Annotated in this window: 50 protein-coding genes, 3 tRNA genes and 2 pseudogenes (2 of these 55 cut by a window edge); 19 read left to right on the forward strand and 36 right to left on the reverse strand. The window is 67.9% G+C overall.

Translation table 11 applies throughout. The features are described from left to right. The 5 genes from tuf to A5688_RS13515 form a co-directional block, all read right to left on the reverse strand. Positions 1-139, reverse strand: the 5' portion of a protein-coding gene (gene tuf / locus A5688_RS13495) for an elongation factor Tu (RefSeq protein WP_044483827.1). The gene continues 1,052 nt to the left of window position 1, outside the view; only the first 139 of its 1,191 coding nucleotides appear in the window; its start codon is at positions 137-139; the stop codon falls past the left edge of the window. 109 nt (positions 140-248) lie between these two features. Further along, positions 249-2,354 carry an elongation factor G gene (fusA, locus tag A5688_RS13500; RefSeq protein WP_067908964.1) on the reverse strand — a complete coding sequence of 702 codons (2,106 nt, stop codon included), beginning with the start codon at positions 2,352-2,354 and terminating at the stop codon, positions 249-251. A gap of 84 nt (positions 2,355-2,438) precedes the next feature. Further along, a complete protein-coding gene (gene rpsG / locus A5688_RS13505; protein WP_007767793.1) occupies positions 2,439-2,909 on the reverse strand; it encodes a 30S ribosomal protein S7 in 471 nt (156 codons plus the stop codon). Beyond that, a complete protein-coding gene (rpsL, locus tag A5688_RS13510; RefSeq protein WP_007767794.1) occupies positions 2,909-3,283 on the reverse strand; it encodes a 30S ribosomal protein S12 in 375 nt (124 codons plus the stop codon). The genes rpsG and rpsL overlap by 1 nt, the downstream gene beginning before the upstream one ends. A 299-nt stretch (positions 3,284-3,582) precedes the next feature. Next, the gene (locus A5688_RS13515) at positions 3,583-4,227 is read right to left on the reverse strand and encodes a TetR/AcrR family transcriptional regulator (RefSeq protein ID WP_067839402.1); all 645 of its coding nucleotides are present in this window, start codon (positions 4,225-4,227) and stop codon (positions 3,583-3,585) included. 198 nt (positions 4,228-4,425) lie between these two features. On the opposite strand from A5688_RS13515, the gene A5688_RS13520 reads away from it, so the two are divergent. Continuing rightward, positions 4,426-4,797, forward strand: coding sequence for a DUF3060 domain-containing protein (locus A5688_RS13520; RefSeq protein WP_067839399.1), 372 nt, complete (start codon positions 4,426-4,428; stop codon positions 4,795-4,797). 42 nt (positions 4,798-4,839) lie between these two features. Next, a complete protein-coding gene (locus A5688_RS13525; RefSeq protein WP_067839396.1) occupies positions 4,840-5,328 on the forward strand; it encodes a DUF3060 domain-containing protein in 489 nt (162 codons plus the stop codon). A gap of 43 nt (positions 5,329-5,371) precedes the next feature. Here A5688_RS13525 and A5688_RS13530 read toward each other — a convergent pair whose 3' ends face one another. From A5688_RS13530 to A5688_RS13580, 11 genes are all read right to left on the reverse strand, one after another. Then, positions 5,372-6,139, reverse strand: a complete 768-nt coding sequence (locus tag A5688_RS13530) for a crotonase/enoyl-CoA hydratase family protein (protein ID WP_067839393.1) — start codon at positions 6,137-6,139, stop codon at positions 5,372-5,374. Next, on the reverse strand, positions 6,136-6,855 hold the full coding sequence (locus A5688_RS13535) for a PaaX family transcriptional regulator C-terminal domain-containing protein (RefSeq protein WP_068268186.1): 720 nt from the start codon (positions 6,853-6,855) through the stop codon (positions 6,136-6,138). Before A5688_RS13535 ends, A5688_RS13530 begins: the two co-directional genes overlap by 4 nt. A gap of 2 nt (positions 6,856-6,857) precedes the next feature. Then, entirely contained in the window at positions 6,858-7,796 is a 939-nt protein-coding gene (locus A5688_RS13540; protein WP_067839387.1) for a crotonase/enoyl-CoA hydratase family protein, read from the reverse strand. An 8-nt stretch (positions 7,797-7,804) separates the two neighbouring features. Then, entirely contained in the window at positions 7,805-9,433 is a 1,629-nt protein-coding gene (locus tag A5688_RS13545; RefSeq protein WP_067839384.1) for an acyl-CoA dehydrogenase family protein, read from the reverse strand. Between the two features lie 48 nt (positions 9,434-9,481). Then, entirely contained in the window at positions 9,482-10,312 is an 831-nt protein-coding gene (locus tag A5688_RS13550) for an alpha/beta hydrolase family esterase (RefSeq protein WP_067908970.1), read from the reverse strand. Positions 10,313-10,322: 10 nt separating this feature from the next. Further along, positions 10,323-11,078, reverse strand: a complete 756-nt coding sequence (locus tag A5688_RS13555) for a deoxyribonuclease IV (RefSeq protein ID WP_067839378.1) — start codon at positions 11,076-11,078, stop codon at positions 10,323-10,325. Positions 11,079-11,119: 41 nt separating this feature from the next. Beyond that, positions 11,120-11,767 (reverse strand): dihydrofolate reductase family protein, encoded by a 648-nt coding sequence (locus A5688_RS13560; RefSeq protein ID WP_067839375.1) that lies wholly within the window; start codon positions 11,765-11,767, stop codon positions 11,120-11,122. 120 nt (positions 11,768-11,887) lie between these two features. After that, positions 11,888-15,838: a DNA-directed RNA polymerase subunit beta' gene (locus A5688_RS13565; protein ID WP_067839372.1), complete on the reverse strand. Its 3,951-nt coding sequence runs from the start codon at positions 15,836-15,838 to the stop codon at positions 11,888-11,890. Between the two features lie 59 nt (positions 15,839-15,897). Beyond that, positions 15,898-19,404 (reverse strand): DNA-directed RNA polymerase subunit beta, encoded by a 3,507-nt coding sequence (locus A5688_RS13570; RefSeq protein ID WP_120312264.1) that lies wholly within the window; start codon positions 19,402-19,404, stop codon positions 15,898-15,900. 395 nt (positions 19,405-19,799) lie between these two features. Continuing rightward, positions 19,800-20,810 carry an ABC transporter ATP-binding protein gene (locus A5688_RS13575; RefSeq protein WP_067839365.1) on the reverse strand — a complete coding sequence of 337 codons (1,011 nt, stop codon included), beginning with the start codon at positions 20,808-20,810 and terminating at the stop codon, positions 19,800-19,802. 182 nt (positions 20,811-20,992) lie between these two features. Further along, positions 20,993-22,474 (reverse strand): carotenoid oxygenase family protein, encoded by a 1,482-nt coding sequence (locus A5688_RS13580; protein WP_067908973.1) that lies wholly within the window; start codon positions 22,472-22,474, stop codon positions 20,993-20,995. 71 nt (positions 22,475-22,545) lie between these two features. On the opposite strand from A5688_RS13580, the gene A5688_RS13585 reads away from it, so the two are divergent. Next, entirely contained in the window at positions 22,546-23,229 is a 684-nt protein-coding gene (locus A5688_RS13585; protein WP_067839359.1) for a TetR/AcrR family transcriptional regulator, read from the forward strand. Positions 23,230-23,278: 49 nt separating this feature from the next. Here A5688_RS13585 and rplL read toward each other — a convergent pair whose 3' ends face one another. From rplL to A5688_RS13615, 6 genes and pseudogenes are all read right to left on the reverse strand, one after another. Further along, positions 23,279-23,674: a 50S ribosomal protein L7/L12 gene (gene rplL, locus A5688_RS13590; RefSeq protein WP_007767831.1), complete on the reverse strand. Its 396-nt coding sequence runs from the start codon at positions 23,672-23,674 to the stop codon at positions 23,279-23,281. Between the two features lie 44 nt (positions 23,675-23,718). Next, entirely contained in the window at positions 23,719-24,360 is a 642-nt protein-coding gene (gene rplJ / locus A5688_RS13595) for a 50S ribosomal protein L10 (RefSeq protein WP_067908976.1), read from the reverse strand. 245 nt (positions 24,361-24,605) lie between these two features. Then, entirely contained in the window at positions 24,606-25,046 is a 441-nt protein-coding gene (locus A5688_RS13600) for a DUF1772 domain-containing protein (RefSeq protein ID WP_067839352.1), read from the reverse strand. Positions 25,047-25,051: 5 nt separating this feature from the next. Beyond that, positions 25,052-25,984, reverse strand: a complete 933-nt coding sequence (locus tag A5688_RS13605; RefSeq protein WP_067908980.1) for an ROK family protein — start codon at positions 25,982-25,984, stop codon at positions 25,052-25,054. A gap of 5 nt (positions 25,985-25,989) precedes the next feature. Beyond that, positions 25,990-26,650, reverse strand: a pseudogene (locus tag A5688_RS13610) (DUF7158 domain-containing protein). A 1-nt stretch (position 26,651) separates the two neighbouring features. After that, the gene (locus tag A5688_RS13615) at positions 26,652-30,839 is read right to left on the reverse strand and encodes an NEW3 domain-containing protein (protein ID WP_068268187.1); all 4,188 of its coding nucleotides are present in this window, start codon (positions 30,837-30,839) and stop codon (positions 26,652-26,654) included. A 76-nt stretch (positions 30,840-30,915) separates the two neighbouring features. Here A5688_RS13615 and A5688_RS13620 point away from each other — a divergent pair, with 76 nt between their 5' ends. The 8 genes from A5688_RS13620 to A5688_RS13655 all read left to right on the forward strand — a co-directional run bounded on the left by A5688_RS13620 (position 30,916) and on the right by A5688_RS13655 (position 38,808). Continuing rightward, a complete protein-coding gene (locus A5688_RS13620) occupies positions 30,916-31,509 on the forward strand; it encodes a DinB family protein (protein ID WP_067914852.1) in 594 nt (197 codons plus the stop codon). A 41-nt stretch (positions 31,510-31,550) separates the two neighbouring features. Next, the gene (locus tag A5688_RS13625) at positions 31,551-32,897 is read left to right on the forward strand and encodes an ABC1 kinase family protein (RefSeq protein ID WP_067834401.1); all 1,347 of its coding nucleotides are present in this window, start codon (positions 31,551-31,553) and stop codon (positions 32,895-32,897) included. Then, positions 32,897-33,802 carry an alpha/beta fold hydrolase gene (locus A5688_RS13630; RefSeq protein ID WP_067834403.1) on the forward strand — a complete coding sequence of 302 codons (906 nt, stop codon included), beginning with the start codon at positions 32,897-32,899 and terminating at the stop codon, positions 33,800-33,802. The genes A5688_RS13625 and A5688_RS13630 overlap by 1 nt, the downstream gene beginning before the upstream one ends. An 87-nt stretch (positions 33,803-33,889) precedes the next feature. Continuing rightward, a complete protein-coding gene (locus tag A5688_RS13635; protein ID WP_067914849.1) occupies positions 33,890-34,750 on the forward strand; it encodes a cyclopropane mycolic acid synthase family methyltransferase in 861 nt (286 codons plus the stop codon). Positions 34,751-34,871: 121 nt separating this feature from the next. After that, positions 34,872-35,738 carry a cyclopropane mycolic acid synthase MmaA2 gene (gene mmaA2, locus A5688_RS13640; RefSeq protein WP_067914846.1) on the forward strand — a complete coding sequence of 289 codons (867 nt, stop codon included), beginning with the start codon at positions 34,872-34,874 and terminating at the stop codon, positions 35,736-35,738. A gap of 150 nt (positions 35,739-35,888) precedes the next feature. Beyond that, positions 35,889-36,791, forward strand: a complete 903-nt coding sequence (gene mmaA4 / locus A5688_RS13645; RefSeq protein WP_067914850.1) for a hydroxymycolate synthase MmaA4 — start codon at positions 35,889-35,891, stop codon at positions 36,789-36,791. A 94-nt stretch (positions 36,792-36,885) separates the two neighbouring features. Then, positions 36,886-37,581, forward strand: coding sequence for a YciI family protein (locus tag A5688_RS13650; RefSeq protein ID WP_067834409.1), 696 nt, complete (start codon positions 36,886-36,888; stop codon positions 37,579-37,581). A gap of 9 nt (positions 37,582-37,590) precedes the next feature. Next, positions 37,591-38,808, forward strand: coding sequence for an RNA polymerase sigma factor (locus tag A5688_RS13655; RefSeq protein ID WP_067912222.1), 1,218 nt, complete (start codon positions 37,591-37,593; stop codon positions 38,806-38,808). On the opposite strand, the gene rplA is transcribed toward A5688_RS13655, so the two are convergent. From rplA to A5688_RS13710, 11 genes are all read right to left on the reverse strand, one after another. Then, positions 38,805-39,512, reverse strand: a complete 708-nt coding sequence (gene rplA / locus A5688_RS13660) for a 50S ribosomal protein L1 (protein WP_067834413.1) — start codon at positions 39,510-39,512, stop codon at positions 38,805-38,807. The two genes, A5688_RS13655 and rplA, sit on opposite strands and share 4 nt — an antisense overlap. A gap of 73 nt (positions 39,513-39,585) precedes the next feature. Next, a complete protein-coding gene (rplK, locus tag A5688_RS13665) occupies positions 39,586-40,014 on the reverse strand; it encodes a 50S ribosomal protein L11 (RefSeq protein WP_007767860.1) in 429 nt (142 codons plus the stop codon). Between the two features lie 47 nt (positions 40,015-40,061). Continuing rightward, positions 40,062-40,859 (reverse strand): transcription termination/antitermination protein NusG, encoded by a 798-nt coding sequence (gene nusG / locus A5688_RS13670; RefSeq protein WP_068268189.1) that lies wholly within the window; start codon positions 40,857-40,859, stop codon positions 40,062-40,064. 25 nt (positions 40,860-40,884) lie between these two features. Next, entirely contained in the window at positions 40,885-41,334 is a 450-nt protein-coding gene (gene secE / locus A5688_RS13675; protein WP_067834419.1) for a preprotein translocase subunit SecE, read from the reverse strand. A gap of 144 nt (positions 41,335-41,478) precedes the next feature. Then, positions 41,479-41,551 (reverse strand) — tRNA-Trp (locus A5688_RS13680). 144 nt (positions 41,552-41,695) lie between these two features. Next, positions 41,696-42,196 (reverse strand): (3R)-hydroxyacyl-ACP dehydratase subunit HadC, encoded by a 501-nt coding sequence (gene hadC / locus A5688_RS13685; RefSeq protein WP_067834422.1) that lies wholly within the window; start codon positions 42,194-42,196, stop codon positions 41,696-41,698. 3 nt (positions 42,197-42,199) lie between these two features. Further along, positions 42,200-42,628 carry a (3R)-hydroxyacyl-ACP dehydratase subunit HadB gene (gene hadB, locus A5688_RS13690; protein ID WP_067122372.1) on the reverse strand — a complete coding sequence of 143 codons (429 nt, stop codon included), beginning with the start codon at positions 42,626-42,628 and terminating at the stop codon, positions 42,200-42,202. Then, a complete protein-coding gene (gene hadA / locus A5688_RS13695) occupies positions 42,615-43,067 on the reverse strand; it encodes a (3R)-hydroxyacyl-ACP dehydratase subunit HadA (RefSeq protein ID WP_431602672.1) in 453 nt (150 codons plus the stop codon). The genes hadB and hadA overlap by 14 nt, the downstream gene beginning before the upstream one ends. Before the next feature lie 75 nt (positions 43,068-43,142). Then, positions 43,143-43,310, reverse strand: a complete 168-nt coding sequence (gene rpmG, locus A5688_RS13700) for a 50S ribosomal protein L33 (RefSeq protein ID WP_003898538.1) — start codon at positions 43,308-43,310, stop codon at positions 43,143-43,145. A gap of 45 nt (positions 43,311-43,355) precedes the next feature. After that, positions 43,356-43,429: transfer RNA gene (locus tag A5688_RS13705), tRNA-Met, on the reverse strand. 52 nt (positions 43,430-43,481) lie between these two features. Continuing rightward, a tRNA-Thr gene (locus tag A5688_RS13710) sits at positions 43,482-43,554 on the reverse strand. 352 nt (positions 43,555-43,906) lie between these two features. Between A5688_RS13710 and A5688_RS13715 the strand changes: the two genes are divergently transcribed. The 5 genes and pseudogenes from A5688_RS13715 (at position 43,907) to A5688_RS13735 (ending at position 49,220) form a co-directional block, all read left to right on the forward strand. Beyond that, on the forward strand, positions 43,907-44,620 hold the full coding sequence (locus tag A5688_RS13715; RefSeq protein ID WP_067834426.1) for an MBL fold metallo-hydrolase: 714 nt from the start codon (positions 43,907-43,909) through the stop codon (positions 44,618-44,620). A 70-nt stretch (positions 44,621-44,690) separates the two neighbouring features. Next, positions 44,691-45,544 (forward strand): annotated as a pseudogene (locus tag A5688_RS13720) (hypothetical protein). Next, the gene (locus A5688_RS13725) at positions 45,541-46,236 is read left to right on the forward strand and encodes a crotonase/enoyl-CoA hydratase family protein (RefSeq protein WP_067834431.1); all 696 of its coding nucleotides are present in this window, start codon (positions 45,541-45,543) and stop codon (positions 46,234-46,236) included. The pseudogene A5688_RS13720 and the gene A5688_RS13725 overlap by 4 nt, the downstream one beginning before the upstream one ends. A gap of 60 nt (positions 46,237-46,296) precedes the next feature. Next, positions 46,297-48,744, forward strand: a complete 2,448-nt coding sequence (locus tag A5688_RS13730; RefSeq protein ID WP_067834433.1) for a molybdopterin oxidoreductase family protein — start codon at positions 46,297-46,299, stop codon at positions 48,742-48,744. Further along, the gene (locus A5688_RS13735) at positions 48,741-49,220 is read left to right on the forward strand and encodes a hypothetical protein (RefSeq protein ID WP_067834435.1); all 480 of its coding nucleotides are present in this window, start codon (positions 48,741-48,743) and stop codon (positions 49,218-49,220) included. The genes A5688_RS13730 and A5688_RS13735 overlap by 4 nt, the downstream gene beginning before the upstream one ends. A 111-nt stretch (positions 49,221-49,331) precedes the next feature. Here the strand turns inward: A5688_RS13735 and A5688_RS13740 are convergent, their stop codons facing one another. The 3 genes from A5688_RS13740 to A5688_RS13750 form a co-directional block, all read right to left on the reverse strand. Next, positions 49,332-50,336 carry a patatin-like phospholipase family protein gene (locus A5688_RS13740; RefSeq protein WP_067834437.1) on the reverse strand — a complete coding sequence of 335 codons (1,005 nt, stop codon included), beginning with the start codon at positions 50,334-50,336 and terminating at the stop codon, positions 49,332-49,334. Continuing rightward, on the reverse strand, positions 50,337-50,804 hold the full coding sequence (gene cynS, locus A5688_RS13745) for a cyanase (protein ID WP_067834439.1): 468 nt from the start codon (positions 50,802-50,804) through the stop codon (positions 50,337-50,339). A 181-nt stretch (positions 50,805-50,985) separates the two neighbouring features. Then, entirely contained in the window at positions 50,986-51,501 is a 516-nt protein-coding gene (locus tag A5688_RS13750; RefSeq protein ID WP_067834441.1) for a nitroreductase family protein, read from the reverse strand. Positions 51,502-51,833: 332 nt separating this feature from the next. Between A5688_RS13750 and A5688_RS13755 the strand changes: the two genes are divergently transcribed. From A5688_RS13755 to recB, 3 genes are all read left to right on the forward strand, one after another. Then, complete coding sequence (locus A5688_RS13755; RefSeq protein WP_067834443.1) at positions 51,834-52,700, forward strand: cyclopropane mycolic acid synthase family methyltransferase; 867 nt, start codon at positions 51,834-51,836, stop codon at positions 52,698-52,700. Positions 52,701-52,783: 83 nt separating this feature from the next. Beyond that, on the forward strand, positions 52,784-56,077 hold the full coding sequence (gene recC, locus A5688_RS13760; RefSeq protein ID WP_067912216.1) for an exodeoxyribonuclease V subunit gamma: 3,294 nt from the start codon (positions 52,784-52,786) through the stop codon (positions 56,075-56,077). Beyond that, positions 56,077-57,671, forward strand: the beginning of a protein-coding gene (gene recB, locus A5688_RS13765; protein WP_067912214.1) for an exodeoxyribonuclease V subunit beta. Its footprint extends 1,708 nt past the window's final position; the window shows 1,595 of its 3,303 coding nt (coding positions 1-1,595); its start codon is at positions 56,077-56,079; its stop codon lies beyond the right edge, outside the window. Before recC ends, recB begins: the two co-directional genes overlap by 1 nt.

Below are 57,671 nucleotides of genomic sequence, written 5' to 3' on the forward strand. Positions count from 1 at the left end.
GCGACTCGTTCAGGTTGGGGTACTTGTCGTGCAGAACCTTGGTGATAGCCGCGGTCAGCGTGGTCTTGCCGTGGTCAACGTGACCAATGGTCCCGATGTTGACGTGCGGCTTCGTCCGCTCGAACTTCGCCTTCGCCACTTCTGTGTCCTCCTGGACTAGTTGGTGCTTGTTAAAGCAGTGTTGGTGTTTTCAGTTGTGCCGCGCCCAAGGCTTTGCAATGACCCGGCAAGATTACTCCGAGGGTTTTCTACTGACCCGTCGCCTTCGCGATGATCTCCTTTGACACGTTCGCCGGCACTTCGGCGTAGGAGTCGAAGACCATGGAGTAGTTCGCCCGGCCTTGGGTCTTGGACCGCAGGTCGCCGACGTAGCCGAACATCTCCGACAGCGGCACGTGCGCCTTGACGACGCGTGCACCGCTCCGCTCCTCCATGGCCTGGATCTGGCCACGGCGGGAGTTCAGGTCGCCGATCACGTCGCCCATGTAATCCTCGGGCGTGGTGACCTCGACGGCCATGATCGGTTCCAGGATGACCGGCTGGGCTTGCTGCGCAGCCTTTTTCAGCACCTGGGAACCGGCGATCTTGAACGCCATCTCCGACGAGTCGACCTCGTGGAAGGCCCCGTCGAGCAGGGTGACCTTCAAGTTCACCAGCGGGTAGCCGGCCAGCACTCCGTATTGCATGGCGTCCTGCGCACCGGCATCGACCGAGGGGATGTACTCACGCGGGATGCGGCCACCGGTGACCTTGTTCTCGAACTCGTAGGTCGCACCGTCCTCGCCGGTGAACGGCTCGAGGGTGATGATGACCTTCGCGAACTGGCCCGAGCCACCCGTCTGCTTCTTGTGGGTGAACTCGACGTTCTGCGCGATGCGGCGGATGGTCTCCTTGTAGGCCACCTGCGGCTTACCGACGTTGGCCTCGACCTTGAACTCGCGACGCATCCGGTCCACCAGGATGTCCAGGTGCAGCTCGCCCATCCCGCCGATGACGGTCTGGCCGGTCTCCTGGTCCAGGTGCACCTTGAACGTCGGGTCTTCCTCGGCGAGCTTCTGGATCGACAGCGACAGCTTCTCCTGGTCGCTCTTCGTCTTGGGCTCGATGGCCACCTCGATGACCGGGTCGGGGAAGGTCATGGACTCCAGCACGATCTGCTGGTTCGGGTCGCTCAGGGTGTCACCGGTGGTGGTGTCCTTGAGCCCGATCACCGCGTAGATGTGACCGGCCGAGGCGGTCTCCACCGGGTTCTCCTTGTTGGAGTGCATCTGGAACAGCTTGCCCAGCCGCTCCTTCTTGCCCTTGGTGGCGTTGATGACCTGGCTGCCGGAGTCGACCTTGCCGGAGTAGACCCGGACGTAGGTCAGCTTGCCGAAGAACGGGTGCGTCGCGACCTTGAACGCCAGCGCCGAGAAGGGCTCGTCGGTCGACGGGTTGCGGGTGACCTCTTCGTCCTCCTTGCCCGGCACGTGGCCGACGGCCGGCGGCACGTCCAGCGGCGAGGGCAGGTAGTCGATGACGGCGTCCAGCATGGGCTGCACACCCTTGTTCTTGAAGGCGCTTCCGCAGAGCACCGGGTAGGCCTCCGAGCTGATGGTCAGCTTGCGGATGGCGCCCTTGATCTCCTCGACGGTGAGCTCTTCGCCGCCGAGGTACTTGTCCAGCAGCGCCTCGTCGGTCTCGGCGACCGCCTCGAGCAGCTTGGTGCGGTACTCCTCGGCCTTCTCGGCCAGCTCGGCCGGGATTTCGATGGTGTCGTAGGTCTCGCCCAGCTTCGTCTCGCCGCGCCACACCTTGGCGTTCATCTCGACCAGGTCGACGATGCCCTCGAAGTCACCCTCGGAGCCGACGGGCAGCTGGATCGGGATGGCGTTGGCGCCGAGCCGCTCCTCCATCGTCTTCACGGAGAAGTAGAAGTCGGCCCCGATCTTGTCCATCTTGTTGACGAAGCAGATGCGCGGGACGTCGTACTTGTCGGCCTGCCGCCAGACCTGCTCGGACTGCGGCTCGACACCCTCCTTGCCGTCGAAGACGGCCACGGCACCGTCGAGCACCCGCAGGCTGCGCTCCACCTCGACGGTGAAGTCGACGTGCCCGGGGGTGTCGATGATGTTGATCTGGTTGTCTTTCCAAAAGCAGGTGGTGGCCGCGGAGGTGATCGTGATCCCCCGCTCCTGCTCCTGCTCCATCCAGTCCATGGTGGCGGCGCCGTCGTGCACCTCACCGATCTTGTAGCTGATACCGGTGTAGTAGAGGATGCGCTCGGTCGTCGTCGTCTTGCCGGCGTCGATGTGCGCCATGATGCCGATGTTGCGGACCTTGGTCAGGTCGGTCAGCACGTCCTTCTGTGCCACAGAAGTCTTCCCACTCTTTCGATTGCTTGGTTAGTTCGCTGTCGGTTTGCGCCCGGCCACTCTGCCTTTGGGCGCCGTCCGGCCCTACCAGCGATAGTGCGCGAAGGCGCGGTTGGCCTCGGCCATCTTGTGGGTGTCCTCGCGCCGCTTGACGGCGGCTCCGAGGCCATTGCTGGCATCCAGGATCTCGTTGGCGAGCCGCTCGACCATGGTCTTTTCGCGGCGTTGCTTGGAGAAGCTGACCAGCCAACGCAGAGCCAGCGTCACCGAGCGATCGGGACGCACCTCGACCGGGACCTGGTACGTAGCACCACCGACGCGGCGGCTGCGCACCTCGAGGGAGGGCTTGACGTTGTCCATCGCGCGCTTGAGGGTGATCACCGGATCAGTGCCCGTCTTTTCCCGGGCGTTTTCGAGCGCTCCATAAACAATGCGTTCGGCCAGCGATTTCTTCCCGTCCAGCAGAACTTTGTTCACCAGCTGCGTCACCAGCTGCGACCCGTAGACCGGGTCATTGACCAATGGACGCTTCGGCGCGGGCCCCTTGCGCGGCATCAGCTCTTCTCCTTCTTGGCGCCGTAACGGCTGCGAGCCTGCTTGCGGTTCTTGACACCCTGGGTGTCGAGCGAGCCGCGGATGATCTTGTACCGGACACCGGGCAGGTCCTTGACTCGGCCACCACGCACCAGCACCATCGAGTGCTCCTGCAGGTTGTGGCCCTCGCCGGGGATGTAGGCGGTGACCTCAACCTGGCTCGTCAGCTTCACGCGGGCGACCTTCCGAAGCGCCGAGTTCGGCTTCTTCGGGGTGGTGGTGTACACGCGGGTGCATACGCCACGGCGCTGCGGGCTGCCCTTCAGGGCCGCGGTCTTGACCTTGGCGACCTTGTCGCGGCGACCCTTGCGGACCAGCTGCTGAATGGTTGGCATCTACCGGCTTTCTGTGTTCGTGTTCGGCATATTTCTAGCGTTTTCAAGTCTGTGTACTGCAATTATGTCCGGCCGCGTCACCCCGCGGCCGGGTGTGTCGCATGCGCTGCGCACCGGACTGGGCCCGAAGCTTCGTGGACACGCGAATTCGCCCGGCATCCACTCCCTTACGGTTAGGCGCCGTAAGCCGCCAGGCACGAGGGACCACAATACCCGCCAGCGGTCTCGCAGGTCAAAGCGGCGGCTAGTGGCGATCGCGAGCGCGGCGCAGCCGCGCGAGGCGGGTCGCCACCGTCGGATCAGGACCTGGCGCCGTCGTGGGCGGTGCGCCTTTCCAGGCCCGCCGCCAGCCGCAGCACCATGTCGGAGAACAGTGCGTCGGTGTCGATGTCGTCCATGACACCGGTCATCTCCAGCAAAACGAAACCGTGCAGGGCGGACCAGAACTCCAGCGCGGCGTGGAAGGCCGCCTCGCCGTCCAGACCGTAGGAGGACAGCACGGCGATCACCGGTGCGGCCGCCCCGCGGGTCGCGGCGGTGTATTCGGGATCGTCACCGCCCAGCGGCATCCGGGTGAAGGCCGAGTAGCGGCCCGGGTGGTGGTGGGCATAGCTGCGATAGGCGCCGGCCATCACCAGCACCGCGTCGTCGCGGGCGCGGCCCTGGCCGACCCGGTTGAGCATCGTGATGATGTCGTCGATCACGCGGATCCGCACCGCGCGGCGCAGGTCTTCCAGGCTGTCGACGTGGTTGTACAGCGACGGCCCCTTGGTGCCCAGCTGCATCGCCAGGGCGTTGATGGTCAGGGCGTCCCAGCCCTCGCGATCCAAGAACGTCAGGGCGCCGTCGATGATCCCGTCCCGGCTCAGCTTGGCCGGACGGGAGGCGGGCCGTCCCGCGCGTTGGCGCCCGGCCGCCGGCGGCGGATCCGGTGGAGCTGCCATGGCGGTCGCCCTTCGATTACATGAAACGGGTTGCGGTTAACTAATGACTCTAGTTGACGCCCGTTCGGACACGAATCTCCCGGAGGGGATACGAGCGCGCGGCAAAGGAAAATAAAGTCTGCCATCGGGCGGGCGAATGCACGTAATGTCATGCTTGCCTCGTTTCGAGCAGCCGACCCGTCCAAAAGGGGGCCCGCAGTGAAGTGGACGACTGTCGCCGGGTCACTGGCCACTTGTGTCATCGCCGTCGCCGCCGCGGCCGCCCCGCCGGTCGCGCAGGCCAAGAATGGCGACACCCACATCATCGGGCAGGACATCGAGCAGACGATCGACTGCAACGACGCCACGCTAATGGTCAACGGCACCGGGATCAACGTCACCGCGCTGGGCAACTGCTACGCGGTGACGGTGATGGGTTCGTCGAACACCGTGATCGCCGACTCGGTGTCGCACGACATCACCGTGTACGGCTACAACGAGACGGTGTTCTACAAGAGCGGTCAGCCCGCTCTGTGGGACCGCGGCCGCGAACTGGGCATGACCAACCGGCTCCAGCAGGTGCCGGGCTAAACCACGGCAGCACAACATAATCCGATCAAGAATCGAGGAACCATGCCCGCCTACATCCGTGACCACTCACTGCGCCTGGCCGTGCTCGCCGTGACGCCGGCCGCCGCGGCACTGGTCCTGGCCGGCTGCAGTTCGACGGCCAACCCGCCGGCGGGCTCCTCGACGACCACCACCAAGAGCACCGCGACGACGACCAGTGCCGGTGCGGCGCCGACGACGGAAACGAGCGGTGCGAGCACCACCGCGTCCATCGAGATCGGCAACACGATCAACTACGGATCGATGGGCACCACCACCACCCTGGACTGCGCCAGCGGCAAGTCGCTGAACGTCGGCGGCTCGGACAACAACCTGACGATCACGGGCACCTGCGAGACGGCCACCGTCAGCGGCACCAACAACAAGATCACCTTCGACAAGGTCAACACCCGCATCACCGTGCTGGGGATGAACAACACCATCACCTACAAAGACGGCGACCCCAAGGTCGACAAGATCGGCCAGAGCAACACGATCACCAAGGGCGGCTGACCGCCTAACGGCTAGCCCGCCGGCTGCGCCCACCGCTGCCGGGCTAGCCGGCCGGCGCGCCGTGCCGGCCGGCGCCGGCGGCAAAACGCCGCGCCCCCTGCATCGCCACGGCGGAAACCCGGTGCATGCTGGCGAATTCGAAGTCCAGCGCGTCGGCTTCCGGCAGTCCCCACTGATGCAGCGCCGAGAGCCGGTCGGATCGCATGCACTCCTGCGGCAACGCGGCCAGTTGGGCCGCCAGCTCCTCGGCCGCCTGCCGCGCCTGGCCCTTGGGCACGACGCGGTTGGCCAACCCCATCGCGAGCGCCTCGTCGGCTTTGACCCCGCGGCCGGTCAGGATCATGTCCAGCGCGCGGCTCTGCCCGATCAGCCGCGGCAGCCGCACGGTGCCACCGTCGATCAGCGGCACCCCCCAGCGCCGGCAGAACACCCCGAACACGGCGTCCTCCTCGGCCACCCGCAGGTCGCACCAGATGGCCAGCTCCAGCCCACCCGCGACGGCGTAGCCGCTCACCGCGGCGATCACCGGTTTGGACAGCACCATGCGCGACGGGCCCATGGGGCCGGGACCGGTACGGTGCACGGCGTTGGCGTCGGGGGTGTCGAACGCCTTCAAATCGGCTCCGGCGCAGAATGTTCCGTTATCGCCCCACAGCACCGCCACCGATGCGGTGTCGTCGCGGTCGAACTCCTCGAACGCCGAGTGCAGCGCGGCCGCCGTGGGGCCGTTGACCGCATTGCGCGCCGCCGGCCGGTTGATGATCACCGTGGTCACCGCGCCGTTGCGCTCGATACGCACCGGATCAGTCATGTCGCCTCCGCAAATAGTGGTTCGCGCCGCCCGAGCAGCTCAGCGGCGAAGTCGTGGTAGGCCGCACGCAACCGGGCGCCGGGCCAGTCGGCCGGCAGTAGCTCGTCGGGCAGCACCGGATCGGTGAGCAGGTGGCGCACCGTCGCCGCCGCCACCACGAAACGACCGGGAATGTCTGGCGCGGCGGCCATCTCGTCCAGCAGCCGCTGCCCGGTCTGGGCCCAGGCGGGCAGGTCCCACAGCTGGGCGGCGAGCTCGGCCGGGTGGTCGTCGCGGGCGCGCAGCACCCGCGCCTGGGACGTGACATCGGGGCCGGGCTCCGCGGCGATGTTGTCGGGGCGCATCCACACGCCTTCGCGGAGCTCACCGAACCGCTTGTCGTGCAGGGCGGTTCGCAGCGCCGCGCGGGTACGCGCGTCGTTGCCCACGCTGGTCACGATGAGCGTTACCCACTCCCCGCGCCAGGGACGGACCCGGGGGTCGATGGCGTCGTCCTGCCGCCGCTGGCGGGCCAGCAGGCGATCCGAGAGCCGGTAGCCGTCGGCGGAGCGGATCAGGTCGCCGGCACCGACCATGCGGGTCAGCGCCACCCGCAACGTCGACTCCTTGATACCGAAATCGGAAGTCAGCCTTACCAATTCGTTGGCACGGGCGTGCGCGGGGTGTGCGCCGAGCAGCACGCTGAGCACCACCGACCGTGCTGTCATGTCCGGCATGGCTACACTCCGGAGGCGCGGCGGCCGTGGTCGCCGAAGGGCTCGTCGCGATGCCGTACCGCTTCCCGGAAGCCGTGCTCGGTCGCGTCGGCCACGAAGGCGTGGCCCTCCGGGGTGTGCCGGGCGACACCGTCGAACACGGTGCTGACCATGCGGCTGGTGGCCACGCCCTGTTGCAGCAGCGCCGAATTCAGCGCGAGCTTGACCATGATCAGCTGGTTGACGGGCACCGCGGCGATCCGTTCGACCAGTCGCTCGGTGCGTTCGTCGAGGTCCGCCGGGTCCGGCGCCTCGACCGCCAGCCCCCACTCCGCGGCCTGGGCGCCGGTGATGCAGTCGCCGGTGAACAGCAGCCTCTTGGCGCGCTGGTCGCCGAGGCGGTGCGCCCACAGGCCCGCGGCCGGGACGCCCCACACGCGGGTGGGCGGGTAGCCGATCTTGGCGTCGGCCGCGGCGATCACCTGGTCGGCGTGCAGCGCGATGTCGGTGCCGCCGGCCACGCAGTAGCCGTGGATCTTGACCACCGTCGGCTTGTCGGCGTGCATCAGGCTGGCGAAGCCCCGCACGAACCGGCTCATCATCTGGTAGTCGATCATCGGGTCCCACGGCTGGTCGGGTAAGTGGTTGACCGCCTGGGTCTTTCCGTCCAGCACCGTGCCCTTGTACGCGCCCGTGCCGCCCGCCGATCCGGTGCGGTCCGCATAGGCGCTCAGGTCGAACCCCGCGCAGAAACCCTCGCCGCGGCCGGACACCAGGATGACGTGCACATTCGGGTCGAGGTCGGCGCGCTCCACCAGCGCCGAGAGCTCCAGCGGGGTGTCCGCGACGATCGCGTTGCCCTTTTCCGGCCGGTTGAAGGTGATCCGGGCAACCCGATCGGTGACCTCGTAGGTCATCGTCTTCAGGTTGTCGAAGTCGACCGGCCTGATCGCGTGAGTCATGCGGGCGCTCAGCCCTTTACCAGCGCGCGCTCGAGGATCGGGGCCAGATCCAGGCCGGTGGGCATGGTGCCGTACGCCCCGCCCCACTGGCGGTCGAGCCGGGTGGTCAGGAAGGCCTCGGCGACCGCGGGGTGGCCGTGACGCACCAGCAGCGAGCCCTGCAGCGCCAGGCAGATGTCCTCGGCGACCTTGCGGGCGCGGTGCGCGATGGTGTCCAGGTCGGTCAGGTCCTGGCGCAGCCGCTCGACGTGAGCGCCCAGTCGCGGGTCGGCCCCGGCGCTCTCGGTCAGTTCGGTGAACAGCACCTCGACGCATTCGGGGCGAGTTGCCATGGCGCGCAACGTGTCCAGCGCGCTGACGTTGCCCGAGCCCTCCCAGATGCCCATCAGCGGCGCCTCGCGGAACAGCCGCGGCATGCCCGAGTCCTCGACATAACCGTTGCCGCCCAGGCATTCCAGCGCCTCGGCGGCGTGCGGGGTGGCGCGCTTGCACACCCAGTACTTGCTGGCCGCCAGGCCGATGCGGCGCAGCAGCGCCTCCTGCCCGTCGCCGCGCAACGCTTTGTCGGTGGCGCCGGCCATCCGCATCGCGACGATGGTCGCGGCCTCGGCCTCCACGGCGAGGTCGGCCAGCACGTTGCGCATCAGCGGCTGGTCGATCAGGTAGGCGCCGAACGCCTTTCGGTGCTGGGCGTGGTGGATGGCGCGGGTCAGGCCGGTGCGCATGCTGGTGGCGCTGCCCAGGGTGCAGTCCAGGCGGGTCAGGTTGACCATCTCGATGATGGTGGGGACGCCGCGGCCCTCCTCGCCCACCAGCCACGCGACGGCACCGTCGTATTCGACCTCGCTGGAGGCGTTGGCGTGGTTGCCGAGCTTGTCCTTGAGCCGCTGCAGGAACATCCGGTTGCGGGTGCCGTCGGGCAGCACCCGCGGCAACATGAAGCACGACAAGCCGCCCGGAGCCTGCGCGAGCACCAGGAAGATGTCGCACATCGGCGCCGAGGTGAACCACTTGTGGCCGGTGAGTCGGTAGCTGCCGTCACCGTTCGGGGTCGCCTCGGTGGTGCCGGCGCGCACGTCGGAGCCGCCCTGCTTCTCGGTCATCGACATGCCCGCGGTGATGCCCCGCTTGGTGGTGGCCGGCTTGAGTTCGGGATCGTATTCACGGCTGGTCAGCAGGGGCTCGTAGACCGCCGCGAGCTCCGGGTTGAAGCGCAGCGCCGGGACGACGGCGTAGGTCATCGAGATCGGGCAGGTGTGGCCGGGCTCGACGTTCCAGACCGACATCTTGGCGGCCCGCACCACATGTGCGCCCGGGCGGTCGTCGGCCCACGGCGCGGCGTGGATGCCGCCGGCGATCGCCGTGCGCATCAGTTCGTGGTAGGCCGGGTCGTATTCGACCTCGTCGACGCGATGACCGTATTTGTCGTGCGTGTGCAGGATGGGCCGGTTGCGGTCGGCGAGTTCACCCCACCGTTGGGCCTCGTGGCCACCCGCGATGGCGCCGACCTCGTTCACCTCTTCTGAGCCCCATTCCCCGCCCTCGCGGATCAGGGCCTCGACGAGCACCGCGGATGTCGCGGGGTTGTAGTGCTCCAGCGGAGGAACCTGGTTGGTGACGACATGCGTATCCGACATGCCCTCATGTTACATTTTTCCGACAGTTGCACAAGAGCTGTAATACAGCTACCGGGGATGGGCCGCGAAGAACTCCCACAGCCGCTGGGTGGCGAAGCCCGGCCATTCGTGGCCGCCGCCGTCGATGGTGATGAGGACGACGCCGCGGTTGCCGGCGCATCCCGCCGTCGACGTGGCCAACGGGCCGTTCGTCGCGGTGGCCGGACTGCCACACCGATCGACGTTGCGCCAGAACGCATTCAGGCTGGGCACAGACGGGCCGTTGATGACGCTGAAGCCCTGCCCGCCGCCGTAGGGCACCAACCGATCCGCCGTGCCGTGGATGTGCATGATCGACATCGGGCGCGGCTTGCGGCAGTCGGTCAGCTGCGTACCGGCCACCGGACCGATCGCGGCGAAGATGTCGGTGTCGCAGGCCAGCGTGTAGGACATGATGGCGCCGTTACTCATACCGGCGACATAGACCCTGGCGGGATCGGTGGCAACGTTGCGGGCGATGTCGGCGACGGCCGCGCTGATGAAGGCGACGTCATCGACGCCCTCTCGTCCCGGCCGGCCGCAGCAGCCTTCCCCGTCGACGTTCCAGGCCCGGTCGACTCCATCCGGGTAAGCGACGACGAACCGGTCCGAATTGGCCAATTCGTCCCAGCCGTAGTCCCTTTCGACTTGCCGTGCGCTCCCGGAATAGCCGTGCAGCACGACCACGAGCGGCGCCGACGCCGGTAGACCCGCCGGCTCGTAGAGCCGATAGCTGCGATCGCGCCCGCCCACATTGACGTGGTGCAGGCTGGTGCCGGTGACGAAGCCCGACGGCAGCGCCGGCGCACAACCCGCGACCAACAGGAGCGCCCCGAAGAGCGTCGCGAGTCGACCGGGCATGGGCTGTGACTCAGCCGCTGGTCTTTTCCCGCAGGAACGCGATGTCGTCCTTGCGGCCCTCATCCGCGGTCTCGCAGATGACCGGCGCGTCGGCCGCCGTGACCACCGCGGCGAGCAGCTCGGGATCGATCTGGCCGGTGCCGAAGTTGGCGTGCCGGTCGGCGCCCGAGCCCGCCGCGTCCCTCGAGTCGTTGCAATGCACCAGGTCGATGCGGCCGGTCAGCGCCTTGATCCGGTCCACCGCGTCGATCAGTTCCTCACCCGCGGCCCACGCATGGCAGGTGTCCAGGCAGAACCCAATGCCCTTGTCGCCGATGCGATCCCACAGCCTGCCGATGGTGTCGAAGTGGCGGGCCATCGCGTGGTCGCCGCCGGCGGTGTTCTCCAGATACACCCGCACGTCGGTCTCCAGGTAGTCCAGCGCCTTGACCCACCGCTCGAAGCCGGCCTCCATGTCGTTGTCGTCGGCGTGGCCGCCGTGCACGATCACGGCCGTCGCATTGATCTCCGCGGCGGCATCGCAGGTGTCCTGCAGGATCTTGCGCGACGGGATGCGGATGCGATTGTTGGCCGACGCCACGTTGATCAGGTACGGCGCGTGCACGTACAGCGGGATGGTGGACGCCTTCAGCGCCTCGGCATCGTCGCGGGGCTTGGGCTTCTTCCAGCTCTGCGGGTTGCCGAGGAAGAACTGGACCACCTCGGCGCCGTCAGCGGCCGCGGCGGCCAGCGGGTCGTCGCCGTGGACATGGGAACCAATGAGCACGAACCGAGTCTAGGCGCGCCCACCGACGCCGCGTACAGCCGTCATCTCCGCCAGAACAGGTGGTGGGTGACCCCGCTCGGGCTGGGCACCACCTCGTGGTGGTACCGGTCGTCGAGCTCGTCCGGGGACTCCCACAGGCGCGATCCGGCGCCGATCTCGATGTCGGCGACCGCCACGTGCAAGGTGTCGACGAGGCCGGCGTCCAGGAACTGCCGGACCGTGCTCGCGCCGCCGCCGAGCCGCACGTCCTTGCCGTCTGCGGCCGCCTTCGCCCGCTCCAGGACGCTCGCCGGGTCGTCGGAGACGAAGTGGAACGTCGTCTCCCCCAACGTCAGTGACGGACGTCCATAGTGGGTCAGCACGAACACCGGGGTGTGGAACGGCGGCTCGTCCCCCCACCAGCCCTGCCACTCGGGTTGGTCTTCCCAGGGGCCGCGGTAGGGGCTGAATTTGTTGCGGCCCATTATTTCCGCCCCGATGTTGTTCCGGTAGTCGCGGGTGAAGTAGTCGTCGAGGCCGCGCGTCCCGCCCGGTTCGCTTCGGCCCACCCAACTGGCCGTCGCACCGACCCACGCGAACAAGGCGGGCTGGTCGGCGTCGCCGAACGGCCGCTCCAAGCGTTGGTTGAGTCCTGAGCCGAACCCGTCACGAGACAGCATGAAGTTGTGGACTCGCAGCAGTTGGGCCACGCGCTCCTCCTAGATTCTCCGACAGTCGCAAGGTAGACCTCGACCGGCGGCTGAACTCATCGCGGAACGAAAAAGCCCCCGCCGAAGCGGGGGCTTTCTCTCGTGCGCCGATAGCGGGGACTACCGGTAGTCCGAATACCCGTAATCGTCCAGCGGGACCGCGGCACCGGTGGCCTGGCCGAAGTCCGGGCTGTAGTACTGATCCTCGTAGGACGGGATCGTGTACGCGGCGGCCCGGGCTTCCTCGGTCGGCTGCACCTGGATGTTGCGGTACCGGTTGATACCGGTACCGGCCGGGATCAGCTTTCCGATGATCACGTTCTCCTTCAGACCGTTGAGCTTGTCGCTGCGGCAGTTGATCGCCGCATCGGTCAGCACCCGCGTGGTCTCCTGGAACGACGCCGCGGACAGCCACGAGTCGGTGGCGAGGCTCGCCTTCGTGATACCCATCAGCACCGGACGACCGGCGGCGGGCTCGCCGCCCTCGGCCACCACCCGGCGGTTCTCCGCCTCGAACTCCGCGCGGTCGATCAGCGAACCCGGCAGGAACTCGGTCGAGCCGGAGTCGATGATGGTGACGCGGCGCAGCATCTGGCGGACGATCACCTCGATGTGCTTGTCGTGGATCGACACACCCTGTGCGCGGTAGACCTCCTGGACCTCGCGGACCAGGTGGATCTGCACCTCGCGGGGGCCCTGCACGCGCAGCACCTCGTGCGGGTCGGCCGAGCCTTCCATCAGCTGCTGGCCCACCTCGACGTGGTCGCCGTCGGACAGCACCCGCTCGGAACCGTCTTCGTGCTTGAAGACCCGCAGCCGCTGCCGCTTGGACAGCTTGTCGTACACGACCTCTTCGCTGCCGTCGTCGGGGACGATGGTGATCTTGTAGAAGCGCTCACCGTCCTCGAGACGGACCCGCCCGGTGACGTCGGCGATCGGCGCCTTACCGCGCGGGATGCGGGCCTCGAACAGCTCCTGCACGCGGGGCAGACCGCCGGTGATGTCCTCACCGACACCACCCTGGTGGAAGGTACGCATGGTCAGCTGGGTACCGGGCTCACCGATGGACTGCGCGGCGACGATACCGACGGCCTCGCCGATGTCGACCAGCTTTCCGGTGGCCATGGACCGCCCGTAACAGGTCGCGCACACCCCGGTGCCGGTGGTGCACGTCAGCACCGAGCGCACCTTGACCGACGTGATGCCCGCCGCCAGCAGTGCCTCGATCTCGGGATCACCGAGGTCCTCGCCGCGCGGAACGACGACGTTGCCGGCCTCGTCGACCGCGTCGGCCCCCAGAGTCCGTGCGTACGCCGAGGTTTCGATGTACGGGTCGCGGATCACGGTGCCGTCCGCCTGGCGCTCGGCCAGTTCGACGACGATGCCCCGCTCGGTCTCGCAGTCGTGCTCGCGGACGATGACGTCCTGGCTGACGTCCACCAGACGACGGGTCAGGTAACCCGAGTCGGCGGTACGCAACGCGGTGTCCGCCAAGCCCTTTCGAGCGCCGTGCGTGTTGATGAAGTACTCCAGCACGGTCAGACCCTCACGGAACGAGGACTTGACCGGACGCGGGATGAACTCACCCTTCGGGTTGGTCACCAGACCCTTCATGCCGGCCAGCGTTCGCGTCTGGGTGAAGTTACCAGTGGCGCCCGAGTCGACGATCGTGATGATCGGGTTGTCGGCCGGGTAGTGCTCACGCAGCGCCTGACCGACCTCGTCGGTGGCTTCCTTCCAGATCTCCACCAGCGCCTCGTTGCGCTCGTCGTGGTTCAAAGCACCACGCTGGAACTGCTTTTCGACCTTCTCGGCCCGCTCCTCGTACTGGTCGAGGATCTCCTTCTTGCGCGGCGGGACGAGCACGTCGGCCATCGAGACCGTGACACCGCTGCGGGTCGCCCAGTAGAAACCGGCGTCCTTCAGCTTGTCCACGGTCTGCGCGACGACGATCATCGGGTAGCGCTCGGCGAGGTCGTTGATGATCGACGCCTGCACCTTCTTGTGCATCTGCTTGTTCACGAACGGATAGCCCACCGGCAGCAGCTCGTTGAAAAGCACACGGCCCAGCGTGGTTTCGGCCAGCCAGGCGTCGCCCGGCTGCCAGCCGTTGGCGCCGAACAGCTCGGCCTCGATCTCGGCGGGCGGACGCAACTGGGTCAGCCGCACCTTGATCTTGGCCCGCACCGACAGCACGCCGCGGTCCGACGCCATGATCGCCTCGGCCGGCGAGGAGTAGACGCCGACCTCCGGCTCGTCCTTGGCGGCCGCCTTGAATTCGCCCAAGGCGGCGTCCACCTCGGTGGTCAGGTAGTACAGACCGGTCACCATGTCCAGACGCGGCATGGCCAGCGGACGACCCGACGCGGGCGACAGGATGTTGTTGGAAGACAGCATCAGGATGCGTGCCTCGGCCTGCGCCTCGGCGCTCAGCGGCAGGTGCACTGCCATCTGGTCACCGTCGAAGTCGGCGTTGAACGCCTCACACACCAGCGGGTGCAGCTGGATTGCCTTGCCTTCCACCAGCATCGGCTCGAAGGCCTGGATGCCCAGCCGGTGCAGGGTGGGTGCGCGGTTCAGCAGCACCGGGTGTTCGGCGATGACCTCTTCGAGGACATCCCACACCTGGGGACGCTGACGCTCCACCATGCGCTTGGCGCTCTTGATGTTCTGCGCGTGGTTGAGGTCGACCAGCCGCTTCATCACGAACGGCTTGAACAGCTCCAGCGCCATCAGCTTGGGCAGGCCGCACTGGTGCAGCTTGAGCTGCGGACCGACCACGATGACCGAACGGCCCGAGTAGTCGACGCGCTTACCGAGCAGGTTCTGCCGGAACCGGCCCTGCTTGCCCTTGAGCAGATCGCTCAGCGACTTCAGCGGGCGGTTACCCGGCCCGGTGACCGGGCGGCCGCGACGGCCGTTGTCGAACAGCGCGTCCACGGACTCCTGCAGCATCCGCTTCTCGTTGTTGACGATGATCTCGGGCGCACCGAGGTCGATCAGCCTCTTGAGGCGGTTGTTCCGGTTGATCACGCGGCGGTACAGGTCGTTCAGGTCGCTCGTGGCGAACCGGCCACCGTCGAGCTGCACCATCGGGCGCAGCTCCGGCGGGATCACCGGGACAGCGTCGAGCACCATGCCCATCGGCGAGTTGCCCGACTGCTGGAAGGCGGCGACCACCTTGAGCCGCTTGAGGGCGCGAAGCTTCTTCTGCCCCTTGCCGTTTCGGATGACGTCACGCAGGATCTCGGCCTCGGCGTCGATGTCGAAGTTCTCGATCAGCTTCTGGATCGACTCCGCACCCATGGCGCCGGTGAAGTACTCACCGAAGCGGTCGATCAGCTCGCGGTAGAGGTTCTCGTCGACGATCAGCTGCTTGGGGGCCAGCTTGGTGAAGGTCGTCCAGATCTCCTCGAGCCGGTCCAGCTCACGCTGGGCGCGGTCACGCAGCTGGCGCATCTCGCGCTCGCCGCCGTCCCGAACCTTGCGCCGCGCGTCGGCTTTTGCGCCCTCGGCCTCCAGCTCGGCCAGGTCGGCCTCGAGCTTCTGGGCGCGGGCCTCCAGGTCGGCGTCGCGCTGGTCCTCGATGGCCTTGCGCTCCACCATCATTTCGGCCTCGAGCGTCGAGAGCTCGTTGTGGCGCATCTCGTCGTCGACCGCGGTGATGACATAGGCCGCGAAGTAGATGATCTTCTCGAGATCTTTCGGGGCCAGGTCCAGCAGGTAACCCAGCCGGCTCGGCACGCCCTTGAAGTACCAGATGTGCGTGACGGGCGCGGCCAGCTCGATGTGGCCCATCCGCTCGCGACGCACCTTGGCGCGGGTCACCTCGACGCCACACCGCTCACAGATGATGCCCTTGAACCGGACGCGCTTGTACTTGCCGCAGTAGCACTCCCAGTCGCGAGTCGGTCCGAAGATCTTCTCGCAGAACAGGCCGTCCTTCTCCGGCTTCAGCGTGCGGTAGTTGATCGTCTCCGGCTTCTTGACCTCGCCGTAAGACCATTGCCTGATGTCCTCCGCGGTGGCCAGGCCGATACGGAGTTCATCGAAGAAGTTGACGTCGAGCACGTAACTCCCTTTCCCCTTGCGGGTTTAGTTACCAATAAGAGGCTGGCTTCGCGTTACCGCTAAGCCAGGTCCTCAACAGACGCAGATTCGTTGCGGGACAGATTGATTCCCAGGTTCGCCGCCGCCCGCTCGAGGTCTTCGTCCTCTCCTTCGCGCAGCTCGATCGCCGCGCCGTCCGAGGAGAGCACCTCGACGTTGAGGCAGAGCGACTGCAGCTCCTTGAGCAACACCTTGAAGGACTCGGGGATACCCGGCTCCGGGATGTTCTCGCCCTTGACGATCGCCTCGTACACCTTGACCCGGCCGACGGTGTCGTCGGACTTGATGGTCAACAGCTCCTGCAGCGTGTACGCGGCGCCGTAGGCCTGCATGGCCCAGCACTCCATCTCACCGAAGCGCTGGCCACCGAACTGCGCCTTACCACCCAGCGGCTGCTGCGTGATCATCGAGTACGGACCGGTGGAGCGGGCGTGGATCTTGTCGTCCACCAGGTGGTGCAGCTTCATGATGTACATGTAGCCAACGGTCACCGGGTACGGGAACGGTTCCCCGCTGCGGCCGTCGAACAGCACCGCCTTGCCGTCGCCGTCGACCATGACCTCACCGTCGCGGTTGGGCAGCGTGCAGGACAGCATGCCGGCCAGCTCCTCCTCCTTGGCGCCGTCGAACACCGGCGTCGAGACGATCTGGTTCGGCTGCGCGTGCCGCAGCTGCTCGGGCAGGTTGGCCGCCCAGTCGGGCGAACCGTCGATGTTCCAGCCGGACTTGGCCACCCACCCGAGGTGGGTCTCCAGGATCTGACCGATGTTCATCCGTCGCGGCACACCGTGGGTGTTCAGGATGATGTCGACCGGCGTGCCGTCCGGCAGGAACGGCATGTCCTCCTGCGGCAGGATCTTGCCGATGACGCCCTTGTTGCCGTGGCGTCCGGCGAGCTTGTCGCCGTCGGAGATCTTGCGCTTCTGGGCCACGTAGACGCGCACCAGCTCGTTGACGCCGGCCGGCAGCTCGTCGTCGTCCTCGCGGGAGAACACCCGGATGCCGATGACCTTGCCGGACTCGCCGTGCGGCACCTTCAGGGAGGTGTCGCGGACCTCGCGGGCCTTCTCCCCGAAGATCGCGCGCAGCAGCCGCTCCTCCGGCGTCAGCTCGGTCTCACCCTTCGGGGTGACCTTGCCGACCAGGATGTCGCCGTCGCGGACCTCGGCACCGATGCGCACGATGCCGCGCTCGTCGAGATCGGCCAGCACCTCGTCGGAGACGTTCGGGATGTCCCGGGTGATCTCCTCGGCGCCCAGCTTGGTGTCGCGGGCGTCGATCTCGTGCTCCTCGATGTGGATCGAGGTGAGCACGTCCTCCTCAACCAGGCGGTTGGACAGGATGATCGCGTCCTCGTAGTTGTGGCCCTCCCACGGCATGACGGCGACGAGCAGGTTCTTGCCCAGCGCCATCTCACCGTTCTCCGTGCACGGACCGTCGGCGATGACCTGACCGGCCTCGACCCGCTCGCCCGCGTCGACGATCGGCGACTGGTTGGCGCAGGTGCCGTGGTTGGACCGCTCGAACTTACGCATCCGGTAGGTGTGCCGGGTGCCGTCGTCGGCCATCACGGTGATGTAGTCGGCGGAGACCTCCTCGATCACCCCGGCCTTCTCGGCCACCACCACGTCGCCGGCGTCGATCGCCGCGCGCAGCTCCATGCCGGTACCCACCAGCGGCGCCTCGCTGCGCACCAGCGGAACCGCCTGGCGCTGCATGTTGGCACCCATCAGGGCACGGTTGGCGTCGTCGTGCTCGAGGAACGGGATCATGGCCGTGGCCACCGACACCATCTGGCGCGGCGACACGTCCATGTAGTCCACCTCGGACGAGGGCACGTACTCGACCTCGCCCGCCTTCCGGCGGACCAGCACCCGCGACTCCTCGAACCGGCCCTTGCTGTCGATCGGCGAGTTGGCCTGCGCTACGACGTGGCGATCCTCCTCGTCGGCGGTCAGGTAGTGGATCTCGTCGGAGACCACACCGTCGACGACCTTGCGGTACGGCGTCTCGATGAACCCGAACGGGTTGACCCGGGCGTACACCGACAGCGACCCGATCAGGCCGATGTTCGGACCCTCCGGGGTCTCGATCGGGCACATGCGGCCGTAGTGCGACGGGTGGACGTCACGGACCTCCAGGCCGGCGCGCTCACGGGACAGACCGCCCGGGCCCAGCGCCGAGAGACGGCGCTTGTGGGTCAGCCCGGACAGCGGGTTGTTCTGGTCCATGAACTGCGACAGCTGGCTGGTGCCGAAGAACTCCTTGATCGCGGCGACGACCGGCCGGATGTTGATCAGGGTCTGCGGCGTGATGGCCTCGACGTCCTGGGTGGTCATCCGCTCCCGGACCACGCGCTCCATCCGCGACATGCCGACCCGGATCTGGTTCTGGATCAGCTCGCCCACGGTGCGCAACCGACGGTTACCGAAGTGGTCGATGTCGTCGGTCTCCACCGGCACCTCGGTGCCGCCGGGGACGGTCATCGTGGCCTGGCCCTCGTGCAGGCGCACCAGGTACTCGATGGTGGCGACGACGTCTTCCTCGGTCAGGGTCGACGACGTGATGGGCTCGCCGGCGTGCAGGCCGAGCTTCTTGTTGACCTTGTAGCGGCCCACGCGGGCCAGGTCGTAGCGCTTCTCCTTGAAGAACAGGTTCTCCAGCAGGGTCTGCGCGGACTCCTTGGTCGGCGGCTCGCCCGGACGCAGCTTGCGGTAGATGTCCAGCAGCGCCTCGTCGGTGCCGGCGGTGTTGTCCTTCTCCAGCGTCGACATCATGATCTCGGAGAAGCCGAACCGCTCGGTGATCTGCTCGTTGGTCCAGCCCAGCGCCTTGAGCAGCACGGTGACCGGCTGGCGGCGCTTGCGGTCGATTCGGACGCCGACCGTGTCGCGCTTGTCGACGTCGAACTCCAGCCAGGCACCCCGGCTCGGGATCACCTTGACGCTGTGCAGCAGCTTCTCGGTCGACTTGTCGATGCTCTCGTCGAAGTACACACCCGGCGAGCGGACCAGCTGGCTGACCACGACACGCTCGGTGCCGTTGATGATGAAAGTGCCCTTCTCGGTCATCATCGGGAAGTCACCCATGAACACCGTCTGGCTCTTGATCTCGCCGGTGTTGTTGTTGATGAACTCGGCCGTGACGAACAGCGGGGCCGCGTACGTCATGTCCTTGTCTTTGCACTCGTCGACCGGCGCCTTGACCTCGTCGAAACGCGGGTCGGAGAACGACAGCGACATCGAGCCGGAAAAGTCTTCGATCGGCGAGAGCTCGTAGAGCACCTCTTCCAGGCCACCCACCGGAGTGACGTCCCCGCGGGCGGCGGCGGCCTCACGCCAGCGCGGCGCGCCGATCAACCATTCGAAGGAGTCGATCTGCACGTCAAGCAGGCCGGGAACCTCGAGGGGTTCGCGGAGCTTGGCGAAGGAGACTCGGTTGGGCGCTCCGGGCACGGAGCCGTTCGAGGAACTTCCGTTAGAGGAACTTTGTGGGCGATCCGTCTTGCTCTGGCGGAAATCTGCCAAGATGCATCCTTCCAGCACCTCGTGCGACTCACGAAGGCCGGGACCACCGGCCAGCTCGCCGCGAATTGTGTCGGTTCGGCCGGCGAACGAACTGTCCGGATCTCACGCGCGCAACTAAAGAACTAAGCCACTTCGGGGGGCTCAGGCTTAGACCACGGTGTCAGGTGGCGGGTGAGGTGGGCAGGAGGTAGCCAGCGCAACGTCCAACAATAGCGCAGGACCGCGCATTCCTCAACTTCCCAGCGTCAGCATTCCAGGGACATCGGCGCTGGCTGGCGTTTCGACTTTCCGCTGGATACATGCTGCCCAACAGACTGGCTCGTTTGCGGCCCGTCGTCAAGAGGGCAAGCCGTCGTGTTACGCGGAGTTATCGCGAAACACGACAGGCCGGCCGCCTAGTCGCCGAACTCGTGGGCGCGGTACTTGTGGGTCCCTTCGAGGTCGTCGAGGATCGCGGCCTGAGCGTTCTTGGGCAGGGTGTGCAGGATCTCGCGCACCCGGGCCTGGCGGCGGCCGACGGCCTTGCGCTCGGGCATTCCGGGTGTCGCGGTGATCTGCGGGGGCACACCCTCGATCTCCTCGACGCCACCGGCGTGGTGACCCGCGTCGAGCAGCGCCTGCTCCTCGGCCATGGTGGCCTCGTCCTTTTCCTCGGACATACCGATCGGCCCGATCCGGCGGCCGTTGAGGAACTGCCGCACCACCGGCTCGTCGCTGGTCAGCAGCACCTCACGCGGGCCGAACATGACCAGCTTGCGGCGGAACAGCATGCCCATGTTGTCCGGCACGGTGCGGGCGATGTTGATGTTGTGGGTAACGATCAGCACCGTCGCGTCGATCTGGGCGTTGATATCGAGGATCAACTGGCTCAGGTAGGCGGTACGCACCGGGTCCAGACCGGAGTCGGGCTCGTCGCAGAGGATGATCTGCGGGTCCATCACCAGGGCACGGGCCAGGCTGGCGCGCTTGCGCATACCGCCGGAGATCTCTCCGGGGAACTTCTTCTCGTCGCCGCCGAGACCGACCAGGGTCAGCTTCTCCATGACGATGTCACGGATCTCGCCTTCCTTCTTCTTGGTGTGCTCGCGCAGCGGGAAGGCCGCGTTGTCGAACAGGTTCATCGAACCGAACAGGGCGCCGTCCTGGAACATCACGCCGAACAGCGTGCGGATCTCGTAGAGCTCCTTGGCCGAACACTGCAAGATGTCGGTGCCGTCGATGACAACCGAGCCGCGTTCGGGCCGCAACAAACCGATCAGGGACTTCAGGAAAACGGATTTGCCGGTACCCGACGGCCCCAGCAGGACGCTGACCTCCCCGGCGGGGATTTCCAACGTCACGTCTTCCCAAATCCTCGAGGAGCCGAAGGACTTCGTTAGTCCATTCACCTCGATAGCGACGCCCATGGGAAATCCTTCCGTCGACACTCGTGCCCGCCACCTGCCCTTTTGTGTGGCATGAGTCACTGTAGCGCACTGCTGCCACACGGCATCAGGGATGCGGACGACAGCCGGGAAATATTAGCCGTCCTGAGATCACCCGGAAGCCCGCGCGGCACAACTTATTTGACGCGCGTGTTAGCCGAACGTCAGCCGGTGGGCGCCCAGTTGCCGTGGAAGCCCATCGGCACCCGCTGCGGCAGGTGAACGGTGGCCACCTGCTCGAGAGTCTGCGCGTCCAGCAAAAGCAATTGGCCTTCGTCGCGGTCGCGGTGATAGCCGAAGCCCAGCAGGATGCCGTCGTCTTCGGTGCCGGCCCCGGGGTTCGGCACAAAGGACATCTCGCCGAGTAAAAGGCCGGCATCGAGGGCCGCCACCTCGCGGGACCCGGTCGCGTAATCGTGTTTGAAAAGGCCGGATCCGCCGCCGGCGAACTGTGCGCCCACGGTGTAGCCGTACCGGTGCCGCCCGCCCAGCAACTCCTCGTTGATCCGCGGGAATTCCTGCGACTGATCGTCGCGGCATTCGGTGGTGACCGCACCAGTCGCCAGGTTGATGGTCCAGCGGTCCAGCATGGGGGTGCTTTCCCCGGGACCGCGCCGGTCCCGATCGAACATCCGCGCGTAGCGCACCACGTCGAGCACCAAAACCTCAGCGCCGCTTCGCATTTCGGAATAGGCGTTGAGCGGGTGGTAGACGTAGCAGGGTTCGATGTCGAACCAGCGCACGTCCTTGTTGTCGCCCTCTCGCGGCATGACCCCGATGCGGGCCGGGTAGTGCGGGTTCCAGGCGTAGGGCATCCGATCCGAGTGCCGGGCGTCGCGGTTCATCCGGGCGGTGACCGGGCTCGGCACCCGCACCCGCCCGATCAGCGACTGCAGCACCAGGCGGGCCGGCAGGGTCAACCAGGGCGGCATCTGCCGTGGCAGCACCTGTACCGGGTCGAAGGTCACCGGCAGGTCGTAGATCACCACGTATTTGTCGGTCAGCGAGAAGTCGTGCATCATCGGCGACCCGCCGACCTCGATGTCCACCGTCCGGCGGGCGCGGCCGGCGACGTCGATCACCGAATACTGCACGGTCCGCCCGCGCGTGAACGAGTAAGAGACCGCGTGCAGTTCACCGGTGCGCGGGTCGCGGTGCGGGTGCGCGGTGTAGCCGCCCGCCAGCGTGCCGTCGAAGTCGCACGTCCCGACGGTGTCCAGCTCCTCGGTGAGCTCGTAGTTGGCGACGCCGCCCTCGACCAGCGCCAGGGTCCGCCCGGCGTGGCTCAACACGTTGGTGTTGGCGCCCAGGCTCAGCATTCCGGCGCGCGGGTCGAGCCGGCCCGGCGCCGGCTCGCCGAGGATGCGGCACACCGACGGGCTGCGCACCCACCGGTTGCGGTACCAGCGGGCCTGCCCGTCGCGAAGCGCCACCCCGTGCACCATGCCGTCGCCGCTGAACCAGTGATAGACGGCCGGGTCCACCTCGGCGGCCGGGTTGGGGCCGTTGCGCAGGTAGCGCCCGTCGAGGTGTTCGGGAATGCGTCCGGTGACGCGCAGATCGTGCGCGGTGACTTCCGCGCCCACCGGGGCCAGGAAGTCTTCGAGGTAGGGATTGCCGGGCTTGGCGGTTGTCGTGGTCACGATGGCTGAACTCCTATAACATTGTTATTTCAGCGTTATTGGCACGGTACGCTCCCGATGAGAAGATGGCAACGATGACTTCCGAGGTTCAGCGCGGCGTTCGCGAGGAGCTGCTGCACGCCGCGGTCGCCCTGCTCGACGAGCACGGGCCCGATGCCCTGCAGACGCGCAAGGTGGCCGGCTCCGCGGGGACGTCCACGATGGCGGTCTACACCCACTTCGGCGGGATGCGGGGCCTGATCGCCGAGGTGGCCGAGGAGGGGCTGCGGCAGTTCGACGCCGCACTCTCGGTGCCGCAGACCGCCGATCCGGTGGCCGACCTGTTCGCCACCGGCGCCGCCTACCGGCGCTACGCCATCGGGCGTCCGCACATGTATCGGCTGATGTTCGGCAGCACCAGCGCACACGGCATCAACGCGCCCGCCCACAACGTCCTGACGCTGACGGTCGCCGAGATCGAGCGGAGCTACCCCAGCTTCGCGCACGTCGTGCGCGGGGTGCACCGATGCATGCTGGCCGGCCGGATCAAACCCGCGGGCACTTCGAAAGACGGCGTCGACGATGCGTCCGTCGTGGCCACCGCGGCCCAGTTCTGGGCGTTGATTCACGGGTTCGTCATGCTGGAGCTGGCCGGCTACTACGGCGACGGCGGCGCGGCCGTCACGCCGGTACTCGTCGCAATGTACTCGAGTTTGCTGGTGGCGCTTGGTGATTCAGCGGATCGAGTGCAACAGTCCGTGCAGTCGGCAATGGCCTGAATGCACGAAACCCCCGGGACGGTGGTCCCGGGGGTTCACGCGCAGTGACTTACTTGACGGTGACGGTGGCGCCGGCGGCCTCGAGCTTGGTCTTGGCCTCGTCGGCGGCCTCCTTGGCCACCTTCTCCAGCAGCGGCTTGGGCGCGCCGTCGACCAGGTCCTTGGCCTCCTTGAGGCCCAGGCCGGAGACGATCTCGCGGACCACCTTGATGACGCCGATCTTCTTGTCGCCGGCGGCCTCGAGGATCACGTCGAACTCCGACTGCTCCTCGGCGGCCTCGGCGGGCGCGCCACCGGCGGCGCCACCACCGGCAGCGGCGACGGCGACCGGAGCGGCCGCGGTGACCTCGAAGGTCTCCTCGAACTTCTTCACGAAGTCGGAGAGCTCCAGCAGGGTCATCTCCTTGAAGGCGTCGAGCAGGTCGTCAGTGGACATCTTTGCCATGGGTGTGGGTCCTTCCTTGTTTTTCCAGGTTCCGGGTTGGGTTGTTATTCGGCTTCGGCCGGGGTTTCCGGCGCCTCAGCGGGTGTTTCCGAAGCGGGTTCCGGGGTGGTTTCCGCGGCGGGCTCCGCAGCGGCTGCGGGTTCCGCAGCGGCGGCGGGACCTGCCGGCACTTCGGCGGCCTTCTTCTCCTGCAGTGCCGCCGCGAGCCGGGCGACCTGCGAAGCCGGGGCGTTGAACAGCCCGGCCGCCTTGGCGAGGTTGCCCTTCATCGCGCCGGCCAGCTTGGCCAGCAGCACCTCGCGCGACTCGAGGTCGGCGATGCGCTCGACCTCGGCGACCGTCAACGCGCGGCCGTCCATGTAGCCGCCCTTGATGACCAGCGCCTTGTGTTCCTTGGCGAAGGTCTTGATGGCCTTGGCGGCGTCGACCGCCTCACCGGTGACGAAGGCGATGGCCGTCGGGCCGGCGAACAGCTCGTCGAGCCCCTCCACCCCGGCTTCCGATGCCGCCCGCTTCACCAGCGTGTTCTTGGCCACCGAGTAGGTGGCCGACCCGCCCAGCGAGCGCCGCAGCTCGGCCAGGTTGGCGACGGTCAGACCGCGGTACTCCGTGATCAGGGTCGCGGTCGATTCCTTGAACTGCTCGGCGATGTCTGCAACGGCGGTGGCCTTGTCAGCCCTGGCCATGCCTACCTCCTGATGTGAAAGTCAATGCGACGTGTCGTCTCGATCCCCCCGAGAACGACGAACGCCCCGGCGCAGAAGCGGCCGGGGCGTGAAATACGCCGGCGCGAGCCGGCGCGGTGCCTCGTCCTCCTGCGTGGGCCGCCGGGATGCTCCCGGACCTTCAACCGATTGCTCGGTGACCGACGGTCTTCGGTGGATCGGCTAACAGGATAGCGTGGCCCGCGCGATCAGCCAAAACGGCGACCTCAGGTGACGGCGAGGGCCAGCAGGACCAACACCGCCAGCAGCAGGATCACCCGCACCCGGTGGCGCCGATCCCAGCGAGCGGCGAGCTCGCGCGAGAGCTCACCGGTGCTCGGCCATTTCGCGATGCGGTTGTTGAGCGGCACCAACATGGTGACCGTGAACAGCACCACCGCGGCCATCAGGCCCGCGGCGATGCCGCACAGCCAGTCGCGCGGGGCGCCGCGCTCCTCGAAGGCGAGGGCCGCCAACAGCAGCAGGACGACGGCATACCAGAACGGCATCGTGGTGCCCAGCGCCCGGCCGGCGCCGCCGCGCGCCGCACGGAAGGCGTCGTCGGGAAGCCGGGCGATGAGCGGGTTGAAGAAGACCGCCACCGCCAGCTCCACGCCGACCATCAGCCCGGTGACGACGACCGCGAGCGCGTCGATGCTGTGGTTCATGGCAATCACCTTGGCATGACGCCGGGCCCGAGGCCCGCGAGGCGGGCCGCGCCGATCAGGCCGGCCTCACCGCCGAGCTCGCCGGGCACCACCCGCAGCCCGGACAGGAAGTCCAGGCCGGCGTATTCGGACAGCTTGGCCCGCAGCGGTTCGAACAGCACCGGACCGGCCTTCGCGACGCCTCCCCCGATCACCACGAGGTCCAGGTCGCACACCGCGCCGACCGAGGCGATCATCGCGGCCAGCGCGTTGGCCCCCCGGTGGAATGTCTGCCGGGCCACCGGGTCTGCGGCCGCTGCCGCCGCGGCCAGGTCCCTGGCGCCGGCGCCCGGCGGGGCGGACCAGCCGTCCTCTCGCGCCCGGCGCACCATCCACGGCCCGGATGCGACGGTCTCCACGCACCCGTGACCACCGCAGGCGCACGGCCGGCCGCCCAGTTCGACCACCACGTGCCCGACGTGACCGGCGTTGCCGGTGCGCCCCGAGTAGGGGACGCCGTCGAGCACCAGTCCGCCGCCCACCCCGGTGGAGACCACCATGCCCAGCAGAAATCGGGCGCCCGCGGTCTTCCCGGCCCCGATCCAGTGCTCCCCCAACGCCATGCAGACGCCGTCACCGCCCAGCACCACCGGCAGTCCGGGCGCCGCCGCGGCGACCCTGTCGCGCAACGGGAAACGGTCCCAACTGTCGATGTTGATCGGGCTGACCGACCCGCCGTGCAGGTCGATGGGCCCGGCCGACGCGATCCCCACCGCGGCGACCGGAGCGCCGGCCGCCTGCAGCGCGTCGGCGATCAACGCTTCGACGACGGCCCAGACGTCGTCGGCCGCGGTCGTGACGGGCGTGGGGCGGATGACGGTGTACACCAGCTTGCCGCCGGAATCCACAAGCGCGGCAGCGATTTTGGTGCCGCCGATGTCCAGGCAGAGGGTCAGCACGGTGTTCAGTGCCGGTGGGTGTTGTCGGGTTGACGGGGGTCGCCGGGATGCTCGTGGCCGGGTGCCAGCTGCACCAGCGCGGCGCGCCGCGCGTCCAGCCACAGCCGGAAGGCGCGTCGCCGCGCGGCGCCGCGCAGGTGCTCCTCGATCGCCGACCGCACCTCGTCCAGCGGCGGGCCGGTCACCGCCGTCGTGCACCAACCGTGTGCGCCCCGACGCGGCGCGGCAAAGCGCAGCGGGTTGCGGGCGTGATAGGCCGTCACGTCGGCGTCGGTCACGCGCACCGCGGCGGTCACCTCGGCGAACAGCGCCCGGGCACGCGGATCGGCCAGGACGGCCGCGGCGACGCTGCCGATCTCCAGTCGTGCGGTCGCGTCGGGCAGCAGCTCGGCCTCGGACGGCGCTCCGCGCGCGGTCAGCCCCCGCGCGGCCGCCTCCGCGGCGACCACCCGCTCGGTGACGACAAGTTGGGTCAGCCACCGCCGCAGCTGGCGGCCCTCGCCGGTGCCGCGGACCGGCAGGGCGGCCGCTCCCCGCGCGCTGCGCAGCCGCGCTTCGGCGGCGTCGAGGACGTCCGGTGGCACGGGCACGCCGGCCACGGTCGCGATCGGATGCTCGCCCGACGACGATGCACGCCGCGAGTCGGCGTGAGAAGAAGTCGGGCAATTCAGCTCTGCCATGTCACCGTCACCTTCACCGCCGGCGAGTAGACCAGTCGGCCGGCGCAGCCGATCCGCACCAGCGCCCACCACTGGCCCGGCTCCAGCCAGGCCGGCGGGGTCAGCTGGAAGCGTAGGTCGGCGGTGCCGCGGGCGGGCAGCACCGCGCCGAGCGCGCCGGGACCCATCCATTCCCAGGTGCCCCAGGGGCTGATCAGATGCGCCTCCAGCGCCAAATCGGCCCCGGCGCGGCTGCCGACCGTGACGGCCAGCGTGCCCGCCTGGCCGGGCCGGAGCGTCACCTCGGCCGGCCCGTCGGCGAGGTAGATCAGCTCGCCGGGCTCGCCCACCGCCACCACGCAGACGTCTTCGACGGGCTGGCGCCAGGCGGCCGGGACCGCTTCGCCGGTGACGCGGAGTTCGGCGCGGACCGGGTAGAGCCCCGGCTCGGCGCGGGCCGGGACCGACACCGCCACGTCGGTGTGCAGGTGGTCGCCGGCGCACAGCGTGAACGGCAGCCCGGCGGGCGTGGCCGTCCAGCCGTCCGGGCAGCGCAGGGCGACCGTGCCGCGCAGCGTGGCGTCGGTACTGTCGCTGGCCGCGGTGAGGCGCAGCGTCACCGCGGCGCCGGGTTCCGCGGTCGCCTGCGACGGGTGCAGGTGGGCGACGGCCGGCAGCCCACCCAGCGGCGCGGGGCCGCGATTGTGCAGCCAATAGCGCGCGTAGAGCGGCTGCGCGGCCTCCGCGTGCGGGGCCAGCGCGGCGGCGTCGCTCGCCGCCGCGGGCGCGTCGAGTCGGGCGAGCACCGTCGCCACCTGGTAGCCGTGCAGCTCGACCGACGGCACGGGTTCGGGTCGCGTTTCCAGCAGATCCACCCGTCGCAGGCCGCTCACCGTCGCGACGTCCGAGTCGATGACGACGTGGGCGCCCGCGCCGGTCGTCTCCACTAGGCGCAGGGCGACCGTATTGGGGTCCAGCAGCGCCGCGCTGCCCGCGGTCAGGGGATTGCCGGCGGCCTTGAGGGCGGCCAGTTGCACCGATCCGGCGGGCTCGACGCGCAGCAGCGATCCGGCCGGCGGCAGCGCGGCGGCGCGCCGGTCCGGCGTCACGGCGAGCAGTGGCTGGGAGAACTGGGCGCTGCGGGCGGGGATCGCGGCCCGCCGCCAGTCGCCGGCTCCGCTGACCAACGCGTAGTCGAAGGCGTGGGTCCAGTGCTGGAGTTGAAAGTTGGAGCCGTCCGGCGCGGTGCGGCGCGGGTCATCGATCCAGATGCCCGACGGCCAGCCGGTGCAGGAACGCACCAGCGCGGCGTGCAGCGTGCCCTCGGTGTCGACGGCGAAGCTGGGCACCCCACGGTTGAGCAGGGCGACGGTGCGATCTTCGAAAGGGTATGTCCCCGACGGCGATTGCTGCGACACGACGATCTCGGCGTCGCCGAGATCGTCGGCCACCGCGGCGATCGCGGCCCGCAGGTCGTCCTCGTCTCGGCCGTCGATGACCAGGACCGGCAGGGCCCGCGACGGACGCAGGTCGGCGCCGGGCACCCACACCGCGTCCAGCGGCGTCTCGGCCGGCACCCATACCCTGGCCCGGCCGGTGCTCGCCAGCTGGCGGTCCAGTTCGTCGCGGTAGGCCGGAGCGTCGGCCAGCACGGCCGCGGTGAAGGCGTTGCCGGCGGGCCCGCCCAGCGCGATGCGCACGTCGGGCAGGTTGGAATCGACCTCGAGGTGGCCGTAGCGCGGCTTGTCCGCGGCGCCGCAGGTGGCCGTGACGCCGGCGCGGACCAGCGCGACCATCAGTTCCCGGGCCAGCGGCCCGGACACCGCCTCGGCCGGCGACACCACCTCGGCGACCGAGATCGCCCGCACGCCGCCGCCCGGCACACGGACCCGGGCCGCCGACGACAGGCCGAACCAGCCGTACGCCGGGTTGTCCAGGGTCCAGAGGTGCCGGGCGGTGTCCACCGACCGGGAGCCGCCGGGGCCGTCGTGCAGCAGCGCGAACCCGCGGCCGACGACGGCGTCGCCCACCTCGCTGACCGGCATGGCGCCCGGCACCGGGCACGGCCAGCGCAGCCGCACCAGCTGGTCGGCCCCGGTGAACTCGTCGATGGTGGTGCGGCAGTCCACCCGCGCGACGCCAGTCCACAGCGTCAGGGTTTGGGTGTAGCGCAGCAGCGCGCCGATCCGGCCGTGCACCACCAGCCGCTGACCGAGCGGCCCGCGGTAGGCCCGCACCCGCGCGGGCGTCGCGGACGAACAGACGACCGGCCCCTTGGGCAGCAGGTGCCAGGGGCCCTCGCCCTGGCTCGGGTGCGCCGGGTACTCCTCGTAGACGGCGAGCTCGTTGCCCACCCGTTCGTCGGCGATCAGCTCGCGGCCGTCCTGGATCAGCGAGGCGACTCCACCGCCGCGGGCCGGGTCGGCCTCGACCCGGTAGTGCTCGTTGGCGATCACCGATCCGGCCACCGGTTCCCAGCCGGCCGGTTCGCCCTGCGGTTCGGGCACCAACCGGTACGCCCGCCACCCCAGCGACGGCACGTCGCGCGCCACCCAGCTGACCGAGCGGCCGTCGTGCTCGACGTGCGCCGCCAGCTCGGCGCCGTCGGCGTCGAACACCCGCACCCGGGCACCCAGAGGCGGGTCGAGACGCGCGGTGACGACGTCGGTGCGCGCGCCGGTCAGCGGATTCCACACGATCACGTCGCCGTCGCCGGAACCGACCTCGCCGGACAGCAGGGCCAGCGACTTGTCGCGGGCCGCGCGGCCCAGCTCCCAGGCGTCGCGCCATCCGGTCAGCAGGTCGAGGTACACCTGGTCGGATTCCGAACCGGTGATGGCGTCGTGGTGCGCGCCGTAGGCCAGCTGCACCCAGGCCTTGGCCAGGGCGGCCTGCGGGTACTGGGCGCCGGTCAGCAGCCCGGCGAACACCGCGAAGCGCTCGGCCTGCAGCACGGCATTCTCGGCGGCCCGGTTGGCCTGCTTGGTGTCGATGTAGGAGACGTCCTTGCCGGTGTAGATCGGGTTCATGTCCCGGGTCTGCGGTGACGGCGCGCCATCGCGCCGCGCCAGTTCGGCGCGCACCGCCGCGAAGAACTCGCGCGGCACCGCGCACACGAAGTGCGGCCAGGTGTAGCGGGCGGCCCAGTCCCGGTGGATCTCGGTGACCCACTTGTTGGGCGGGGTGTAGTCGGTGCCGACGGGCAGCAGCACGTTGCGGGTCAGCGCGACCCTCTTGAGCTGATCGAACAGCTCATACGTGGCGGTCTCGGCCTCGCCCAGCGAGGCCGCGGAATCCATCCACCAGCCCGCCGAATAGTGCGCGGGCATGTAGTGGGTGAGCAGGCCGCGGCCCGACGGCGAGATCCACTCGAACTCGCTGCAGAACTGCATGCGCTCGACGTCGCCGTCGCCCAGCGCCGGGCCCCACTGGTGGTGCGGTCCCCGGGCCCACGAACTCGACGTCAGGCCGGCGTCGGCGGCGAATCCCGGGAATTGCGGATCGTGGCCGAACACGTCCAGCTGCCACGCGGTGGCCGGATTGGCTCCCATGACGTGACGCTGAAAACCTATGCCGTGCACCAGGTTTCGGATCGTCGTCTCCGGGCTGGTGAGGTTGGTGTTCGGTTCGTTGTAGGTGCCGCCCATCACCTCGACGCGGCCCTGGGCGATGAACCGGCGCAGATCGGCGCGGTCCTCGGGCCGGGTGTCCCAGTACGGCTTGAGGTAGTCGACCTCGGCCAGCACGAACTTGTACTCGGGCTCGCGCCGCGCCATCTCCAGATGCGCGTGCACCAGGTCGAAACCGTTGGCCTGGCGGGCCCGCCCGGGCGGGTCCTCGGTCCACTCGCTGGTGTAGGCGCCCTGGGTGTTCCACCACACCGGGTCGTAGTGAAAGTGGCTGACCATGAACATGGTCCAGCCGGGCTCGGCCACGGTGAACTCGAACGGCAGCCGCTGACCGCCGGCGTGCGCCCGCGCGGGCCGGCGGTGCCCGGCGACCGGCCCGTCCACCGTCACCGCAACCTCGAGGACCTCGCAGCCGGGTTCGGCGATCGTCTGCCCGCGCAGGCCGCGGCCGTCGATGCGCACGGGCGTGGGCTCGGCACACCCGGACACGGTGACGCGGACCAGCTGAAGCGGCGCGTCCGGTGGCCCGACGAAGAGCTCGGTCGACTCGGCCCTGGTCATCTGCATGCCGAAACCACCTGCATCCCCGCACCTTACGGCGCCCGAGACCTAGGATCGATGCATGCCCGCCCTCGCCCCGCCCGTGGCCGACGAACGCAACGCACTGCGCGAATTCCTGGCGTTTCACCAGAGCGCGTATTTCGCGGTCAGCCACGGCCTCACCGACGAACAGGCCCGGTCCACGCCCTCGGTCAGTGCGCTGTCGATCGGCGGGCTGATCAAACACGCCACCGGGATGCAGCGCAGCTGGATGGCGCGCGTCGCCGCCGCGCCCGACGCACCGCCGAAAGACCCCCGCCCCTTCGAGCGGATCGCCGAGGAGTTCGCCGACCAGCACGTGATGCGGCCCGACGAGACGCTGGCCGGGCTGCTGGAGGCGTTCGAGGAGCAGAACGCGACGTCGCTGCGGCTGGTGGAGACCGCCGACCTCGACGCCGCGGTGCCCGTTCCGCACGACATCCCGTGGTTTCCCAAGAACCAGCAGGCCTGGTCGGTGCGCTGGGTGATCCTGCACGTGATCAACGAGCTGGCCCGGCACGCCGGGCACGCCGACATCATCCGGGAGACGATCGACGGCGCCACCATGTACGAGTTGATCGCCGCGCGGGAGGGCTGGGCCATCGAGGGCTGGGTGCAGCCCTGGAAAAGCGGCGACAGCGGTCCGCGTCCGAGTTAGCGGATTGGGCCTCACCCCCGCGGATGCGGCACACTGCACAGATGAGCTCTACCAAGCATCGAGAGGGGGCCAAGCTCGACCGGGTGCCGTTGCCGGTCGAAGCGGCCCGGGTTGCCGTGACAGGCTGGCAGGTCACCCGCACCGCCGCTCGCATCGTCACCAAGCTGCCGGGCAGGGGCCCGTGGCAACAAAAGGTGATCAAGCAGCTCCCGCAGACCTTCGCCGACCTGGGACCGACCTACGTCAAATTCGGACAGATCATCGCGTCCAGTCCCGGGGCGTTCGGTGAATCGTTGTCGCGGGAGTTCCGCGGCCTGCTCGACCGGGTGCCGCCCGCCGACTCCGACGAAGTGCACAAGCTCTTCGTCGAAGACCTCGGCGGCGACCCGTCCGAGTTGTTCGCCAAATGGGACGAGACGCCGTTCGCGTCGGCGTCCATCGCGCAGGTGCACTACGCGACGCTGCACACCGGCGAGGAGGTCGTCGTCAAGATCCAGCGCCCGGGCATCCGGCGCCGGGTCGCGGCCGACCTGCAGATCCTGAAGCGTTTCGCCCAGGCCGTCGAACTGGCCAAGCTGGGCCGCCGGCTCTCCGCGCAGGACGTGGTCGCCGACTTCTCCGACAACCTGGCCGAGGAGCTGAATTTCCGGCTGGAGGCGCAGTCGATGGAGGCGTGGGTGTCGCACCTGCACGCCTCACCGCTGGGCAAGAACATCCGGGTGCCGCAGGTGTTTTGGGACTTCACCAGCGACCGGGTGCTGACCATGGAGCGGGTGCACGGCATCCGCATCGACGACGTCGCCGCCGTGCGCAAGGCCGGATTCGACGGCGTCGAGCTGGTGAAGGCGCTGCTGTTCTCGCTGTTCGAGGGCGGGCTGCGGCACGGGCTGTTCCACGGCGATCTGCACGCGGGCAACCTCTACGTCGACGAGGCGGGCCGCATCGTGTTCTTCGACTTCGGGATCATGGGCCGCATCGATCCCCGCACCCGCTGGCTGCTGCGCGAGCTGGTGTACGCGCTGCTGGTCAAGAAGGACCACGCCGCGGCCGGCAAGATCGTGGTGCTGATGGGTGCGGTCGGCACCATGAAGCCGGAGGCCGAGGCCGCCAAGGACCTGGAAAAGTTCGCCACCCCGCTGACCATGTCGACGCTGGGTGACATGTCCTACGCCGACATCGGCCGGCAGCTCTCGGCGCTGGCCGACGCCTACGACGTCAAGCTGCCCCGCGAGCTGGTGCTGATCGGCAAGCAATTCCTCTACGTCGAGCGGTACATGAAGCTGCTGGCGCCCAAGTGGCAGATGATGTCGGATCCGCAACTGACGGGCTATTTCGCGAACTTCATGGTGGAAGTCAGCCGCGAGCACCAATCCGACGTCGAGGTCTGATGGAGATCCGCACCGGGAACGCCACCTCGGGTGACCTGAAGCTCTACTACGAGGACATGGGCGACATCGACGCCCCGCCCGTGCTGCTGGTCATGGGATTGGGAGCCCAGCTGCTGCTGTGGCGCGTCGCGTTCTGCGAGAAACTGGTCGGCCACGGCCTGCGCGTCATCCGCTACGACAACCGCGATGTCGGCCTGTCCAGCAAGACGCAGCACCGCAGCTCGGGGCAGCCGCTGGTGACGAGGTTGCTGCGGTCCTGGTTGGGCCTGCCCAGCCAGGCGGCCTACAAGCTCGAGGACATGGCCGACGACGCCGCGGCGGTGCTGGATCATCTGGGCATCGACCGCGCCCATATCGTCGGCGCGTCGATGGGCGGCATGATCGCGCAGATCTTCGCCGCGCGATTCCGCGAGCGGACCACGACCCTGGCGATCATCTTCTCCAGCAACAACTCGGCGTTGCTGCCGCCGCCGGCCCCGCGCGCATTGCTGGCGCTGCTGAAGGGCCCGCCGCCGGACTCCCCACGCGAGGTGATCATCGACAACGCGGTGCGCGTCGGCAACATCATCGGCAGCCCGCGCTACCGCGTGCCCGACGAACAGGCCCGCGCCGAGGCCGCCGAGGGTTATGACCGCAACTACTACCCGCAGGGCGTCGCGAGACATTTCGGTGCGGTGCTGGGCAGCGGCAGCCTGCGTCGCTACAACCGCGAGACCACCGCGCCCACCGTGGTGATCCACGGCCGGGCGGACAAGCTGATGCGGCCGTTCGGAGGGCGGGCCGTCGCGAGGTCCATCGACGGTGCCCGATTGGTGACATTCGATGGAATGGGTCATGATCTTCCACAGCAACTCTGGGATCAGGTGATCGGCGTGCTGACTAAAAACTTCAGCAGAGCCGACTAGCCCAAAAACACTCGGTAGAAACGCGTCCTGCGATTTTCAGTCCATGTCGCGGGGCTGTACGGTTGGCGAAGAAGGGTGGGTGTCTAAATGGCTAAGCTGAAGCCGTATTACGAAGAGTCGCAGGCAACCTACGACATTTCGGACGACTTCTTCGCGCTGTTCCTTGACCCGAACATGGTCTACACGTGCGCCTACTTCGAGCGCGACGACATGACGCTGGAAGAGGCGCAGCTGGCCAAGCTGGATCTGGGGCTGGGCAAGCTGAACCTCGAGCCGGGGATGACCGTGCTCGATGTCGGGTGCGGCTGGGGCGGCGCCGTGGTCCGGGCTCTCGAGAAGTACGACGTCAATGTCATCGGCATCACGCTGAGCCGCAACCACTACGCGCGCACCAAAGCGAGGCTGGCCGCTATCCCGACGACGCGGCGGGCCGAGGCCCGGCTGCAGGGATGGGAAGAGTTCGACGAGCCCGTCGACCGGATCATCAGCTTCGAGGCCTTCGACGCCTTCAAAAAGGAACGCTGGCCCGCATTCTGGGATTGGGCCTATAAAACCCTTCCCGACGGCAGCCGGATGATGATGCACAGCATCTTCACGTACCCGCAGGCGAACTGGAAGGAGCGCGGCGTCCAAATCACGATGTCAGATCTGCGTTTCTTGCATTTCCTCGGCAAGGAAATCTTCCCCGGCGGGCAGATGTGCGGTGAAGCCGACATCGTCGACTATGCGCAAGCCAGCGGATTCTCGCTGGAGCAGACCCAATATCTGCAGCCGCATTACGCGCGGACCCTGGACATGTGGGCGGCTAACCTGGAGGCCAACCGCGACCGCGCCATCGCCATCCAGTCCGAAGAGGTCTACGACCGCTTCATGCGCTATCTGACCGGCTGCGCGGGTCTGTTCCGCAAGGGCATCTCCAACGTCGCCCAGTACACGCTCACCAAGTAGCGGAGGTCGTCGGGTGGCGTCGGGTTGGTTGAACCGAATCGTTGGCGGGCTCGTGCCAGCGGTGTAGGTAGAACACCGTTCGCCTGCCCAGGGGGGGCTAGCGAGAAAGGCGGGCAGGCTTATGGCTGCGAAAAACTTGACGCCGCACTTCGAAGACGTGCAGGCACATTACGACCTGTCGGACGACTTTTTCCGGCTGTTTCTGGATCCCACCCAGACCTACAGCTGCGCGTATTTCGCGCGCGACGACATGACGCTGGAAGAGGCACAGATCGCGAAAATCGATCTGTCGCTGGGTAAGTTGGGGCTGCGGCCCGGCATGACGCTGCTCGACGTGGGCTGCGGGTGGGGTGCCACCATGCGCCGGGCGATCGACAAGCACGACGTCAACGTCATCGGCCTGACCTTGTCGAAGAACCAGGCGGCGCACGTTCAGCAGTCGTTCGACGAGATGGACAGCCCGCATGGCAGGCGAGTACTGCTCGAGGGTTGGGAACAGTTCGACGAGCCCGTCGACCGCATCGTGTCGATCGGGGCGTTCGAGCACTTCGGCCACGACCGCTACGACGGCTTCTTCGCGAAGGCCCACAACGTACTGCCCGCCGATGGCGTGATGCTGCTGCACACGATCACCGGGTTGACGAAGCAGGAAGCCATCGACCGGGGCTTACCGATCTCCATCGGGCTGCTTCGCTTCCTCAAGTTCATCCAGACCGAGATTTTCCCCGGTGGCCGGTTGCCGACGGTCGAGATGGTGGAGGAGCACTCGTCGAAGGCGGGCTTCACGCTGACCCGCCGCCAGTCGCTTCAAACGCACTACGCCAGAACCCTGGACCTGTGGGCCGAGGCCCTGCAGGCGCGCAAGGACGAGGCCATCGAGATTCAGTCCGAGGAAGTCTACGAGCGCTACATCAAGTACCTGACCGGCTGCGCGAAGTTGTTCTGGGGCGGCTATGTCGACGTCAACCAGTTCACCCTGCAAAAGTAGAGTCCGTGTCCGCGGTCGGGCCGCGACGCGCAACCCGCACCCTGGTGAAAAGAAGCCTCAGCATTGGGTACCGTTGCAGGTCAGACATGACCCCTCCGATGTGTGCGTGGGTTGTAGGGAGTGAACCTCATCCAGGAGAACAGGACGAAAATGGCTGAGCAACCGACTAGCCCGACGAAGACGCATACGCGGACACGTTCGGAGGACATCCAGGCGCATTACGACGTCTCCGACGACTTCTTCGGCCTGTTCCAGGACCCGACCCGGATCTACAGCTGCGCCTACTTCGAGCGCGACGACATGAGCCTGGAAGAGGCCCAGTACGCCAAGATCGACCTCAACCTCGACAAGCTGGACCTCAAGCCCGGCATGACTCTGCTGGACATCGGGTGCGGGTGGGGCACCACCATGAAGCGTGCCGTCGAGCGGTTCGACGTCAACGTCATCGGCCTGACGCTGTCCAAGAACCAACACGCCCGCGCTCAGGCGTTGCTCGATTCGACCGACAGCAACCGTTCGCGGGAGGTGCGCCTGCAGAACTGGGAGGACTTCAACGAGCCGGTCGACCGCATCGTCTCGATCGAGGCCTTCGAGCACTTCGGCCACGAGAACTACGACGACTTCTTCAAGCGGACGTTCGACATCATGCCCGACGACGGCCGGATGACCGTGCAGAGCAGCGTCAGCTACCACCCGTACGACCTGGCCGCCCGCGGCAAGAAGCTCAGCTTCGAGACCGCGCGGTTCATCAAGTTCATCGTCACCGAGATCTTCCCCGGCGGCCGGCTGCCGTCCACCCAGATGATGGTCGATCACGGCGAGAAAGCGGGATTCATTGTGCCCGAACCGCTTTCGCTGCGGCCGCACTACATCAAGACGCTGCACATCTGGGGCGACACGCTCGAGTCCAACAAGGACAAGGCCATCGAGGTCACCTCCGAAGAGGTGTACAACCGCTACATCAAGTACCTGCGTGGCTGCGAGCACTACTTCGGCGACGAGATGCTCGACGTCAGCCTGGTGACCTACCTCAAGCCCGGGGCCGCGGCCTAGAACTTTCGCGGCTGTCGGATTGCCCGCGCGTCGTTCGTCGAAAAGGTAGAGAGTGGAGCACAGGGCTTCGCTCACTACCTGGAGGTGACGAGACATGCAGTACTTCGCCCTATTGATCAGCAGGGAGCAAGACCGCGCACCCGAAGACCCGGCCGCGATGGCCGCGTGGGGCGACTTCCACGCCAAAGCCGGCCCGGCGATCAAATCCGGAGACGCATTGGCGCCCGCCGCCGACGCGGTGGTCATCACCGGAGGTCCGGACGCGCCGGTGGTCACCGACGGTCCCTTCGCCGAGTCCGCCGAGGTGGCCTGCGGTTACTACGTGTTCGAAGCGGAGAACCTGGACGAGGCGCTGGCATTGGCCCGCGATGTCCCGCTCGCCACGTACGGCGCCGTGGAAGTGTGGCCCACGGTCCACATGATCGAGCCGTCCCGCCGGCTCACCGGGAACGACTGGCTCGCGCTGCTGCTGGAACCCCCCGCGTCGGCGCACACGCCGGGCACCCCGGAGTGGGAGGCCGTGGCGGCCAAGCACGCGGACCTGCATGCGGGGGCGGGCGACCACATCATCGGCGGCGCCGCGTTGCACGACCGCTCCACCGCCACGACCGTGCGGGTGCGCGACGGCGAGGTCCTCATCACCGACGGGCCCTATGTCGAGGGCGCCGAGATCGCCACCGGGATCTACCTGTTGAGTGCCGCGGATCGCGACGAGGCCGTCAAGCTCGCTTCGATGATCCCCGCCTCGACCGTGCAGGTGCGGCAACTGGCCGGCCTTTCCGCGCTCTAGCCGTCGCGAATGGCCGACCTGGACGGCGTCTTTCGCCGGGAGTGGGGCCCGACCGTGGCCGCGCTCGCCCGGTGGTCGGGTGACCTCACCGTCGCCGAGGACGCCGTCCAGGAGGCCTGCGCGGAGGCGCTGCGCACCTGGCCTCGCAGCGGGGTGCCCGCCAACCCGGGCGGGTGGCTGGTGACCGTCGGCCGCAACCGCGCGCGGGACCGGCTGCGCCGCGAATCCGTGCGCCCCGGAAAGGAATTAGCGGCTGTGCTGGACGACATCAGGGCACGCACCGATCGCACCGACCCGCATCCGGTTCGCGACGACGAGCTGCGGATGATGTTCACCTGTGCCCACCCGGCGCTGGACCGGCAATCGCAACTGGCTCTGACGCTGCGACTGGTGTCCGGTCTGACCGTCGGCGAGATCGCCCGCGCGCTCCTGCAGACCGAGGCGGCGATCGGTCAGCGAATCACGCGCGCCAAGAACAAGGTTCGGCACGCCAATATCCCGCTGCGGGTGCCGCCCGCCGAACTGCTGCCCGAGCGCACGCCGCACGTGTTCGGGTGCGTCTATTCGGTGTTCACCGAGGGCTACTGGTCGACCGCGGGCCCGTCGGCCATCCGGGACGACCTGTGCGACGAGGGGATCCGGCTGGGCGGGGAGTTGTGCGCGCTGCTGCCCGACGAGCCGGAGGCGCACGCCCTGTCCGCCCTGATGCTGCTGCATGATTCGCGCCGCGCGACCCGGGTGGACGACACCGGGATGCTGGTGCCGCTCGAGGACCAGGACCGGCGCCGCTGGGACCGCGGGCGCATCTCGCGCGGGCTCGAGCGATTGCGCCACGCCCAGGGGTCGACGGGCGCCTACCTGCCCCAGGCCGTGATCGCCGCGCTGCACGCCACGGCACCGTCCTGGGAGCAGACCGACTGGGTCACCATCTGCACCGCCTACGACAGGCTGTTCGCGATGACCGGCTCGCCGGTGGTGGCCGCCAACCGGGCGCTGGCGATCGGATTCCGCGACGGCCCCGGCGCCGGCCTGGCCGCGCTGGACAAGGTGGCACACGATCCGCGGCTCGGTCGCTCGAACCTGGTCGCGACCGTGCGGGCCGACCTGTTGCGGCGCGCGGGCAGACCCGCGGATGCGCTCGCCTGGTATCGAATAGCGTTGGAGGCAGGCGGATCTGACCCCGGCCGCCGGTTTCTGCGGCGGCGCATCGCCGAGTGCGGCGGTTAGGACTCCGCGAAGTTGCGGGTGACGGCCGGATCGACCGGGATGCCCGGGCCCGTCGTCGTCGAGACGACGATCTTCTTCAGGTAGCGGCCCTTGGACGCCGACGGCTTGAGCCGCAGCACCTCGTCCAGCGCGGCGCCGTAGTTCTCGGCCAGCGCCTTCTCGTCGAACGAGGCCTTGCCGATGACGAAGTGCAGGTTGGCCTGCTTGTCCACCCGGAAGTTGATCTTGCCGCCCTTGATGTCGGCCACGGCCTTGGCGACGTCGGGCGTCACGGTACCGGTCTTGGGGTTCGGCATCAGGCCGCGCGGACCGAGCACCCGGGCGATGCGGCCCACCTTGGCCATCTGGTCCGGGGTCGCGATCGCGGCGTCGAATTCCAGCCAGCCGCCCTGGATCTTCTCGATCAGGTCGTCGCTGCCGACCACATCGGCCCCCGCGGCTTGCGCCTGCTCGGCCTTGTCGCCCACCGCGAACACCGCGACGCGGGCCGTCTTGCCGGTGCCGTGCGGCAGGTTGACCGTGCCGCGGACCATCTGGTCGGCCTTGCGCGGGTCGACGCCGAGCCGGATCGCCACCTCGACGGTGGAGTCCTGCTTGCTCGACGACGTCTCCTTGGCGAGCTTGGCCGCTTCCAGCGGGGAGTAGAGGTTGTCGCGGTCCACCTTTTCGGCGGCGGCGCGGTATGCCTTGCTGTTCTTGCTCATTGATTCATCCAATCGGTGTTGGGTCGTGGTTGGCGGGCCGAAGCTGGCCCTCCCACGGTGGTGGTGCGAGGTATTACTCGACGGTGATACCCATCGACCGGGCGGTGCCGGCGATGATCTTGGCGGCCGCGTCGATGTCGTTGGCGTTCAGATCGGCCTTCTTGGTCTCGGCGATCTCCTTGACCTGATCCCAGCTGACCTTGGCGACCTTGGTCTTGTGCGGTTCGGCCGATCCCTTGCCCACGCCGGCAGCCTTGAGCAGCAGCTTGGCGGCGGGTGGCGTCTTGAGCGCGAAGGTGAAGCTGCGGTCCTCGTAGACCGTGATCTCCACCGGGATGACCTGGCCGCGCTGGTTCTCCGTGGCAGCGTTGTATGCCTTGCAGAACTCCATGATGTTGACGCCGTGCTGACCGAGCGCGGGCCCGACCGGCGGCGCCGGGTTGGCCTGCCCCGCCTGGATCTGAAGCTTGATCAGCCCGACGACTTTCTTCTTCGGGGCCATGAGATTGTGCTGTTCCTTCCTGGTTTACGCCCGGCGTATGCGCCGGTTTAGAGCTTGGAGACTTGGCTGAAGGTCAATTCGACCGGGGTTTCGCGGCCGAAGATCGACACCAGCACCTTGAGCTTCTGCTGTTCGCCGTTGACCTCGCTGATGGTGGCCGGCAGCGTCGCGAACGGCCCGTCCATGACCGTCACCGATTCGCCGACCTCGTAGTCGACCTCGATGGCCGGACGTTCCAGCCCGCCGACCTCGGCGACGGCGGCCGTGGTGGCCGCGCCCTTGGCGGCCTTCTTCGTCGCGCCGCGCGGCAGCAGGAACTTCACCACGTCGTCGAGCGTCAGCGCCGACGGACGCGAGGTCGCCCCGACGAACCCGGTGACGCCGGGGGTGTTGCGCACCGCGGCCCACGAGTCGTCGGTCAGGTCCATGCGCACCAGGATGTATCCGGGCAGCACCTTGCGATTGACCTGCTTGCGCTGGCCGTTCTTGATCTCGGTGACCTCTTCGGTGGGCACCTCCACCTGGAAGATGTAGTCCCCGACGTCAAGGTTCTGCACACGCGTTTCGAGGTTGGCTTTGACCTTGTTCTCGTAGCCCGCGTAGGAGTGGATGACATACCAGTCGCCGGGCTTGCTGCGCAGTTCCGCCTTGAGCGCGGCGGCCGGGTCGGCCTCTTCGGCCGACTCCTCGGGCGCCGCGGCGGCCTCGGCCGTCTCGTCGGCAGCCTCGTCCGCGGTCGCCTCGGTGACCTCAGCGGCCGCAGAGGTGTCCGTGGCCTGCGCCTGCGCGGCTTCGTCCACGTCGACCGCTTCACCCGCTGACGGGTCACCGTCGAAGGTAGTCACGGTTTGAGTCCTCTCTGTCACTCGCTCAGCCGAACACCAACAGCACCAGCTTGGTCAGGCCGAAATCCGCCAGGCCGACCAGCGTCACCATGAAGGCCAGGAAGGCCAGCACGACGGAGGTGTAAGTGAGCATCTGCTTGCGGTTGGGCCAGATGACCTTCCGCATCTCCGCAACGACCTGCTTGAGGTAGTTGTAGACGAACGCGAAGGGGTTGGCCCGGTGGTCGCCGGCCTTCTTGGACTTGGCGGCCTTCTTGGCTTTGGCGCCCTTTTCGGCCTTCTCCGGCGTGGAGGTCTCGACCTCGTCCGACGGGCCGGTGTCGTCGCCGGCCTCGGTCGCCCGCTGCCGGGACCGCTTACCCGTGGGGCGCTGTGGCCGCGTCACCACCGCTGTCCGACCGCCGCTCGCGCCGCCGTCCTCTTTGTCAGTGCCGTCGCTTGCGGCGTCGTTGGCAACGTCGCCTTCGTCGCTCACCGCATGCTCCTTTGTTTGCTAATGCTTTTAGAGCCGTCCCATTGGTGGCGGCACGTACTTCCAGTGTCCACCATGGCACATCCTCTTATGGTCCGGATCCTCCTCAGGCCGTTGCGGCCTGGATCGTCACCGAACGCTCGTCAGCAGGGGCGACAGGACTTGAACCTGCAACCTGCGGTTTTGGAGACCGCTGCTCTGCCAGTTGAGCTACGCCCCTTCGCGGTTGGCAGGCCAACCTGCGCTTACCTACCGGGGCTCACATGACGCGCGCGCCCTCCGATTGCTCGACTCACGGAAAGCGCGCTAATGCTGGGAAAACCCCGAGGACCGAGTGTACATCGACGCGGGAGCCAGATACTAATTACGCCGTTCTGACGACCTGGCCGGATTCCGGGTCCCAGCGCAGGTTCTCCGACTGTTCGGCGTACTGGCTCATCAACGTGGTGTAGGCCTCCAGAACCACCTCGCCGTCGTCGTTGGTGCAGGTGTTCTTGGTGACGACGATGTCGGCGCCGAAGCGCTCCTCCACCGAATGGATGTCCATGCGGGCCCACAGCTTGTCGCCGGCCTTGATCGGCTTGGAGAACACGAAGCGCTGGTCGACCTGCACGATCACCAGCGTCTCCATGCCGATGTCGACATGCCGGAAGAAATCCAGCTGGACCAGCTTGGCGAAGATCGTGGCGAAGGTCAGCGGTGCGACGATCGCGTCGTGGCCGAGCTCGGCGGCCACGCTCTCCTCGAAGTGGGCGCGGTGGTCGTTCTTGATGGACAGTGCGAACTGGCGCAGTTGCTCCCGCCCCACAACGAAGTAGTCCGGGTAGCGCCAGATCATTCCCCTGATGTCTGTCTTCAGCGCCATGGGCTACGCGAGCGTCGCGGACGCGATCGCCCTGCCGAAGATCTTCTTGCCGCCGGTGGTGGCCGTGAGCGCGATGGTCACGGACTTCGTCTCGGGATCGGCAGACTTAACCCGTCCGCTGAACACCAGCTCGGCGCCCTTGCCGTCGTTGGGCACCGGCACCACCGCGGTGAACCGCACGTTGTACTCGGTGACCGCACCGGGGTCACCGATCCACGCGGTGACGTAGCCGCCGCCGATGCCCATGGTCAGCATGCCGTGCGCGATCGCGGTGTCCAGGCCGACGACCTTGGCGATCTCGTCGTCCCAGTGGATCGGGTTCAAGTCGCCGGAAACGCCCGCGTAATTCACCAGATCCTGTCGGGTCAGCGGATAGGTCTTCTCAGGAAGCTGGTCACCCACCTTCACGGAGCTGAACTCACGCAGTGGCATCAGTAAATCCCTCTTCTCCATCCTCACCGGCACGGCCCGCCAGGGTCGTGTAGGTCTCTTGCACGACATCACCGGCGTCGTTGGTGATGATGTTCTTGGTCACGATGATCTGGGTGCCGTGCGACACCCGAACCGAGTCCACGTAGACGTCGCAGTACAGCTTGTCGCCGGCCACGATCGGCGCGAAATACTTCAGTACCTGGTCGACCTGGACGATCTGCGCGTCCTGGACGGCCACGTTCGCGTACTTGAAGAACGCCGTCTGGGCCTGGTAGCCGAACACGCAGATGAACGTCAGCGGCGCGAGCAACCCCTTATAGCCGAGTTCGGCCGCCGCCTTCTCCTCGAAGAACTCGGGGCTGTCGTTTTGCACGGCCACCGCGTACTCGCGGATCTTCTCCCGCTCCACCTCGTAATGATCGGGGTAGCGGTAGTGCATCCCCACGATGCTTTCGGTTAACGGCACGGTTCTTAAACTACCTAGTCAATCGTATTAAACGCCCGCGGGTGGCCGCTAGCGTGTCTCCCGATGCGCCTGGTGCTTACCGCAGTTGGGGCAGAATTTCTTCAGCTCCAGCCGGTCCGGGTCGTTCCGGCGGTTTTTCTTGGTGATGTAGTTGCGGTGCTTGCACACCTCGCACGCCAAGGTGATCTTCGGCCGTACGTCGGTACTGGACGCCATGACGGTTCTCTCTCAATTCTTTAAAAAAGCTGTGCTGTTGTGTTGTAGCGATGGCCGGACTCGAACCGGCGACCTAACGATTATGAGTCGTTCGCTCTAACCGACTGAGCTACATCGCCTCTGGCCACCCCTTTTGGGGTCGGGGCCGCCACGCCTGCTCGGCGTCCGCCGAGCCCCCTAACGGAATCGAACCGTTGACCTTTTCCTTACCATGGAAACGCTCTACCGACTGAGCTAAGGGGGCCGTTCACCCGAAGCGATTCAGTCCGCGCGGGCCTAAAAGAGGGTACAGCCTGGCTCGCAGCGGCACCAAACCACGGGTGGCGAAGCGGCGTCGTGCGCCGGTCGTCCGAAATCATGGAGCTCACCCGGCGATTGATGGCGATTGATGAAGCCGGGCAAACGTCAGCCACTCCCGTTGGTGCGCCGGGGCTGCCATGCACTGAGGTCGCTGGATTCGTCGTACTCATCGCCCTGCTCGACGGATTCGCCGGCACTCGGCAGCGTCCGCAGGTCGGGCGGCTTCCGTCGCCACGAATCCGCGGTGGCGGCGGTCTACTCGTAGCGGGGCCCGGTCGAGGTCCTAGTCTGGTCACGTGTCCGAGGACCGGCTGTACTTTCGTCAACTGCTCTCCGGTCGCGACTTCGCCGCCGGCGACATGTTCGCGACGCAGATGCGTAACTTCGCCTACCTGATCGGCGACCGGCAAACCGGCGACTGCGTGGTGGTCGACCCCGCGTACGCCGCCGGCGAACTGCTCGACACGCTCGAGGCCGACGGCATGCACCTGTCCGGGGTGCTGGTGACGCACCATCATCCCGACCATGTGGGCGGATCCATGATGGGTTTTTCGCTGCAGGGCCTGGCCGAGCTGCTGGACCGCAAGGCGGTGCCGGTGCATGTCAATACCCATGAGGCGCAATGGGTTTCGCGAGTGACCGGGATCAGCCTGGGCGACCTGACCTCACACGAGAACCACGACAAGGTCAGCATCGGCGACATCGAGATCGAGCTGCTGCACACCCCCGGCCACACGCCGGGCAGCCAGTGCTTTCTGCTCGACGGCCGCCTCGTGGCCGGTGACACGTTGTTTTTGGAGGGTTGCGGACGCACCGACTTCCCCGGCGGCGACTCCGACGAGATGTACCGCAGCCTGCAGCGGCTCGCGACGCTGCCGGGTGATCCGACGGTGTTTCCGGGGCACTGGTATTCGGCGGAGCCGAGCGCCTCGCTGTCGGAGGTCAAGCGTTCCAACTACGTGTACCGGGCCGCGGACCTCGGTCAATGGCGGATGCTGATGGGCGGCTGAGCTCCTCGGGGATCGCTCGGTCAAGGCCATCCGGCGACCGCCCCTGTGATATAAGCGGAGGGTGGATTCCATGGGTTGGATCCAGGACAGCTGGCATGATGTCACGCACGTCGGGTCCGGCACCTGGATTGCGTGGGCAGCGTGGGCGGCGATCGTCCTGGCCGTCGTCACACTGGTCTTCACCAACAGCCAGATCAACCGCAACCGCCGCGCGGCGTCCGAGCAGACCCGCCCGCACGTCGCGATGTTCATGGAGCCGCACTCCGCCGACTGGCACGTGATCGAACTCGTGGTCCGCAACTTCGGCCAGACCGCGGCCTACGACATCGGGTTCTCCTTTCTGAATCCCCCCACCGTGGCCGAATACGAGAACGCCAGCGACGGCTACGCCGACGTCGTCGAATTGCGACTCCCCCGCGAGCTGCCGATGCTGGCCCCCGGGCAGGAATGGCGCATGGTGTGGGATTCCGCCCTCGACCGCGCCGAGATCGGCAGTGGCATCGAATCCCGCTTCACCGGCACCCTGACCTACTACGACCGGCCCGATCAGAAAGCCGGCCGACGGTTCTGGCAGCGCGAACGTTCCCCGCTGCACACCGATGTGGTGCTGGACTGGGCCGCCCTGCCGCCCGTGCAGCGCATCGAGTTGATGACCACCCATGACCTGGCGAAGCGGGAGAAGGAGAAGCTGGAGCTGCTGCGCGGCCTGCTGACCTATTTCCACTACGCCAGCAAGGAAACCCGCCCCGAGGTGTTCCGCAGCGAGATCGAGCGGATCAACACCGCGGTCCGGGAAACCCAAGACAGGTGGCGCACCCGCCAACTCGACGAACCCACCGATGTCAGCCTGCGCTGGAGTAACGCCGAAGACGACCTGGGCAAACACCACAGCCAACCCGCGTGACGGCAAGGAGCAACCGATGAGCGCCCCGGTCCACTACACCACCAAGGACTCCATCGCCGTCATCAAGATGGACGACGGCAAGGTCAATGCGCTGGGCCCGACCATGCAGCAGGCCCTGAACGACGCGATCGACCGGGCCGAGGCGGACAACGCCGGGGCGCTGGTGATCACCGGGAACGAGCGGGTGTTCAGCGGCGGCTTCGACCTGAAGATCCTCACCTCCGGTGAGGTGCAGCCCGCGATCGACATGCTGCGCGGCGGATTCGAGCTGGCGTATCGGCTGCTGTCCCATCCCAAGCCGGTGGTGATGGCGTGCACCGGCCACGCCATCGCGATGGGGGCGTTCCTGTTGTCGGCGGGCGATCACCGGGTGGCCGCGCACGCCTACAACATCCAGGCCAACGAGGTCGCGATCGGCATGGTCATTCCCTATGCCGCGCTGGAGATCATGAAACTGCGGTTGACGCCCTCGGCCTATCAGCAAGCCAGCGGCCTGGCCAAGACGTTCTTCGGTGAAACCGCCCTCGCCGCAGGCTTTGTCGACGAGATCGTGTTGCCCGAGATGGTGGTGGACCGGGCCGAGGAGGCCGCACGCGAGTTCGCCGGCCTGCATCGGCACGCGCACGCCGCCACCAAGCTGCGCACCCGCGCGGACGCCCTGGCCGCCATCCGCGCCGGCATCGACGGGATCGAAGCCGAATTCGGGGTGTGAGCCGCGCGGCGCCGTCCGCCTGAGCCGGTTTCGTGGGGCGCTGCCGGGGAAGTCACCGGCATGGCCATAGATCGCATCGCGGACCCCTGGGGCACGCGGACTCCCTACGAACCCGGCACGCGATGGCCGGAGCGAGTCGATACCTACCTGGCCGACGGGGTCACGGCCGAGTCGGTGGATCGCTGGGTGCAATCGGCCGCGGTGTTGCACTCCAACGGCGACGGCCTGGACATCGCCGTCAAGGACGGCCGGATCGTGGGGGTGCGCGGCCGTGGCGTCGACCGGGTCAACCACGGGCGGCTCGACCCGAAAGACCTGTTCGGCTGGCAGGCCAACGCCTCGGCCGACCGGCTCACCACACCGATGATCCGGATCCGTGGCGAGCTCAAACCGTGCGGCTGGGATGCCGCCATGCAGCGGATCGTGGACCACACCAGGGACTTACTCGAGAGCCACGGCCCCAGCTCGATCGGTTTCTACACCTCCGGGCAGCTGTTCGCCGAGGCGTACTACACCCAGGGGGCCATCGCGCACGGGGCGATCGGCACCAATCACGTCGACGGCAACACCCGGCTGTGCACCGCGACGGCCGCCGAGGCGCTCAAGGAATCGTTCGGCTGCGACGGTCAACCGGGGTCCTACACCGATGTCGACCATGCCGATGTCATCGCGTTGTTCGGGCACAACGTCGCCGAGACGCAGACGGTGCTGTGGGCGCGGATGCTGGACCGGCTGGCCGGCAACGCGCCGCCGGCGATCATCTGCGTCGACCCCCGGCTCACGCCGGTGGCCCGGCACGCCACGGTCCACCTGGCGCCGCTGCCCGGCACCAACGTGGCGTTGATGAACGGCCTGTTGCACGAGATCATCGGCCACGGCTGGATCGACCGCGACTACATCGACACGCACACAGTCGGTTTCGACGAGTTGCGCGGCCGGGTCGAAGAGTTCCCGCCCGAGCGGGTGGCCGAGATCTGCGGTGTGCGGGCCGACGACATCCGGCGCGCGGCGCGGCTACTGGGCACGGCCAAGCGGTTGATGTCCACCGTGCTGCAGGGCTTCTATCAGTCCCACCAGGCCACCGCGGCGGCCGTGCAGGTCAACAACATTCACCTGGTGCGCGGCATGCTGGGCAAGCCGGGCTGCGGGGTGTTGCAGATGAACGGACAGCCGACCGCGGAGAACACCCGCGAGTGCGGCGCCAACGGGGACCTGGCCGGTTTCCGCAACTGGTCCAACGACTCCCACGTCGCCGAGCTCGCGGAATTGTGGAACCTTGACCTCCTTCAGATTCCGCACTACGGGCCGCCGACGCACGCCATGCAGATGTTCCGCTTCGCCGAGGAGGGAACGTTGCGGATGCTGTGGGTCACCGCCACCAATCCCGCGGTGTCCCTGCCGGAGTTGCCGCGGATCCGCGACATCTTGTCGCAGGAACGGCTGTTCCTGATCGTCCAGGACATCTTCATGACCGAGACCGCCGCGCTGGCCGACGTGGTGTTGCCCGCCGCGGCGTGGGCCGAGAAGACCGGAACCTTCACCAACGCCGACCGCACCGTGCACCTGTCCGAAAAGGCCGTGGAGCCACCGGGTTCCGCGCGTTCCGACCTCGATATCTTCCTGGACTACGCGCGGCGGATGGACTTCCGCGACTCCGACGGCCGGCCCTTCCCGCCCTGGACGGATGCGGAGTCCGCGTTCGAGGCGTGGAAGAAATGCAGCGCGGGCCGGCCTTGCGACTACACGGGCTTGAGCTACCAGAAGTTGCGCGGCGGCAGCGGCATCCAATGGCCCTGCAACGCAGAGCATCCCGACGGCACCGAACGCCTCTACGCCGACGCGAAATTCTGGGCCACCCCGGACTACTGCGAGGCCTACGGCAAGGACCTGATCACCGGCGCCCCACTGCAGCCCGACGAGTACCGCTCGATGAACCCCTTCGGCAAGGCCATCATCAAAGCTGCCGAATACGTGCCCCCGCACGAGCGAACCAGCCCCGAGTTCCCGTTCGCATTGATCACCGGTCGCACCGTCTACCACTTCCATACCCGCACCAAAACCGCTCGGGCACAGCAACTTCAGCGGGCGGCCCCCGAGGTGTGGGTCGAGGTGTCCGAACGCGACGCCCACCGCCTGGGCATCGAGGAGGGCGACCTCGTCGAGGTGAGCACGCCGCGCGGCCGCGTCTCCTGCGCCGCTCGCATCTGCGGCATTCGCGACGGCGTGCTGTTCGTGCCCTTCCACTACGGCTATTGGGACACCGACGGCAAGACCCACCAGCGTGCGGGCAATGAAATGACGCTCACCGATTGGGATCCGGTGTCCAAGCAACCGATCTACAAGACGGCCGCCGCCCGGCTGCGCAAGGTTCGCGCGCGACAGGGCGACCAAAACGGGTGCGCCCCGACCACCGCGGCGTCCACACCGGTCAACGGATCGGTGCCCGCGACGGAAGGCGGCGCGATGGCCGGCGTGACCGAGGTCGTCCTGACGGGGAGCCGGCCATGAAGCTGAAGTTGGCGATCCGCGAGTTGCACCGTTCCGAACGCAAGCTGGCCCACGAGCTCAACGTGGTGTCCGCGCGTCACCGCAGTGACCAGGACATCTGTCACCTGGCACGCGACCTGGCCGGCTGGTCGCGGCAGCATCTGCGGGAACTGGCGCAGCACGGCCGCCACTACGGTCTGCGCCTGTCCCCCGACCCGCACACCGACGCGATCACCGGTTTGCTCCAGTCGCGGGTCAGCGCGATGCTGCGGCGGCGACCCGAGCCCGGTCTGGCGCTGCTCGCCGACCTGCGACGGATTCACCGGCTGTCGGCGGGGGTGTCGCTGGATTGGGAGCTGCTGGCGCAGGGCGCGCAAGCCGCCAAGGATGCCGAACTGCTGAACCTTACGTCGCGCTGCCACCCCGAGACGTTGCGCCAGATGCGCTGGGCCAACGCGATGCTCAAAGAGCTTTCGCCGCAAGTCTTGATGAACTGAACGGCGAACGCGGTGGCCGCCGCTGGCGCCACCGCGTTCCCTTCGCCTCCTCGACGCCAGTCTGACACGCGCGCGCGGCGTCGTCACTTCACCGGCCGACGGCTCGCCGGCTCAGCGGAATCGGTCCAAATACGCGGGCCAGTCCCAGGTGGCCAGGAAAGCCTGCGCGGCCGCGTAACCATTGTCGTAGAGCTTTTCCAATCGCCCCCTGGAGATGTCGAAGTCCAGCACGCCGACATCGGTCGATTCCACCGTGATGGCGCGGGAAGCGACCCAGGGCTGGCTGAGGTGTGTCTGGTCGTGGCCAGCCAATATGGTGACGAGCAAGCTTTCCAGCAACGCCGTCTGTTCGAGCAGGCGCAGCGGTTTCAACGCGGGCATCACCGCCGCGATACCTTCGGTGGCCATCGGTAAGACGGTGATCCCGAACGTCGGCCAGCGCGGCGGTTTGCCATCACGCCGGTCGAAGGTGTCGATCGGAAAATTGGACAGCACACCACCGTCGACCAGTGTGGACGTCGCCCCGGTGACACCGGTCAGTTTGACCGGGCGGTAGAAGAACGGGATCGCCATCGACGCGCGCACCGCCTCGGCGACCGACTGCTCATCGGGGTCCAGCCCGTAGAGCCGCCGGTAGTCCCACGGGAGCCGCACCAACTGGGCCGCGGTCACGTCGGCGACCGTGACCACCAGCTTGTCGCGCCGGCCGCCGAGTGCGGGGTCGTCGTCGAGGATCAGATCGCCAAAGGTGTTGACGCCCAAGTTCTTCAGCTCGCCGCGGATCCAGGCGTAGGCGACGTCCCCGCGGTACATGCTCGTTTCCCGCACCAGTCCCCATGCGGCACCGAGATAGGGCACGGGTCGCGCGTCGCGCCACTTGTGCAGCGGGACCGAGAAGGCGAGTTCCTTGACCTCCGCGCCGGTCAGCCGGCCGTCGTTGGACCCGGCCGCCAGGATCGCCGCGACCACCGAGCCGGCCGACACACCCGACACTCGTTTGATCGAATATCCGGCATCCATCAGCGCGACGATGGCACCCACCAAGCCGATGAACTTGACGCCGCCACCGGAGAGGACAAGGTCCACGATTTTCGGCTGCCCCGCCTTGGCCGCCATCTATTGCTCCGCCGCGACCCATTGATACGGCAGGAACTTCCCGTCGAACGTCACCACCACCCGGTCACCGGACGGGTGTGGTTTCTTCTGCACGTCGAGACTGAAGTTGATCGCGCTCATGATGCCGTCGCCGAACTGTTCGGCGATGACTTCCTTGAGGGCGCCGCCGTATACCTGCAGGGCTTCGTAGAAGCGGTAGATCGTCGGATCCCTCGGAACGGCGGTGGGCAGCCCGCCGCGCATCGGGGCGGCGGCCAGCACCGGCACCGCCGACTCGTCGAGACCGAGCATGTCGATGAGAACCTTGGCCTGTTCGACCGGAATCGGGTGCTGGCCGAGCAACGCCGCCGTGGTCCACATCAGCGGCCGGTCGATCGCATCGGCCAGCTGCTGCCAGGTCAGCCCTTTGGCCAACCGCGCGACGACGATCTGTTCGGTGAGTTCGTTTCTCGTCATGCGTCCCAGCATGCACGACCGGAAGGCTAGTCGCGCGGGGCCGTGTCCGGAGCATTGGACACTACGCCGAATCCGATAGCGCATGCGCTATCGGATTCGGCGTAGATGCATACCTCGGACACCGGCGGAACCGTAACCCGGCGGTCGTGCACACGCGATTCGATAAGGCGCCGAAGGCTTTTCGCGTTGGGGATCACCAACGGCCGTGGTGCACGACCTCCGAGAACGGCCGCCGATTCGGCTTGCGGATCGGGCGCAGCGGGCGATCGGCGGGATAACCGACACCGAGCAGGAAAGCCACCAGGTACTCGTCGGGCACACCGAGGATTGCGCGGGCCCTGTCCTGGTCCCCCACCGACGAGTGACCGGTCCCGATACCCAGGTCCGTGGCGGCGATCATCATCGCCATGGTGGCCTGCCCGACGTCGTAGTTGTCGGTGACCACCCGGCGTTCGTCGGGCGGCACCGGGACCACGATGGCGATCGCGGCCGGGGCCGCCGCGATGTGGCCGGCGCCCCGCCAGACCGTGGACAGCTCGGCCAGCTGGTTGCGGTCGGTGACGATGACGAAGTCCCACGGTTGGCGGTTCTTCGCCGACGGCGCGCGCCAGCCGGCTTCGGCGATGCGGTCCAGGTCCTCACCCGGTATCGGTTTCGGCTGGTACTCCCGCACGTTGCGGCGTGCGCAGATCACGTCCCAAGCTTCCATCTGGTTCCCTCCATCGTCTGTTTTCCCGGATAAACCGGCGTAGGATCGGCTCAATTCCCAGGTAGGGATTGCGCGTTCGCCCGTAGCCTAGCTCCGGTAGATGTGAGTGGACGGGTGCCAACGCAGCCAAACGCCTTGGGCCACAGTTAAATACGACTTCTCCGACGACGCGGCCAAAGCCGCAGGTGGCCATGCAACGCCGGATCAATCGAGGCTACCCGGACGACCGCTGTGGTTTGTTTGCCGCGTTTCGGGGAAGCCGTGGTGAACCATCCGAGCGGCCCACTCGTGAACAACCGAATGGTCCCTAGGCAGAAAGGCGGGTTTCCGCCGTGGCAGAGAACCTGACGCCGCACTTCGAAGAGGTACAAGCCCACTACGACCTGTCCGACGACTTCTTCCGGTTGTTCCTAGACCCCACCATGACCTACAGCTGCGCGTACTGGGATCGCAACCGCGATATCTCGCTGGAAGAGGCGCAGTTGCGCAAGATGGACCTCTCGCTGGGCAAGCTGGGTCTGCGGCGGGGCATGACGCTGCTGGACATCGGGTGCGGCTGGGGAGGCACCATGCGCCGCGCGATCGAAAACTACGACGTGAACGTCATCGGTCTGACGCTGTCCGAGCACCAGGCCGCCCACGTGCAGAAGCTCTTCGACGCGATGAACACCGAACGCAGCAGGCGGGTGCTGCTGCACGGCTGGGAAGAGTTCGACGAACCCGCGGACCGGATCGTCTCCATCGGCGCATTCGAGCATTTCGGGTATGACCGCTACGACGACTTCTTCGCGATGGCCCACCGCACCCTGCCCGAGGACGGGGTGATGATGCTGCACACCATCACCATGCTCACCCCGCAGCAGATCGTCGAGCGCGAACTGCCGATGACCGAGGAGCAGACCAGCTTCAACGAATTCATCGCCACCGAGATCTTCCCCGGCGGTCAGTTGCCGGCGATCGAGATAGTGGAGTTCCACGCGTCCAAGATGGGCTTCAACCTGAAGCGCAGGCAGTCGTTGCGGCTGCATTACGCCCGCACCCTCGATCACTGGGCCGAGGCGTTGCAGGCGCGCCACAGCGAGGCCGTCGAAATCCAGTCCGAAGAGGTGTACCAGCGCTACATGCGGTACCTGACCGGGTGCGCCGACGCATTCCGGGCCGGATACATCGACGTCAACCAGTTCACGCTGGCCAAATAACGCCGCGCCCGCCCCTCGGGCGACACACGCCGCGGGCCTAAGCGGCCACCCGCGTCGGTGTTCGGGTTTATCGTGACAGCGCAATGCCGCTTCATCTGCACCGTGCCGAGCGCACCGATCTGCTGGCCGACGGTCTCGGCGCTCTGCTGGCCCGCCCGCTGGCCGATCCGTTCGCAACCGAACTCGTCGTCGTCCCGGCGCGCGGCGTGGAGCGCTGGCTCAGCCAGCGGTTGTCGCATGTGCTCGGTGCGCGCGGCGGTGACGGGGTGTGCGCCGGCGTCGATTTCCGCAGCCCGGGTTCCTTGATCGCCGAGATCACCGGCACCTCCGAGGACGACCCGTGGTCGCCGGACGCGATGGCCTGGCCGCTGCTGGAGGCGATCGACTGCTCGCTGGACGAGCCGTGGTGCCGCACGCTGGCCACGCACGTGGGGCATTTCCACACCGGCGCGGAGGCCGAGCTGCGCCGGGGCAGACGATACGAGGTCGCGCGCCGGCTGGCGGGGCTGTTCGACTCCTACGCCCGGCAACGCCCGCAACTGCTCGTCGACTGGTGTGACGGCGATATCGGTGATCTCGACGAGGACCTGCGCTGGCAGCCCGAGCTGTGGCGGGCGCTGGTCGCCCGGGTTGCCGCCGACCCGCCGCATATCCGCCACGGCAAGACCATCGCGCGGTTGCGGGCGGCGCCCGGCGAACTGCCGCCGCGGCTGTCGCTGTTCGGGCACACCCGGTTGACGCGCACCGACATCGAGCTGTTGGAGGCCGTGGCCGCCCACCACGAGCTGCACCTGTGGTTGCCCCACCCCAGCGACCGGTTGTGGCGGGCGCTGGCCGGCACGCACGGCGCCATTCCCCGGCGCGAGGACGTGAGCCATCGCGCGGTGTCCCATCCGCTGCTCGCGACGCTGGGACGGGACCTGCGCGAATTGCAACGCGGCCTGCCGGCCGATCCGGTGACCGACGACTACCTCACCGGTGCCGCGCGGCCGGACACGCTGCTGGGCTGGCTGCAGTCCGACATCGCCGCCAATGCCGTTCGCCCACTTGGCCGCACGGTGGCGGCCGACGACCGCTCGGTACAGATACACAACTGCCACGGCCCGGCCCGCCAGGTCGACGTGCTGCGCGAGGTGCTGCTCGGTCTGCTGCAGGACGACCCGACGCTCGAGCCGCGCGACATCCTGGTGATGTGCCCGGACATCGAAACCTACGCGCCGCTGATCATGGCCGACTTCGGCCTGGGCGACGTGGTGCACGGCGCTCATCCCGCCCACCAGCTACGGGTGCGGCTGGCGGACCGCTCGCCGATCCAGACCAATCCGCTGCTGGGCATCGCCGCGCAACTGCTGGCCCTGGCGGCCGGCCGGGTGACGGCCAGCGAGGTGCTCAACCTGGCCCAGGCGCCGCCGGTGCGCGCCCGGTTCGGGTTCACCGATGACGACCTGGAGGCCATCACCCGCTGGGTGCGGCAGGCGAACATCCGGTGGGGACTGGACCAGGAGCATCGGCGGCCCTACCACGTCGACTTCGTGCACAACACCTGGCGTTTCGGCATCGACCGGATACTGGCGGGCGTCGCCATGTCGGACGATTCGAACGCATGGATCGACGCGACGCTGCCGCTCGACGACGTCAGCAGCAACCGCGTCCAATTGGCCGGCCAGTTCGCCGAATTCGTCGCCCGGCTGGCGCACGTGGTCGACTCGCTCACCGGCACCCGGTCGCTGACCGAGTGGCTGGCCGCACTGACCGGGGGCGTCGCGCTGCTGACCCAGGTCCGCGACGCGGACGAATGGCAGACCGGTCAGATGCAACGCGAGTTCGCCCGGACGGCGGCGCAGGCCGGATCCCGGGGCGGCACCGCGCTGCGGCTGCCCGACATTCGCGCGCTGCTCGGCCAACGCCTTTCCGGGCGCCCGACGCGGGCCAACTTCCGCACCGGCACCCTGACGGTGTGCACCATGGTGCCGATGCGCTCGGTGCCACACCGGGTGGTCTGCCTGGTCGGGCTGGACGACGGCCTCTTCCCGCGGCTCGGCATCGTCGACGGTGACGACGCGCTGGCCCGGTGCCCGATGACCGGGGAGCGCGACATCCGTTCCGAGGACCGGCAATTGCTGCTCGACGCGATCGGCGCGGCCACCGAGAAACTGGTGATCACCTACACCGGCGCCAACGAGTATTCGGGGCAGCCACGCCCGCCCGCGGTGCCGCTGGCCGAATTGCTGGACACCCTCGACATCACCACCACGGCGAAGGTGCGTGACCAGATCGTCGTCGAACATCCGTTGCAGCCGTTCGACATTCGCAACGTGATCCCCGGCCGTCTCGTCCCGAATGTGCCGTTCAGTTTCGACCCCACGGTGCTGCGCGCGGCGCGCGCGGCCACCGGCGAACACAGCGAGCAACCGAGGTTCATCTCGGCGTCGCTGCCGGCGCCGCCGGCCGGTGACGTGATCCTCGCCGACCTGGTCGGCTTCTTCAAAGACCCGGTGAAAGGGTTCTTCCGCGCACTGGAATTCACGCTGCCGCACGATGTCGACGGCGTGCAGGACGCCATGCCGGTCGACATCGACGGTCTCGAAGAGTGGACGGTCGGCGATCGGATGCTCGGTGACATCCTGCGCGGGATGACTCCCGACGATGCGCGGCAGGCCGAGTGGCGGCGTGGCACGCTGCCGCCGGGCCAGCTCGGCTGGCGCAAGGTCACCGAGATCCGCGACCAGGCCGCCGTATTGGCGCTCGAGGCGCATCGTCACACGCGAAAGCACCGCCCCGCCGCATACGACGTCGACGTCGATCTGGGCGGCGGGCGGCGCCTCACCGGCACGGTGTCGCCGGTGTATGACGACCAAACGGTGTCGGTGACGTATTCGCGGCTGGACGGCAAGCACCTGCTCGAATCGTGGATCCCGTTGCTGGCGCTGGTCGCTCACGATCCCGGCCGGGACTGGTCGGCGGTGTGCATCGGCCGCATGCGCAGGGGCACCGGCACCCGGGTGGAGGGTCTGGGGCCGCCCCGCGACGGTGAGCGGGCCGTCGAGGTGCTGCGCGAGCTGGTGGCGATCTACGACGCGGGACGGCGTGAGCCGATTCCGTTGCCCATCAAGACGTCCTACGCCTGGGCGGCCGCGCGCCACGGCGGCGACGACCCGGTGGCCGAGGCGCGGTACCGCTGGAGGTCCAGCGACCGCTTCCCGGGCGAGGACCAGGCTCCGGCGCACGCGCGGGCGTGGGGAAAGGGTGCGCCGATCGACGCGCTGATGCAGCCGGTGCGGCCGGGTGAGGAGTGCGACGGCGAAGACAACCGGCTCGGCGCCTACGCCGCCCGGGTCTGGCTGCCGATGCTGCGCGCCGAGAGGAAGCCGGTCTGATGGAGCGCTTCGACCTGTTGGGTGCGCTGCCGGCCGAGCGTTCCAACACGGTGCTGGAGGCCAGCGCCGGAACCGGCAAGACGTTCGCGCTGGCCGGCCTGGTGACCCGGTATCTCGCCGACGGTGCCGCGACGCTGGACCAGATGCTGCTGATCACCTTCGGCCGGGCCGCCAGCCAGGAGCTGCGCGAGCGCGTCCGCTGTCAAATCGTCGAGGCCGTACGCGCTTTCGCGGATCCGTCGACCGTCGGCGACAACCAGGTGGTGGCGTACCTGCTGGACGGCACCGAGGACCAGCGTGCGGCGCGCCAACAGCGCCTTCGCGACGCGCTGGCCGGCTTCGACGCGGCGACGATCGCCACCACCCACCAGTTCTGCCAGTTGGTGCTGCGCTCGCTCGGCGTGGCCGGCGACACCGCGGCCGGCGTGACGCTGCTCGACAGCCTCGACGACCTGGTGACCGAGATCGTCGACGACCTGTACCTGGCCCACTTCGGCCAGGAGCGCGACGATCCGGTGCTGCACTATCGCGAGGCGCTGCGGCTGGCGCGCGAGGTGGTCAAGAACCCGTCGACCCAGCTGCGGCCGCGCGACCCGGATCCCGATTCGCGGGCCGCCGTCAGCGTCGGGTTCGCCAATGATGTTCTGGCCGAGCTGGATACGCGCAAGCGCCGGCTGGGCGTCCTCGGCTATGACGACCTGTTGATCCGGCTGGCCGATGCGCTGGCCACCGGCGACTCCCCCGCCCGGCTGCGCATGCATCAACGCTGGCCGATCGTCATGGTCGACGAGTTCCAGGACACCGACCCCGTGCAATGGCAGGTGATCGACCGCGCGTTCAGTGGGCGCTCCACGGTGATTCTCATCGGTGATCCCAAGCAGGCGATCTACGCGTTTCGCGGCGGTGACATCGTCACCTACCTGCGGGCGGCCGAGACGGCGGGCCGGCGCAAAACGCTGGACACCAACTGGCGCACCGATTCCGCGCTGCTGCGGCGGCTGCAGGTGGTGCTGCGCGGCGCCCAACTCGGCGATCCCGCGATCGTGGTGAACGACGTCGACGCGCATCACCAGGGCCATCGGCTCGCCGGAGCGCCGCGCAACGACCCCTTCCGGTTGCGCGTGGTCGCGCGAAAGAGTTTGGGGCGACGCGGCGTTCAGAACCTGCCGATCGACCAGGTGCGCGAGCATATCGGCGCGGACCTGGCGTCCGACATCCGCGCGTTGCTGGCCAGCGGTGCGACGTTCGGCGGCCGGCGGCTGCAGGCCCGCGACATCGCCGTCATCGTGGAAAAGCACCGGGACGCGCACGCGTGTTTCAAGGCGCTCTGCGACGCGGGCGTCCCCGCGGTCTACACCGGCAACTCCGACGTGTTCACCTCCGAGGCCGCCGAGGATTGGCTGTGCCTGCTGGAGGCCTTCGACCAACCGCACCGGCCCGGGATGGTGCGCGCGGCCGCGGCGACGATGTTCTTCGGGGAGACCGCCGAAACGCTGGCCGCCGGGGGCGACGCCCTCACGGACCGGATCGCAAAAACCCTGCGCGAGTGGGCCGGCCATGCCCGCGAACGCGGTGTCGCGGCCATTTTCGAGGC

This window comes from Mycobacterium mantenii (assembly GCF_001667865.1).
Lineage (GTDB): Bacteria > Actinomycetota > Actinomycetes > Mycobacteriales > Mycobacteriaceae > Mycobacterium > Mycobacterium mantenii_A.

Excerpts from the sequence above, each read along its gene's own strand:
- A5688_RS13545 (WP_067839384.1), bottom strand. The coding sequence starts at position 9,433 with ATGTCGGATACGCATGTCGTCACCAACCAGGTTCCTCCGCTGGAGCAC.
- A5688_RS13630 (WP_067834403.1), top strand. The coding sequence starts at position 32,897 with ATGGAGATCCGCACCGGGAACGCCACCTCGGGTGACCTGAAGCTCTAC.
- rpsL (WP_007767794.1), bottom strand. The coding sequence starts at position 3,283 with ATGCCAACCATTCAGCAGCTGGTCCGCAAGGGTCGCCGCGACAAGGTC.
- A5688_RS13525 (WP_067839396.1), top strand. The coding sequence starts at position 4,840 with ATGCCCGCCTACATCCGTGACCACTCACTGCGCCTGGCCGTGCTCGCC.
- A5688_RS13735 (WP_067834435.1), top strand. The coding sequence starts at position 48,741 with ATGAAGCTGAAGTTGGCGATCCGCGAGTTGCACCGTTCCGAACGCAAG.
- A5688_RS13530 (WP_067839393.1), bottom strand. The coding sequence starts at position 6,139 with ATGACTGATCCGGTGCGTATCGAGCGCAACGGCGCGGTGACCACGGTG.
- hadC (WP_067834422.1), bottom strand. The coding sequence starts at position 42,196 with ATGGCGCTGAAGACAGACATCAGGGGAATGATCTGGCGCTACCCGGAC.
- mmaA4 (WP_067914850.1), top strand. The coding sequence starts at position 35,889 with ATGGCTGAGCAACCGACTAGCCCGACGAAGACGCATACGCGGACACGT.
- rpsG (WP_007767793.1), bottom strand. The coding sequence starts at position 2,909 with ATGCCGCGCAAGGGGCCCGCGCCGAAGCGTCCATTGGTCAATGACCCG.
- A5688_RS13740 (WP_067834437.1), bottom strand. The coding sequence starts at position 50,336 with ATGGCGGCCAAGGCGGGGCAGCCGAAAATCGTGGACCTTGTCCTCTCC.
- A5688_RS13515 (WP_067839402.1), bottom strand. The coding sequence starts at position 4,227 with ATGGCAGCTCCACCGGATCCGCCGCCGGCGGCCGGGCGCCAACGCGCG.
- A5688_RS13585 (WP_067839359.1), top strand. The coding sequence starts at position 22,546 with ATGACTTCCGAGGTTCAGCGCGGCGTTCGCGAGGAGCTGCTGCACGCC.
- A5688_RS13650 (WP_067834409.1), top strand. The coding sequence starts at position 36,886 with ATGCAGTACTTCGCCCTATTGATCAGCAGGGAGCAAGACCGCGCACCC.
- A5688_RS13535 (WP_068268186.1), bottom strand. The coding sequence starts at position 6,855 with ATGCCGGACATGACAGCACGGTCGGTGGTGCTCAGCGTGCTGCTCGGC.
- rplA (WP_067834413.1), bottom strand. The coding sequence starts at position 39,512 with ATGAGCAAGAACAGCAAGGCATACCGCGCCGCCGCCGAAAAGGTGGAC.
- rpmG (WP_003898538.1), bottom strand. The coding sequence starts at position 43,310 with ATGGCGTCCAGTACCGACGTACGGCCGAAGATCACCTTGGCGTGCGAG.
- A5688_RS13625 (WP_067834401.1), top strand. The coding sequence starts at position 31,551 with ATGAGCTCTACCAAGCATCGAGAGGGGGCCAAGCTCGACCGGGTGCCG.
- A5688_RS13725 (WP_067834431.1), top strand. The coding sequence starts at position 45,541 with ATGAGCGCCCCGGTCCACTACACCACCAAGGACTCCATCGCCGTCATC.
- rplL (WP_007767831.1), bottom strand. The coding sequence starts at position 23,674 with ATGGCAAAGATGTCCACTGACGACCTGCTCGACGCCTTCAAGGAGATG.
- cynS (WP_067834439.1), bottom strand. The coding sequence starts at position 50,804 with ATGCTGGGACGCATGACGAGAAACGAACTCACCGAACAGATCGTCGTC.
- A5688_RS13730 (WP_067834433.1), top strand. The coding sequence starts at position 46,297 with ATGGCCATAGATCGCATCGCGGACCCCTGGGGCACGCGGACTCCCTAC.
- A5688_RS13655 (WP_067912222.1), top strand. The coding sequence starts at position 37,591 with ATGGCCGACCTGGACGGCGTCTTTCGCCGGGAGTGGGGCCCGACCGTG.
- A5688_RS13635 (WP_067914849.1), top strand. The coding sequence starts at position 33,890 with ATGGCTAAGCTGAAGCCGTATTACGAAGAGTCGCAGGCAACCTACGAC.
- recC (WP_067912216.1), top strand. The coding sequence starts at position 52,784 with ATGCCGCTTCATCTGCACCGTGCCGAGCGCACCGATCTGCTGGCCGAC.
- A5688_RS13575 (WP_067839365.1), bottom strand. The coding sequence starts at position 20,810 with ATGGGCGTCGCTATCGAGGTGAATGGACTAACGAAGTCCTTCGGCTCC.
- mmaA2 (WP_067914846.1), top strand. The coding sequence starts at position 34,872 with ATGGCTGCGAAAAACTTGACGCCGCACTTCGAAGACGTGCAGGCACAT.
- A5688_RS13615 (WP_068268187.1), bottom strand. The coding sequence starts at position 30,839 with ATGCAGATGACCAGGGCCGAGTCGACCGAGCTCTTCGTCGGGCCACCG.
- hadB (WP_067122372.1), bottom strand. The coding sequence starts at position 42,628 with ATGCCACTGCGTGAGTTCAGCTCCGTGAAGGTGGGTGACCAGCTTCCT.
- rplK (WP_007767860.1), bottom strand. The coding sequence starts at position 40,014 with ATGGCCCCGAAGAAGAAAGTCGTCGGGCTGATCAAGCTTCAGATCCAG.
- hadA (WP_431602672.1), bottom strand. The coding sequence starts at position 43,067 with ATGCACTACCGCTACCCCGATCATTACGAGGTGGAGCGGGAGAAGATC.
- rplJ (WP_067908976.1), bottom strand. The coding sequence starts at position 24,360 with ATGGCCAGGGCTGACAAGGCCACCGCCGTTGCAGACATCGCCGAGCAG.
- A5688_RS13540 (WP_067839387.1), bottom strand. The coding sequence starts at position 7,796 with ATGACTCACGCGATCAGGCCGGTCGACTTCGACAACCTGAAGACGATG.
- A5688_RS13750 (WP_067834441.1), bottom strand. The coding sequence starts at position 51,501 with ATGGAAGCTTGGGACGTGATCTGCGCACGCCGCAACGTGCGGGAGTAC.
- A5688_RS13600 (WP_067839352.1), bottom strand. The coding sequence starts at position 25,046 with ATGAACCACAGCATCGACGCGCTCGCGGTCGTCGTCACCGGGCTGATG.
- A5688_RS13550 (WP_067908970.1), bottom strand. The coding sequence starts at position 10,312 with ATGCCCGGTCGACTCGCGACGCTCTTCGGGGCGCTCCTGTTGGTCGCG.